The organism is Kitasatospora sp. NPDC088742, from assembly GCF_055584905.1.
In genome coordinates, this window is the sequence record NZ_JBVJLD010000016.1 from 54810 (window position 1) to 109189 (window position 54380).

General features: G+C 73.2%; 55 protein-coding genes (2 of these 55 cut by a window edge). 24 read left to right on the plus strand and 31 right to left on the minus strand.

Annotation, left to right across the window (positions count from 1 at the left end; all coding sequences use genetic code 11):
• The 3 genes in view from ACZ6ZR_RS15210 to ACZ6ZR_RS15220 are tightly spaced (at most 31 nt apart) and all read left to right on the plus strand, a layout consistent with a single transcriptional unit that may run on beyond the window.
• Positions 1–4, plus strand: partial view of an ABC transporter ATP-binding protein gene (locus ACZ6ZR_RS15210; protein ID WP_465642563.1) — the 3' end only. 704 nt of this gene lie to the left of the window's left edge; the window shows 4 of its 708 coding nt (coding positions 705–708); the start codon falls outside the window, past its left edge; its stop codon occupies positions 2–4.
• A gap of 31 nt (positions 5–35) precedes the next feature.
• Positions 36–2690: a fumarate reductase/succinate dehydrogenase flavoprotein subunit gene (locus ACZ6ZR_RS15215; protein WP_465642564.1), complete on the plus strand. Its 2655-nt coding sequence runs from the start codon at positions 36–38 to the stop codon at positions 2688–2690.
• A gap of 12 nt (positions 2691–2702) precedes the next feature.
• Positions 2703–2846: a type II toxin-antitoxin system prevent-host-death family antitoxin gene (locus ACZ6ZR_RS15220; protein ID WP_465642565.1), complete on the plus strand. Its 144-nt coding sequence runs from the start codon at positions 2703–2705 to the stop codon at positions 2844–2846.
• A 177-nt stretch (positions 2847–3023) separates the two neighbouring features.
• Here ACZ6ZR_RS15220 and mqnP read toward each other — a convergent pair whose 3' ends face one another.
• Both mqnP and ACZ6ZR_RS15230 read right to left on the minus strand, forming a co-directional pair.
• Positions 3024–3920, minus strand: coding sequence for a menaquinone biosynthesis prenyltransferase MqnP (mqnP, locus tag ACZ6ZR_RS15225; RefSeq protein WP_465642566.1), 897 nt, complete (start codon positions 3918–3920; stop codon positions 3024–3026).
• Positions 3917–5374, minus strand: coding sequence for a menaquinone biosynthesis decarboxylase (locus ACZ6ZR_RS15230; RefSeq protein WP_465642567.1), 1458 nt, complete (start codon positions 5372–5374; stop codon positions 3917–3919). The genes mqnP and ACZ6ZR_RS15230 overlap by 4 nt, the downstream gene beginning before the upstream one ends.
• Positions 5375–5451: 77 nt before the next feature.
• Between ACZ6ZR_RS15230 and ACZ6ZR_RS15235 the strand changes: the two genes are divergently transcribed.
• From ACZ6ZR_RS15235 to ACZ6ZR_RS15260, 6 genes are all read left to right on the plus strand, one after another.
• A complete protein-coding gene (locus ACZ6ZR_RS15235) occupies positions 5452–5811 on the plus strand; it encodes a PLD nuclease N-terminal domain-containing protein (RefSeq protein WP_465642568.1) in 360 nt (119 codons plus the stop codon).
• Between the two features lie 227 nt (positions 5812–6038).
• Positions 6039–7640: an acyl-CoA carboxylase subunit beta gene (locus ACZ6ZR_RS15240; protein WP_465642569.1), complete on the plus strand. Its 1602-nt coding sequence runs from the start codon at positions 6039–6041 to the stop codon at positions 7638–7640.
• Between the two features lie 57 nt (positions 7641–7697).
• The gene (locus tag ACZ6ZR_RS15245; RefSeq protein ID WP_465642570.1) at positions 7698–7904 is read left to right on the plus strand and encodes an acyl-CoA carboxylase subunit epsilon; all 207 of its coding nucleotides are present in this window, start codon (positions 7698–7700) and stop codon (positions 7902–7904) included.
• Between the two features lie 160 nt (positions 7905–8064).
• On the plus strand, positions 8065–8352 hold the full coding sequence (locus ACZ6ZR_RS15250) for a hypothetical protein (RefSeq protein WP_465642571.1): 288 nt from the start codon (positions 8065–8067) through the stop codon (positions 8350–8352).
• Positions 8345–9406: a polyprenyl synthetase family protein gene (locus tag ACZ6ZR_RS15255; protein ID WP_465642572.1), complete on the plus strand. Its 1062-nt coding sequence runs from the start codon at positions 8345–8347 to the stop codon at positions 9404–9406. The genes ACZ6ZR_RS15250 and ACZ6ZR_RS15255 overlap by 8 nt, the downstream gene beginning before the upstream one ends.
• Before the next feature lie 22 nt (positions 9407–9428).
• Positions 9429–10589, plus strand: a complete 1161-nt coding sequence (locus tag ACZ6ZR_RS15260) for an oxygenase MpaB family protein (protein WP_465642573.1) — start codon at positions 9429–9431, stop codon at positions 10587–10589.
• A 138-nt stretch (positions 10590–10727) separates the two neighbouring features.
• Here the strand turns inward: ACZ6ZR_RS15260 and ACZ6ZR_RS15265 are convergent, their stop codons facing one another.
• From ACZ6ZR_RS15265 to hemL, 7 genes are all read right to left on the minus strand, one after another.
• Positions 10728–11135, minus strand: a complete 408-nt coding sequence (locus tag ACZ6ZR_RS15265) for a hypothetical protein (RefSeq protein ID WP_465642574.1) — start codon at positions 11133–11135, stop codon at positions 10728–10730.
• Positions 11136–11190: 55 nt separating this feature from the next.
• Positions 11191–12321: a c-type cytochrome biogenesis protein CcsB gene (gene ccsB / locus ACZ6ZR_RS15270; protein WP_465642575.1), complete on the minus strand. Its 1131-nt coding sequence runs from the start codon at positions 12319–12321 to the stop codon at positions 11191–11193.
• 3 nt (positions 12322–12324) lie between these two features.
• Positions 12325–14001: a cytochrome c biogenesis protein ResB gene (gene resB, locus ACZ6ZR_RS15275; protein WP_465642576.1), complete on the minus strand. Its 1677-nt coding sequence runs from the start codon at positions 13999–14001 to the stop codon at positions 12325–12327.
• Positions 14001–14777, minus strand: coding sequence for a cytochrome c biogenesis CcdA family protein (locus ACZ6ZR_RS15280; RefSeq protein ID WP_465642577.1), 777 nt, complete (start codon positions 14775–14777; stop codon positions 14001–14003). The genes resB and ACZ6ZR_RS15280 overlap by 1 nt, the downstream gene beginning before the upstream one ends.
• Positions 14774–15370, minus strand: a complete 597-nt coding sequence (locus ACZ6ZR_RS15285; RefSeq protein WP_465642578.1) for a TlpA family protein disulfide reductase — start codon at positions 15368–15370, stop codon at positions 14774–14776. Before ACZ6ZR_RS15285 ends, ACZ6ZR_RS15280 begins: the two co-directional genes overlap by 4 nt.
• Positions 15371–15498: 128 nt before the next feature.
• Positions 15499–16149, minus strand: a complete 651-nt coding sequence (locus tag ACZ6ZR_RS15290) for a histidine phosphatase family protein (RefSeq protein WP_465642642.1) — start codon at positions 16147–16149, stop codon at positions 15499–15501.
• 52 nt (positions 16150–16201) lie between these two features.
• Positions 16202–17533, minus strand: a complete 1332-nt coding sequence (hemL, locus tag ACZ6ZR_RS15295; protein ID WP_465642579.1) for a glutamate-1-semialdehyde 2,1-aminomutase — start codon at positions 17531–17533, stop codon at positions 16202–16204.
• Between the two features lie 416 nt (positions 17534–17949).
• Between hemL and ACZ6ZR_RS15300 the strand changes: the two genes are divergently transcribed.
• Positions 17950–18438, plus strand: a complete 489-nt coding sequence (locus ACZ6ZR_RS15300) for a hypothetical protein (protein WP_057231582.1) — start codon at positions 17950–17952, stop codon at positions 18436–18438.
• 33 nt (positions 18439–18471) lie between these two features.
• Here ACZ6ZR_RS15300 and ACZ6ZR_RS15305 read toward each other — a convergent pair whose 3' ends face one another.
• A complete protein-coding gene (locus tag ACZ6ZR_RS15305; RefSeq protein ID WP_465642580.1) occupies positions 18472–19569 on the minus strand; it encodes a DUF6081 family protein in 1098 nt (365 codons plus the stop codon).
• Positions 19570–19984: 415 nt separating this feature from the next.
• Here ACZ6ZR_RS15305 and ACZ6ZR_RS15310 point away from each other — a divergent pair, with 415 nt between their 5' ends.
• The 3 genes from ACZ6ZR_RS15310 to ACZ6ZR_RS15320 all read left to right on the plus strand — a co-directional run bounded on the left by ACZ6ZR_RS15310 (position 19985) and on the right by ACZ6ZR_RS15320 (position 26657).
• A complete protein-coding gene (locus ACZ6ZR_RS15310) occupies positions 19985–23233 on the plus strand; it encodes an AfsR/SARP family transcriptional regulator (protein WP_465642581.1) in 3249 nt (1082 codons plus the stop codon).
• Positions 23234–23550: 317 nt separating this feature from the next.
• Positions 23551–24252, plus strand: a complete 702-nt coding sequence (locus ACZ6ZR_RS15315; RefSeq protein ID WP_465642582.1) for an ABC transporter ATP-binding protein — start codon at positions 23551–23553, stop codon at positions 24250–24252.
• Positions 24249–26657, plus strand: a complete 2409-nt coding sequence (locus ACZ6ZR_RS15320) for an FtsX-like permease family protein (RefSeq protein WP_465642583.1) — start codon at positions 24249–24251, stop codon at positions 26655–26657. Before ACZ6ZR_RS15315 ends, ACZ6ZR_RS15320 begins: the two co-directional genes overlap by 4 nt.
• Before the next feature lie 135 nt (positions 26658–26792).
• Here the strand turns inward: ACZ6ZR_RS15320 and lysA are convergent, their stop codons facing one another.
• Positions 26793–28058: a diaminopimelate decarboxylase gene (gene lysA, locus ACZ6ZR_RS15325; protein WP_465642584.1), complete on the minus strand. Its 1266-nt coding sequence runs from the start codon at positions 28056–28058 to the stop codon at positions 26793–26795.
• A gap of 138 nt (positions 28059–28196) precedes the next feature.
• Between lysA and ACZ6ZR_RS15330 the strand changes: the two genes are divergently transcribed.
• Entirely contained in the window at positions 28197–29063 is an 867-nt protein-coding gene (locus ACZ6ZR_RS15330) for an NAD-dependent epimerase/dehydratase family protein (protein ID WP_465642585.1), read from the plus strand.
• 58 nt (positions 29064–29121) lie between these two features.
• Here the strand turns inward: ACZ6ZR_RS15330 and ACZ6ZR_RS15335 are convergent, their stop codons facing one another.
• Both ACZ6ZR_RS15335 and ACZ6ZR_RS15340 read right to left on the minus strand, forming a co-directional pair.
• The gene (locus ACZ6ZR_RS15335; RefSeq protein WP_465642586.1) at positions 29122–30753 is read right to left on the minus strand and encodes an RICIN domain-containing protein; all 1632 of its coding nucleotides are present in this window, start codon (positions 30751–30753) and stop codon (positions 29122–29124) included.
• Between the two features lie 263 nt (positions 30754–31016).
• The gene (locus tag ACZ6ZR_RS15340) at positions 31017–31256 is read right to left on the minus strand and encodes a chaplin (RefSeq protein WP_345289284.1); all 240 of its coding nucleotides are present in this window, start codon (positions 31254–31256) and stop codon (positions 31017–31019) included.
• Between the two features lie 271 nt (positions 31257–31527).
• On the opposite strand from ACZ6ZR_RS15340, the gene ACZ6ZR_RS15345 reads away from it, so the two are divergent.
• The 4 genes from ACZ6ZR_RS15345 to ACZ6ZR_RS15360 all read left to right on the plus strand — a co-directional run bounded on the left by ACZ6ZR_RS15345 (position 31528) and on the right by ACZ6ZR_RS15360 (position 33129).
• Positions 31528–31788 carry a chaplin gene (locus ACZ6ZR_RS15345; RefSeq protein ID WP_465642587.1) on the plus strand — a complete coding sequence of 87 codons (261 nt, stop codon included), beginning with the start codon at positions 31528–31530 and terminating at the stop codon, positions 31786–31788.
• Positions 31789–32038: 250 nt separating this feature from the next.
• Complete coding sequence (locus tag ACZ6ZR_RS15350; protein ID WP_465642588.1) at positions 32039–32281, plus strand: chaplin; 243 nt, start codon at positions 32039–32041, stop codon at positions 32279–32281.
• A 90-nt stretch (positions 32282–32371) separates the two neighbouring features.
• Positions 32372–32641 carry a chaplin gene (locus tag ACZ6ZR_RS15355; RefSeq protein WP_465642589.1) on the plus strand — a complete coding sequence of 90 codons (270 nt, stop codon included), beginning with the start codon at positions 32372–32374 and terminating at the stop codon, positions 32639–32641.
• Between the two features lie 125 nt (positions 32642–32766).
• The gene (locus ACZ6ZR_RS15360) at positions 32767–33129 is read left to right on the plus strand and encodes a hypothetical protein (RefSeq protein ID WP_465642590.1); all 363 of its coding nucleotides are present in this window, start codon (positions 32767–32769) and stop codon (positions 33127–33129) included.
• Positions 33130–33222: 93 nt separating this feature from the next.
• Here ACZ6ZR_RS15360 and ACZ6ZR_RS15365 read toward each other — a convergent pair whose 3' ends face one another.
• Entirely contained in the window at positions 33223–33909 is a 687-nt protein-coding gene (locus ACZ6ZR_RS15365; RefSeq protein WP_465642591.1) for a hypothetical protein, read from the minus strand.
• A gap of 286 nt (positions 33910–34195) precedes the next feature.
• Between ACZ6ZR_RS15365 and ACZ6ZR_RS15370 the strand changes: the two genes are divergently transcribed.
• The 3 genes from ACZ6ZR_RS15370 to ACZ6ZR_RS15380 all read left to right on the plus strand — a co-directional run bounded on the left by ACZ6ZR_RS15370 (position 34196) and on the right by ACZ6ZR_RS15380 (position 35444).
• The gene (locus ACZ6ZR_RS15370) at positions 34196–34540 is read left to right on the plus strand and encodes a rodlet layer protein (protein ID WP_345289276.1); all 345 of its coding nucleotides are present in this window, start codon (positions 34196–34198) and stop codon (positions 34538–34540) included.
• An 87-nt stretch (positions 34541–34627) separates the two neighbouring features.
• Positions 34628–34972, plus strand: a complete 345-nt coding sequence (locus ACZ6ZR_RS15375) for a rodlet layer protein (RefSeq protein WP_345289275.1) — start codon at positions 34628–34630, stop codon at positions 34970–34972.
• 214 nt (positions 34973–35186) lie between these two features.
• A complete protein-coding gene (locus ACZ6ZR_RS15380; RefSeq protein WP_465642592.1) occupies positions 35187–35444 on the plus strand; it encodes a hypothetical protein in 258 nt (85 codons plus the stop codon).
• Positions 35445–35508: 64 nt separating this feature from the next.
• On the opposite strand, the gene hemB is transcribed toward ACZ6ZR_RS15380, so the two are convergent.
• The 7 genes from hemB to ACZ6ZR_RS15415 all read right to left on the minus strand — a co-directional run bounded on the left by hemB (position 35509) and on the right by ACZ6ZR_RS15415 (position 42995).
• A complete protein-coding gene (gene hemB / locus ACZ6ZR_RS15385) occupies positions 35509–36489 on the minus strand; it encodes a porphobilinogen synthase (protein WP_465642593.1) in 981 nt (326 codons plus the stop codon).
• 192 nt (positions 36490–36681) lie between these two features.
• On the minus strand, positions 36682–38322 hold the full coding sequence (locus tag ACZ6ZR_RS15390) for a bifunctional uroporphyrinogen-III C-methyltransferase/uroporphyrinogen-III synthase (RefSeq protein WP_465642594.1): 1641 nt from the start codon (positions 38320–38322) through the stop codon (positions 36682–36684).
• Positions 38319–39305, minus strand: coding sequence for a hydroxymethylbilane synthase (gene hemC / locus ACZ6ZR_RS15395; RefSeq protein WP_465642595.1), 987 nt, complete (start codon positions 39303–39305; stop codon positions 38319–38321). The genes ACZ6ZR_RS15390 and hemC overlap by 4 nt, the downstream gene beginning before the upstream one ends.
• A gap of 41 nt (positions 39306–39346) precedes the next feature.
• Positions 39347–40732, minus strand: a complete 1386-nt coding sequence (locus ACZ6ZR_RS15400; RefSeq protein ID WP_465642596.1) for a glutamyl-tRNA reductase — start codon at positions 40730–40732, stop codon at positions 39347–39349.
• Between the two features lie 34 nt (positions 40733–40766).
• Positions 40767–41633 (minus strand): redox-sensing transcriptional repressor Rex, encoded by an 867-nt coding sequence (locus ACZ6ZR_RS15405; RefSeq protein WP_465642597.1) that lies wholly within the window; start codon positions 41631–41633, stop codon positions 40767–40769.
• A gap of 176 nt (positions 41634–41809) precedes the next feature.
• Entirely contained in the window at positions 41810–42559 is a 750-nt protein-coding gene (locus ACZ6ZR_RS15410; RefSeq protein ID WP_465642598.1) for a 3'-5' exonuclease, read from the minus strand.
• A 148-nt stretch (positions 42560–42707) separates the two neighbouring features.
• Positions 42708–42995 carry a glutaredoxin family protein gene (locus ACZ6ZR_RS15415; protein ID WP_465642643.1) on the minus strand — a complete coding sequence of 96 codons (288 nt, stop codon included), beginning with the start codon at positions 42993–42995 and terminating at the stop codon, positions 42708–42710.
• Positions 42996–43091: 96 nt separating this feature from the next.
• On the opposite strand from ACZ6ZR_RS15415, the gene ACZ6ZR_RS15420 reads away from it, so the two are divergent.
• The 3 genes from ACZ6ZR_RS15420 to ACZ6ZR_RS15430 all read left to right on the plus strand — a co-directional run bounded on the left by ACZ6ZR_RS15420 (position 43092) and on the right by ACZ6ZR_RS15430 (position 46827).
• Positions 43092–43997, plus strand: a complete 906-nt coding sequence (locus ACZ6ZR_RS15420) for an HAD family hydrolase (protein ID WP_465642599.1) — start codon at positions 43092–43094, stop codon at positions 43995–43997.
• 459 nt (positions 43998–44456) lie between these two features.
• The gene (locus tag ACZ6ZR_RS15425) at positions 44457–45275 is read left to right on the plus strand and encodes an ECF subfamily RNA polymerase sigma factor, BldN family (protein ID WP_465642600.1); all 819 of its coding nucleotides are present in this window, start codon (positions 44457–44459) and stop codon (positions 45273–45275) included.
• A 268-nt stretch (positions 45276–45543) separates the two neighbouring features.
• On the plus strand, positions 45544–46827 hold the full coding sequence (locus ACZ6ZR_RS15430; protein ID WP_465642601.1) for a DUF5667 domain-containing protein: 1284 nt from the start codon (positions 45544–45546) through the stop codon (positions 46825–46827).
• 55 nt (positions 46828–46882) lie between these two features.
• Here the strand turns inward: ACZ6ZR_RS15430 and ACZ6ZR_RS15435 are convergent, their stop codons facing one another.
• From ACZ6ZR_RS15435 to ACZ6ZR_RS15480, 10 genes are all read right to left on the minus strand, one after another.
• Positions 46883–47893, minus strand: coding sequence for a lysophospholipid acyltransferase family protein (locus tag ACZ6ZR_RS15435; RefSeq protein ID WP_465642602.1), 1011 nt, complete (start codon positions 47891–47893; stop codon positions 46883–46885).
• 7 nt (positions 47894–47900) lie between these two features.
• Entirely contained in the window at positions 47901–48932 is a 1032-nt protein-coding gene (locus tag ACZ6ZR_RS15440) for an NAD-dependent epimerase/dehydratase family protein (RefSeq protein WP_465642603.1), read from the minus strand.
• Positions 48933–49057: 125 nt separating this feature from the next.
• Positions 49058–49174 carry a 30S ribosomal protein bS22 gene (locus tag ACZ6ZR_RS15445; protein WP_449797774.1) on the minus strand — a complete coding sequence of 39 codons (117 nt, stop codon included), beginning with the start codon at positions 49172–49174 and terminating at the stop codon, positions 49058–49060.
• Between the two features lie 124 nt (positions 49175–49298).
• On the minus strand, positions 49299–49508 hold the full coding sequence (locus tag ACZ6ZR_RS15450) for a helix-turn-helix domain-containing protein (protein ID WP_057231645.1): 210 nt from the start codon (positions 49506–49508) through the stop codon (positions 49299–49301).
• Positions 49509–49626: 118 nt separating this feature from the next.
• Positions 49627–50442, minus strand: a complete 816-nt coding sequence (locus tag ACZ6ZR_RS15455) for a phosphatase (RefSeq protein ID WP_465642604.1) — start codon at positions 50440–50442, stop codon at positions 49627–49629.
• Positions 50439–51638: an acetoin utilization protein AcuC gene (locus ACZ6ZR_RS15460; protein WP_465642605.1), complete on the minus strand. Its 1200-nt coding sequence runs from the start codon at positions 51636–51638 to the stop codon at positions 50439–50441. The genes ACZ6ZR_RS15455 and ACZ6ZR_RS15460 overlap by 4 nt, the downstream gene beginning before the upstream one ends.
• Positions 51639–51648: 10 nt before the next feature.
• A complete protein-coding gene (locus ACZ6ZR_RS15465) occupies positions 51649–52869 on the minus strand; it encodes an MFS transporter (RefSeq protein WP_465642606.1) in 1221 nt (406 codons plus the stop codon).
• Between the two features lie 121 nt (positions 52870–52990).
• Positions 52991–53815, minus strand: coding sequence for a peptidoglycan recognition protein family protein (locus ACZ6ZR_RS15470; RefSeq protein WP_465642607.1), 825 nt, complete (start codon positions 53813–53815; stop codon positions 52991–52993).
• A gap of 27 nt (positions 53816–53842) precedes the next feature.
• On the minus strand, positions 53843–54163 hold the full coding sequence (locus tag ACZ6ZR_RS15475; protein WP_465642608.1) for a hypothetical protein: 321 nt from the start codon (positions 54161–54163) through the stop codon (positions 53843–53845).
• Between the two features lie 17 nt (positions 54164–54180).
• Positions 54181–54380 carry the 3' portion of a hypothetical protein gene (locus ACZ6ZR_RS15480; protein ID WP_465642609.1) on the minus strand. The gene runs 40 nt beyond the window's last position, so the window shows 200 of its 240 coding nt (coding positions 41–240); its start codon lies off the right edge, out of view; the stop codon is at positions 54181–54183.

The window sequence follows — 54380 nt, forward strand, 5'->3', positions numbered from 1 at the left end:
CTGAACTCCCGTGCTCCGAAAGGCCCGTGACCCCCATGCAGATCCCCGCCCTGACCGAGGCCCGGCGCCTGGAGTGCGACGTGCTGGTGATCGGCGGCGGCACCGCCGGTTCGATGGCCGCGATCAGCGCCGCCGAGGCCGGCGCCACGGTGCTGCTGCTGGAGAAGGCGCACGTCCGGCACTCCGGCGCGCTGGCCATGGGCATGGACGGCGTCAACAACGCCGTGGTGCCCGGCCGGGCCGAGCCGGACGACTACGTCGCCGAGATCACCCGGGCCAACGACGGCATCGTGGACCAGCGGACGGTCCGGCAGACCGCCACCCGGGGCTTCGCCATGGTGCGGCGGCTGGAGGGGTACGGGGTCAAGTTCGAGAAGGACGAGTACGGCGATTACCAGGTCCGCCAGGTGCACCGCAGCGGCTCGTACGTGCTGCCGATGCCGGAGGGCAAGGACGTCAAGAAGGTGCTCTACCGGGTGCTGAGGCAGCGTCACATGCGGGAGCGGATCACCATCGAGAACCGGGTGATGCCGGTCCGGGTGCTCACCTCCGGCGGGCGGGCCGTCGGCGCGGCCGCCTTCGACACCCGCAGCGGGGAGTTCGTCACCGTCTCGGCGGGCGCGGTGGTGCTGGCCACCGGCCCGTGCGGGCGGCTCGGGCTGCCCAGCAGCGGCTACCTGTACGGGACGTACGAGAACCCGACCAACGCCGGGGACGGCTACGCGATGGCCTACCACGCGGGGGCCGAGCTGAGCGGGATCGAGTGCTTCCAGATCAACCCGCTGATCAAGGACTACAACGGGCCCGCCTGCGCCTACGTGGCCAACCCCTTCGGCGGCTACCAGGTGAACCGGCACGGCGAGCGCTTCGTCGACTCCGACTACTGGTCCGGCCAGATGATGGCCGAGTTCGCCGCCGAGGTGGCCTCCGACCGGGGCCCGGTCTACCTGCGCACCACCCACCTGCCCGAGGAGACCGTGCAGGCCCTGGAAGGCATCCTGCACACCACCGAACGCCCCACCCGGGGCACCTTCCACGCCGGGCGCGGCCACGACTACCGCACCCACGACATCGAGATGCACATCTCCGAGATCGGCCTCTGCGGCGGCCACTCGGCCAGCGGGGTGTGGGTGGACGACAACGCCGCCACCACCGTGCCCGGCCTGTACGCGGCGGGGGACCTGGCCTGCGTGCCGCACAACTACATGATCGGCGCCTTCGTCTTCGGCGACCTGGCCGGCTCGCACGCCGCCGCCCATCTGCCGTCTTCCCGGGCCGAGTTGCCCGCCTCGCAGATCGCCGCCGCGCACGAGCTGATCTACCGTCCGCTGCGCAACCCCGACGGGCCGCCGCAGCCGCAGGTGGAGTACAAGCTCCGGCGCTTCGTCAACGACTACGTGGCACCGCCGAAGACCGGGGCCCGGCTGTCGGTGGCGCTGGAGCACTTCGAGCGGATGCGCGGCGAGGTGGCCGGGATCGGCGCCCGCACCCCGCACGAGCTGATGCGGGCGGTGGAGGTGGACTTCATCCGGGACTGCGCCGAGATGGCCGCCCGCTCCTCGCTGGCCCGCACCGAGAGCCGCTGGGGCCTCTACCACTCCCGGGTCGACCACCCCGGGCGGGACGACGAGCGCTGGTTCAGCCACCTGAACCTGCGGAAGAACGACGCCGGGGCGATGGAGTTCCTGACCCGGCCGGTCGCGCCCTACCTGGTCCCGGTGGACGGCCTCGAACCTCCGGCCCTCCCCGTCACCGTGCTCGGCGAGGTGCACCCGCTGGCGGTCGGCCGCACCGGAGCCACCGTCAGCTCCCCTGCCGCCGCCGCTCCGACCGCCGTCTCCTCTCCCGTCCTCCGCTCCCTCCTCCAGCTCGACGAGCCCACCCTCACCGAGCTCCTCCCCTACCTGCGCGACCCGGCCCCCGAAGTCCGCCGCACCGCCGTGGCCCTCACCACCGAACACCCCTCGGCCGGCACCGGGGCCGCCCTCGCCCACACCCTGGCCGACGCCGACGAGTCCGTGCGGGCCGCCGCCGTGGCCGCGCTGCGCGAGCTGCTCCCCGTCCTCACCCCCGCACTCGGCCCGGCGCTGCTCCCGCACTCAGCCTCCCCCGACCCGGTGGTGCGCGCGGGCGTGCTCGAACTCTCCCGCGCCCTGCACACCGGCGAACTCCCCCTCTACGCCTCCGCGCTCTCCGACTCCGCCGTCCCGGTCCGCCTCCAGGCCGTCCACGGCCTGGTCTCCCTCGACGCCGCCCCGGCCCTGCTCCCCTCCGCCGCCGACGCCGCCCGCGAGGTCCGGGTCGCCACCGCCGAGGGCCTCGGCACCATCGCCTCCCCGGTCGCCGTCCCCACCCTCACCACCCTCGCCACCGACCCCGACCCCCTGGTCCGCGCCGCCGCCTTCCAGGCCGCCGCCGCCCTCGGCTGCCCCGAACCCCTCCTCACCCTCGCCACCACCCCCGACCCCGCCTGGCAGGTCCGCAAGTCCGCCGCCACCGCCCTGGGCTCCGCCGCCGCCCTGGACGCCCTGCTCCCCCTCCTCACCGACCCCGAACCCGACGTCCGCAAATCCGCCGTCCGCGCCGCGGCTCCGCACGCCTCGGCATTGAGTGAAGCCCTCCGCGACCGCCTCGCCGACTCCGACGCCGACGTCCGTGCCTACGCCCGGCTGGCCCTGAAGGGGGCGTAGTGCGTTGGCCGCATGGCGATCTCGAGCGAGGTCCCGGCAGAGGAACTCAGCCGGCGGACCGCCCAGATCCTGGCCCGGGTCGAGGCCGGTGAGACGGTCACCGTGACCGTGAATGAGCAGGACGACCTGATGGCCCGGGGGTTCGGCGTTGACTGAGCCCGCCGCCTGGGCAGTGATGCAGACCTACCCGACATCAGCCTGACCGACGCGATGAGCTCGTGCCGGCCCGCGAGTTCCGCACCGCCCGTCCCGCCTTGCGACTGCTCCCGGTCGACCTCTGAGCAAGCAGAAGGGGAGGCACCCGCAGGCGCCTCCCCCACTGCTCACGGACCGTCAGAGCTTGAGGCCTCGCAGGGCCAGGTCCAGGAGGGCGAAGACGAAGAGGGAGACGCCGACGAAGCCGTTGGTGGTGAAGAAGGCGCGGTTGAGCTTCGAGAGGTCGTGCGGCTTGACGATGGTGTGCTCGTAGACGAAGGCGCCGGCCACCACGGCCAGGCCGACCCAGAAGGCCGGGCCGGCGTCGGTCAGGAGGGCGTACCAGACGAGCAGGCCCAGGGTGACGGCGTGGCAGGTGCGGGCGCCGTAGAGGGCGGCCGGGACGCCGAAGCGGGCCGGGAAGGAGCGGACGCCCTCGGCGCGGTCGGCGGTGACGTCCTGGGTGGCGAAGATCAGGTCGAAGCCGCCGATCCAGATGCCGACGGCGAGGCCGAGGACGACGGCGTCCCAGGACCAGGTGCCGGTGACGGCCAGCCAGGCGCCGATCGGGCCCATGGCCTGGGCGAGGCCGAGGATGGCGTGCGGGAAGTCGGTGAAGCGCTTGCCGTAGGGGTAGACCACCATCGGGACGACGGCGACCGGGGCCAGGGCCAGGCAGAGCGGGTTGAGCAGGGCCGCCGAGCCGAGGAAGACCAGCAGGGCCACCGCGGAGCCGACGTACGCGGTGCGCAGGGAGACGGCGCCGGTGACCAGTTCGCGGTTGGCGGTGCGCGGGTTCCTGGCGTCGATCTCGCGGTCGATGATCCGGTTGGCGGCCATCGCGAAGGTGCGCAGACCGACCATGCAGACGGTGACCAGCAGCAGGGCGCCCCAGTGCATCCGACGGTCGTGAAGGAACATCGCGGTGAAGGCGGCGATGTACGCGAACGGCAGGGCGAAGACGGAGTGCTCGATCAGGACCAGGTTGAGGAAGGCGCGGACCTTGTTCGGGGGGACCGCGGCGACGGAGGTCACAGCCCGTACTCCTTCCAGCGACGGTCGACCAGGGCGGCGGTGGCCGGGTCGGAGCTGACCATCTCGGGCCAGCCGCCGTCCCGGGTGTAGCCCTCCTCGGGGAGCTTGCGGGTGGCGTCGATGCCCGCCTTGCCGCCCCAGAACTGCTGGTAGGAGGCGTGGTCCAGGTGGTCCACCGGGCCCTCGACCACGGACAGGTCGCGGCTGTAGTCGACGTTGCCCAGGGCTCGCCAGGCGACCTCCTGGTAGTCGTGCACGTCGCAGTCGGCGTCCACCACGATGATCAGCTTGGTCAGCGACATCATGTGGGCGCCCCAGATGGCGTGCATCACCTTCTGGGCGTGCTTGGGGTACTTCTTGTCGATCGAGACGATCGCGCAGTTGTGGAAGCCGCCGGCCTCGGGGAGGTTGTAGTCCACGATGTCCGGGATGATGATCTTGAGCAGCGGCAGGAAGAACCGCTCGGTGAACTTGCCCAGCGGCCCGTCCTCGGTCGGCGGCCGGCCGACCACGATGGACTGCAGCAGCGGACGCCGCCGCATCGTCACGCAGTCGATGGTGAGCGCCGGGAACGGCTCCTGCGGGGTGTAGAAACCGGTGTGGTCGCCGAACGGACCCTCGGGCAGCATCTCGCCGGGCTCCAGCCAGCCCTCCAGCACCACCTCGGCGTTGGCCGGCACCTGGAGCGGGACGGTCTTGCAGTCCACCATCTCGATCCGCTTGCCGGAGACGAAGCCGGCGAACAGGTACTCGTCGATGTCCCCGGGCAGCGGCGCGGTGGAGGCGTACGTCACGGCCGGCGGGCAGCCGAAGGCGATCGCGACCGGAAGGCGCTCGCCGCGCTTGGCGGCCTTCGCGTAGTGGTTGCGGCTGTCCTTGTGGATCTGCCAGTGCATGCCGATGGTGCGCTTGTCGTGGCGCTGCAGCCGGTACAGGCCGAGGTTGCGGACGCCGCTCTCCGGGTCCTTGGTGTGGGTCAAGCCGAGGTTGAAGAAGGAGCCGCCGTCCAGCGGCCAGGTGAAGAGCGCGGGCAGCTGGTCGAGGTCGACCTGATCGCCCGTCAGCACCACCTCCTGGACGGGGGCGTCGCCGGACTTCACGTTCTTCGGCGGCACGTGCGCCATCGAGGCCAGCTTGCCGAAGGCGTCCCGGAAGCCGGTGAAGCCCTGCGGGAGCTCGGGCTTGAGCAGCCCGGCGATCTTGTCGGCGATCTCCTCGGGGCCCTTGAGGCCCAGCGCCTTGGAGAGCCGGCGCTCGGTGCCGAAGACGTTCATCGCCAGCGGCATCGAGGCGCCCTTGACGTTCTCGAACAGCAGCGCGGGGCCCTTGGCCTTCTGCACCCGGTCGACGATCTCACCGACCTCCAGGTACGGATCGACCTCGGTCTTGATCCGCTTGAGGTCGCCCTCTCGCTCCAGGGCCCGGAGAAACGAACGGAGATCGTCGTATGCCATGTGGGCCAGTATCCGATACTGGCTAGTCTGGCCACGCCAAGAGGGCCCCGTCCGCCACTTCCGGGGAGAGACGCACCGTGTTGAGGATCCTGCCGCCACTGCTCGTACTCGCCCTGTGGATCTGGGCGTTCATCGACTGCCTGACCACTCCGGAGGAGGAGGTCAGGTACCTGCCCAAGGTGATCTGGGTCATCATCGTGCTGCTCTTCCCCCTGGTCGGCTCGATCGCCTGGCTGGTGGTCGGCAAGCAGCGCGGGGTGCCGCGCCCGGCCCGGACCGCCGCCCCGGTGGCCCCGGACGACAACCCGGAGTTCCTCGCCTCGCTCAAGAAGCAGCAGGCGGACCAGGACGCCGAGCACCTCAAGCAGTGGGAGGCCGACCTGCGCCGCCGCGAGCGCGAGCTGCGGGAACAGCAGGACGACCCCGGCAAGGAGTGACCGCCGCTTTGGCGCATCCCTACCAGTGACAGGCCCGGCCGAACCTTCGGCCGGGCCCTTTTCTGTACAGCCCTGACAGCTTCTGGCGCTCGACCTTGTACGGAATCGACGCCGAGACGGACCCGTGATCCCTCGTAGTGTCGTAGGTGAAGAAGTGTTCGCAGTGATGGGCCCGCCCACAGCGGCCCCGTAGCCGGACAGTTCCCCCAGACTTGGAGTGGTTCGAGATGACGGTTGTGCCCGAGGCTCCTGCCGATGGCCAGGCCATCGAGACCCCGGCGGACGCCCGGGGCCGGGTGGCGGAGCTGCACGCGCTGCGCGGCCAGGTCCTGAGCGGCCCGAGCGAGAAGGCCACCGAGGCCCAGCACGCCAAGGGCAAGCTGACGGCCCGTGAGCGGATCGACCTGCTGCTGGACGAGGGCTCCTTCCACGAGGTCGAGCCGTTCCGCCGCCACCGCGCCACCGGCTTCGGCCTGGAGCACAAGAAGCCGCACACCGACGGCGTCATCGTCGGCTGGGGCACCGTGCACGGCCGCACCGTCTTCACCTACGCCCACGACTTCCGGATCTTCGGCGGCGCGCTCGGCGAGGCCCACGCGCAGAAGATCCACAAGATCATGGACATGGCCATCGCGGCCGGTGCCCCGCTGGTCTCGCTCAACGACGGCGCCGGCGCCCGCATCCAGGAGGGCGTCACCGCGCTGGCCGGCTACGGCGGCATCTTCCAGCGCAACACCCGGGCCTCCGGCGTGATCCCGCAGATCTCGGTGATGCTCGGCCCGTGCGCCGGCGGCGCCGCGTACTCCCCCGCGCTGACCGACTTCGTCTTCATGGTCCGCGAGACCTCGCAGATGTTCATCACCGGCCCGGACGTGGTGCAGGCCGTCACCGGCGAGAAGATCAGCCAGAACGGCCTGGGCGGCGCCGACGTCCACTCCTCCGTCTCCGGCGTCTCGCACTTCGCCTACGACGACGAGCAGAGCTGCATCGAGGAGGTGCGCTTCCTGCTCTCGCTGCTGCCGCAGAACAACCGCGAGATGCCGCCGGTCGCCGCCAACGACGACCCGGTGGAGCGCCGCAACGACTCGCTGCTGGACCTGGTGCCGGCCGACGGCAACCGCCCGTACGACATGCGCAAGGTGATCGAGGAGATCGTCGACCACGGCGAGTTCCTGGAGGTCCACGAGCGCTGGGCGACCAACGTGCTCTGCGTGCTGACCCGGATCGACGGCCACGTCACCGGCATCATCGCCAACCAGCCGCAGTCGCTGGCCGGCGTGCTCGACATCAACGCCAGCGAGAAGGCCGCGCGCTTCGTCCAGATGTGCGACGCCTTCAACATCCCGCTGGTGACCATGCTGGACGTGCCCGGCTTCCTGCCCGGCGTGGACCAGGAGCACGAGGGCATCATCCGGCACGGCGCCAAGCTGCTGTACGCGTACTGCAACGCCACCGTGCCGCGGATCCAGCTGATCCTGCGCAAGGCCTACGGCGGCGCCTACATCGTGATGGACTCCCGCTCGATCGGCGCGGACCTCTCCTACGCCTGGCCGACCAACGAGATCGCCGTGATGGGCGCCGAGGGCGCGGCCAACGTGATCTTCCGCCGCGACATCAACGGGGCCGAGGACCCGGAGGCGATGCGCGCGCACAAGATCAAGGAGTACAAGAGCGAGCTGATGCACCCGTACTACGCGGCCGAGCGCGGCCTCGTGGACGACGTCATCGACCCGGCCGAGACCCGGACCGTGCTCGCCTCCGCGCTGGCCATGCTCCGCACCAAGCACGCCGACCTTCCCAGCCGCAAGCACGGCAACCCGCCGATGTAACACGGCGTTTCGCCGCTCGGAACCCATCAGACGTCCAGCCGGGGGAGAAAAGAACCCATGAGCACCGAACCGCTTGTCCGCATCGTCCGCGGCTCGCTCTCCGACGAGGAACTGGCCGCCCTCACCGCCGTCCTGATGGCCCGTGCGGCCGCCGCCCAGGCCGCCGCCGCGGCCGCCCCGGTGGTCGAGCCGATCGCCACCTGGTCGCGCGTGGAGCGCCGCCCGGCCTACTTCTCGCCGGTCAGCTGGCAGCAGGCGGCCTGACGCACCCTCACGAGGCCCCGGTGCCGTCCTAGCACATCAGTGCTGGTGGGCGCCGGGGCTTCGGCCTGCCCTCACCCGGACCGGTGAACTCCACTCGGAACGAGCCGCTCCACCTGCCAGGCTCGGTCCATTCGTGGACGCACCGGGGTGAAGGAGAGGCATGGTGTCAGCGAGCGGGAACGGAAGGCCGGCGGACCGGGGCGCGGAGGCGGTCCAACTCCTCGCCGGAGTGGTCGACCTGGGGCTGGAACAGGCCGAGGGGCTGGTGCGGCGGCTACGCGGCACGCTGGGCCGCTCCGACCTCAACGAGCTGCTGACGGACGGCCAGGAGGACCTCAGGGCCCGCGGCGAGCTGCTGCTCGGCCGCCTCGCCACCGGCTCGGAGCCGCACATGGAGGCGGTGGCCCGCCGCTCGGCGGCGTACCGGAAGGCTGCCGGAGGTGGCTGAGCCCCACGCCGGTGCCGCCTGGGACGGCGGGCTGAAGGCCCGGGTGGACGGCGTGCTGCGGGCCTTCGTGGCCGAGGAGACCGCCCTGCTCACCGCCATCGACCCCGAACTCAAGCCGGTCGCCGAGCAGTTGACCGCCGCCGTGGCCGACGGCAAGCGGCTCCGGGCCGCCTTCGCCTACTGGGGCTGGCGGGCGGCCGGACAGCCCGACAGCGAGGCCATGGTGCGGGCCGCCACCGCCATGGAGCTGGTGCACGCGGCGGCCGTGGTGCACGACGACCTGATCGACGAGAGCCCCGTCCGCCGGGGCGCCCCCACCGCCCACCTGGCACTCCGTCAGGCCGTCCCCGACGGGCCCGGCCGGGACGCCGCCGGACGGGCCCTGGCGATGCTGGTCGGCGACCTGCTGACGGCCTGGGCCGGCCAGCTCTTCGCCTCCTGCGGCCTGCCCTCCGGCTACCTCGCCCGGGCCCGCCCGCTCTGGGCCACGCTGGCCCGGGAGCTGATCGCCGGCGAGTGCCTGGAGGTGCTGCGCACCCGCGGCGCCACCGCCTCGGAGGCCGCCTCCCTGGAGATCGTCCGCTACAAGACCGCCAAGTACACCGTCGAGCACCCGCTCCACCTCGGCGCCCTGCTCGCCGGGGCACCCCCGGCCCTGCTCGACGCCTTCACCGCGTACGGGCTGCCGCTCGGCGAGGCCTTCCAGCTCCGCGACGACCTGCTCGGCGTCTTCGGCGACCCCGGGCACACCGGCAAGTCCAACCTGGACGACCTCGCCGGGGCCAAGCCCACCGCCCTGCTGGCCCTCGCCCTGGACCGCTCCGGCCCCGCCGACCGGGCCCGGCTGCGGCAGCTGCTCGACCGGCCGGGACCCGACGGGCTGGAGGAGCTGCGCGCCCTGCTGGTCCGCAGCGGGGCCAGGGCCCGGGTCGAGGAGCTGATCGAGGAGCGCACCACCGCCGCCCGCTCCGCCCTGGCCGCCACGGCCCTGCCGCCCGCCCCGGCCGCCGCGCTGGGCGAGCTGGTCGACGCCGCCACCGCGCGGACTTCCTGACCCTCCGTCGAATGAGGACCCGATGACCTACACCCCCGAGCGGATGGACGCCCTGCGGCTGCTCGGCGACCCGCTCGCCGACTCCGTGGTCGCCGCGCTCTTCGAGCGCGGCGAGGTCGGCAAGTTCAACACCCTGATGCGCTGGTTCGCGCAGAGCGGCCAGCCACTGCCGGACGACGTCCCGGCGGAGGCCCGGGAGTACCTGGAGGCCACCTCGGTGCCGCCCTCGTGGGTCGACTGGGAGCAGATGGAGAAGGCCCGGCTCTTCTTCATCGACAACAACGTGCACATCTCCACGGCGCTGTCCTTCGCCTCGATGCCCGCCTGCTACGTCGTCCCGCACATCGCGAAGCTGCTCAGCGCGACGCACTCGCTGGCCTACCCCTCGAAGCGGATGGCCGAGACCGGGCAGTTCACCCTCTACCTGATGCGGCCCGACGCCTTCGAGGCCGGCGGGCGCTTCCTCCCCGCCGCCCAGAAGGTCCGGCTGCTGCACGCCTCGATCCGGCACCACCTGCGGCGGGAGGGGCGGTGGGACGAGGCGGCGCTCGGGGTGCCGATCTGCCAGGAGGACATGATCGGGGGTCAGATGATGTTCTCCGTGCAGGTGCTCGACGCACTGCACCGGATGGGCATCCACATGTCCAACGAGGGCGCCGAGGCCTACTTCTACGCCTGGAAGGTCGTCGGGGCGATCCTCGGGATCGGGCTCGACGCCATGCCGGCCGACCTGGACCAGGCGCGGGAGTTCTCCGACCGCTACATGGCCCGGCACATGGGGCCCTCGGAGGAGGGGGTGCTGCTCACCAAGCAGCTCATCGACCTCTACGAGGAGGTCGTCCCCGGCACCTTCTTCGACCCCGTCGTGGCGGCACTGATCCGCTTCCTGGTCGGCGACACCAGCGCCGACTGGCTCCAGGTCCCCCGCTCCCCCTGGGACCGGGTCGTCACCCTCGCCCCGACGGCGCTCGGCGTCCTGGAACGCCTGGAGGACGCCTCCCCGCTCGCCGCCTGGGCCCTTGACCACCTCGGCGAACTGACCACCCGTCTGGAGCTCAGCTCCCTCACCCGGGGCCGCGTCATGCAGTACGCCATCCCCGAGGACCTGAAGGCCGACTACGGCATCACCTCGGCGAAGCCCCGCACCGACCCGTGGGTCCCTCCTCCGTTGACGACATGGTGATGCCGGGGGCGCGAGGAACTGCGCGCGGTGGAAAGGCAGCACCTGCAACTGGCTGACGGTGCTTCAGTTGCAGGTGAGCCGCCTTCCGATTCGCGCAGTTCCTCGCGCCCCCGGTGTGACCAATTTCCCCGACGCCGGTCAGGCCACAACGGCCAGTGCGCGGCGGCCGGCGTGCATGACACTGAGGTTGGCCTCCAGGTGCTGGGGGTCCTGGGAGAGCCAGAGGCGGACGGTGGCGCCCAGGACCGCGCAGGCGGAGCCGAGGCGGACGCCGGTTAGCTGGGCGACCCGGGCGGCGGCGAGGACGAGCAGGTCGGCCAGTGGGGCCGGCAGCCAGACGGTCTGGGCGCACGGCGCCGGCGGCGCGAGCGCGGCCAGCAGCCTGAAGGCGTCCGCGGGCCGGTGCAGCGTCGGCAGGACGTCGAGCAGGCCGTCCGCCACGACTTCGGAGACGTCGCTCCGGTGGCCCTGGGCCAGCCGCCGGAGCAGCGCTCTCTCCGCAGCGGTGATTCGGACGGTCAGCATGACCTCGTCGCACTCCGGCATGGGTGCGGCCCTCCTCGCGCTCTTCGTACTACAGGTGGATGGATGTGACCGGGCGTCAGACGCCGGCGTAGGAGTGCTTCCCCGTCACGAAGATGTTGACGCCGTAGTAGTTGAAGAGCCAGCAAGCGAAGGCCAACAACGCCAGGTACGCCGCCTTGCGGCCCTTCCACCCGGCGGTGGCGCGGGCGTGCAGGTAGCAGGCGTAGAACACCCAGGTGATGAAGGACCAGGTCTCCTTGGGGTCCCACTCCCAGTACTTGCCCCAGGCCGCCTCGGCCCAGATCGCCCCGGCCACGATGGTGAAGGTCCAGAGCGGGAAGACGATCGCGTTGATCCGGTACGACAGCTTGTCGAAGGTGGAGGCCGCCGGGAGGCGGCGCCAGATCGAGGCGGAGGTGCCGAGCGGGCCGGTGGTCCTGCCCTCGGCCATCCGGCGGTCGAAGGAGTCCTTGCCGAGGTAGAGGGCGGTGGCGATGAAGGCCGCGTAGAAGGCGCCGCCGCAGAAGATGGCCGTGGAGACGTGGATGGCCAGCCAGTACGAGTGGAGCGCGGGGACGAGCTGCTCGGACTCGGTGTAGAGCACGCTGACGGCCAGGCCGAGGGTCAGGATGACGGCGACCATCACCGGGAGGCCGAGCCAGCGGACCGGCTTCTTGGCGACCAGCAGGCCGAGGTAGGCGACCACCATGGCGAGGGCGAAGGCGCAGGAGAACTCGTACATGTTGCCCCACGGCCAGCGCATCACCGAGAGGCCGCGGGTGAGCACGCCGCCGGCGTGCAGCAGGACGCCGAGGCCGGTCAGCGAGATCGCGATCCGGCCGGCCAGGTCGCCCTTCTCGTTGCCGCCGGCGGCACCGGGGCCGTCCTCGTCCTGCTCGCCGCGGCCGCTGGTGACCACGGTGGCCCCGGCGTCGGCGAGGGCGGTGCGGGTCAGCGTGGTGGTGCCGCCGCCGGCCGAGGCGACCGTGACGGTGACCTTCTTGGCCTTGCCCTTGCGCTCGGACTCGGCCACCGCGGCGGCCACCCCGGCCTGCTCGGTGGAGCGGACGGCGACCGCTCCCTTGCTGCCGAAGGTCCACTCGAAGATGTGGGCGAACATGGCGATGACGTACACGGCCATGGCCGAGTAGATCAGCTTGTTCGAGAGGTCGGCCAGGCTGGGGTCGACCGACGCGGCGAGGTTCACCGTCTACTCCTTGGAGTCCTGTGCGGTGCGGGCGGGGGAATCTGAGTCTTCGTCATCGACGGCCGGGGCGTCGTCCTGGAGCTCGACCGCGAGTTCGGCCAGCTCCTCGGCGATCTTGGCGGACTCGCTGCGGGCCAGGCCGGCCAGCTCGACCAGGGTGCGGCCGTCGGAGCCCGCCACCGCGCGGACCCAGATCCGGCGGCGCTGGATGAGCAGCGAGCCGATCAGGCCGAGGATGGCGCAGACCGCGCCGAGCAGGGCGACGGCGTTGCCGGGGCGGTGGGAGACCTCGAAGCTGGCCCACTGCTGGTAGCCCTCGAAGGTGAGGGTCCCGTAGCCGTCGGGCAGGGTCCAGGCCTGACCTGGCTTCAGGCGGGCGCGGGCGAGGTCGCCGTCCTGCTTGAGCTGGGTGAGCTTCTTGGTGTCGAGCTGGTAGACGTTCTGCGGCAGGCCGGAGTCGGTGCCCAGGTCGCCGGCGTAGGCGGTGAGCACCAGCAGCGGGTCGGCGGCGGCCGGGAAGAGCGAGACCGGGCCGGTCTTCTCGAAGCTCTCCGGCGCGGTCGGCAGGAAGTAGCCGTTGAAGCCGAGTTGGGTCTTCTGGCCGTCCTTCTGCCCGTAGTCGCTGACCTTGATCACGCCGGTGGAGGTGAGGTTGCCGTCCTGCGGGAGGAAGGCGGTCGGGCCCGAGTAGACCTTCTCGCCGGCGGCGTTCTTGACGGTGACGACCGGGGCGTAGCCGTGGCCGATCAGGAAGACCTTGGAACTGCCGACCTCCAGCGGGTGGTTGACCTCGATGTCGCCCTTGGTCAGCTTGGACTGGTCGCTGCCGCTCCAGTACCGCACGTGCGCGGTGAACTGCCGGGCGGAGCCGGCCTGCGGTCCGGAGGTGGCGAACTTGGAGGTGAAGTTGTCCAGCTTGAAGCCGAACGCGTCCAGGTCCTCGACCCCGTAGAAGGCCGAGCCGGTGAAGTCGTCCAGCTGGGTCGCGGTGTTGGAGTAGCCCTGACCCTCGATCACCAGCTTGCCGCCGGTGCCGGCGGCCAGGCTGGCCCAGGCGAAGCCGGCCAGCAGGGCGAAGAGCGAGAAGTGGAAGAGCAGGTTGCCCGCCTCGCGCAGGTAGCCCTTCTCGGCGGCCACCGAGCCGTCGGCCAGGTGGGTGCGGAAGCCGCGCTTCTTCAGCAGCGCGTACGCGGCGGCGTTGACGGCCTTGGCGTCGGCGCCGGTGTGCCAGGCGGCGTGCACCGGCATCCGGGTCAGGTTGCGCGGGGCGACCGGCGGGCGGGAGCGCAGCACGCCGACGAACTGCCAGGTACGCGGGACGATGCAGCCGGCCAGCGAGACGAATAGCAGGATGTAGATCGCCGAGAACCAGGCCGAGCTGTAGACGTCGAACAGCTGGAGCTTCTCGTAGACCGGCGTGACGGTCGGGTGGTCGGCCTTCCAGGCGGCGACCTTGAAGGCGTTCTTGCCGGTCTGCGGGATCAGCGAGCCGGGGATGGCGGCGAGCGAGAGCAGGAACAGCAGGATCAACGCGACCCGCATCGAGGTGAGCTGACGCCACGTCCAGCGCAGCCAGCCGAGCACGCCGATGCCGACCGGGCCCTGGTCGCCCTCCTCGGGGGCGGAGGTCAGCCGCTCCGCCTCGTTCTCGGCGCTCTCGACGTCGGTGTGGGTGGTCATCAGATTCCGATCGAGGTGTCGCCGAAGGAGGACTGGAGCTCGGAGACCAGGGTGTCCCAGACACCGGTGACCAGCAGCAGGCCGACCGCGACCAGCATGCCGCCGCCGATCCGCATCACCAGCTGGTAGTGCCGCTTGACCCAGCCGAAGGCACCGAGCGCCCTACGGAAGGCGAGGGCGGCCAGCACGAACGGTACGCCGAGGCCGAGGCAGTAGACGAGCATCAGCAGCGCGCCGCGCCCGGGCGAGGCCTGGTTCCAGGCCAGCCCCTGGATCGCGGCCAGGGTCGGGCCCATGCACGGGGTCCAGCCGACACCGAAGACCAGGCCGAGCAGCGGGGCTCCGGCCAGGCCGACGGTCGGGCGGCGGTGGGTGCGCAGCTCGCGCATCGAGAAGCCGGGCAGCAGGCCCATGAAGGCCAGGCCCATCGCGATGGTGAGCAGGCCCAGCACCACGCTGATGGTCTGCTGGTGGTCCTGCAGCGTCTTGCCGAAGAAGCCGAACAGCGCCCCGCCCGAGACGAAGACGACGGTGAAGCCGAGGACGAAGAGCAGCGAGCCGAGCAGCATCCGGCCGCGCTTGCCGCCCTTGGCGTCGGCCAGGTCGGCGGCCGAGAAGCCGGTGACGTAGCTCAGGTAGCCGGGCACCAGCGGCAGCACGCACGGGGAGAAGAAGGAGACCAGGCCGGCCGCCAGGGCGATCGGCAGGGCGAGCAGGATCGCACCGTTGGCCACGGTCTCGTTCTGACCGAACGACGCCAGGAGTGCGGCGCTCACTTCGCCTCGTCCACGACGGGCTTGATCAGGCTCTCCAGGTCTTCGCTGGAGAGGGCGCGCATCGCCCGGCCGGCCAGCTTGCCCTCGCGGTCCACCACGATGGTGGTGGGGATGGACTGCGGATTGAGGCTGCCCTTGGGGAACTTGAGGATCTGGGTGCCGTCCGGGTCGAAGATGCTCGGGTAGGTCACGCCGAAGTTCTTCTCGAAGGCAACCGCGTTGGCCGGCACCGCGTCCCTGGTGTTGATGCCGAGGAACTGCACTCCCTGGTCCTGGTACTTGGCCCAGACCTCCTGGAGGCCCTTGGCCTCGGCCCGGCACGGACCGCACCAGGAGCCCCAGATGTTGAGCACCACGACCTTGCCCCTGTAGTCGGCGAGCTTGGCGCTGCCGCCGTCGAGCAGGGTGCCGCCGATCTCCGGGGCGACCTCCCGGGAGCCCGCCTTGGCGGTGTCGAGACCGCCCTTGCCGGTGACGAAACCGGTCTGGCCGTCGGAGCTGGCGGAGTCCGCCGTGCAGCCGGTGAGGGCCAGGGCGGCGGCGGCCGCGAGGGCGGCGGCGGGGCGGAGGAAGCGGCGGGTCGTCCCAGACATGTGAAAAGTTTCGCATGGCTCCCGGGCCCGTTTTAGGGGGGTCCTACGTTGACCGTGGGACCCCCCTTGACCTGCGGCGATCGTTCTTATGATCCCCTTAAAACGGACAAACCGGTGTTGACGTCCCGTCAGGCGCCGAAGCTCTTGCCCACGGGTGCGTCGCCCTTCTTGCCCTTGCCGACCAGGTGGGCCGGCAGCAGGTCACGGGCCGGCTCGCGGTAGCCGATCGAGACGATCTTGTCGCCCTCGTACGTGAAGCTGGTCAGCGAGGCCAGCGAGCACTGCCGGCGGCGCGGGTCGTGCCAGAGCCGGCGGCGCTCCGCGAAGGAGCGGGCGGTCCAGATCGGCAGCTGGTGGCTGACGCAGACCGCCTCGTGGCCGCGCGCCGCGTCCCGGGCCTTGGCGAGGGCGCCCATCATGCGCACCGCCTGCTCGATGTACGGCTCGCCCCAGGACGGGCGGAACGGGTTGGTCAGGTACTTCCAGTACGAGGGGTTCTTCAACGAGCCGTCACCGACCCCGAAGGTCTTGCCCTGGAAGATGTTGTCCGCCTCGATCAGCTGCCCGTCCACCGCGACGGTCAGCCCGTGCGACTTGGCGATCGGCTCGGCGGTCTCCTGGGCGCGCTCCAGCGGGGAGGCCACCACGTACGTGATGTCCCGGCCCGCCAGGTCCTCGGCCACCCGGTCGGCCATCTGCCGGCCGAGGTCGGAGAGGTGGTAGTCCGGCAGGCGGCCGTAGAGGATGCCCTCCGGGTTGTGCACCTCGCCGTGCCGCATCAGGTGGACGACGGTGATGTCCTTGCTGCTCACTTGTTCGGGCTCCCCCGGATCAGGCCTGCGCCTCCGCCGCCGCGCGGGCGGCGGCGGGCAGGGCGGCGGCGATCAGTTCCACGGCGCGCTCGTCGTGCGCGGCCGAGACGAACCAGGACTCGAAAGCCGACGGCGGGAGGTAGACCCCCTGCGACAGCATCGACTGGAAGAAGGCGGTGAAGCGGAAGGACTCCTGACGCTTCGCCTCCTCGTAGTTGGTGACGGCCTCGTCGAGGAAGAAGACCGAGAACATGTTGCTCGCGGTCTGCAGGCGGTGCGCCACGCCCTCCTTGGCCAGGGCCGCGCTCACCAGGCCGGAGATCTCCGCGGAGACCGCGTCGACCTTGGCGTACACCTCGTCGGTGCAGTGCCGCAGCTGGGCCAGGCCGGCCGCGGTGGCGATCGGGTTCCCGGAGAGGGTGCCCGCCTGGTAGACCGGGCCGGCCGGGGCCAGGTGGCCCATCACGTCGGCACGGCCGCCGAAGGCCGCGGCCGGGAAGCCGCCGCCCATCACCTTGCCGAAGGTCAACAGGTCCGGCGCCCAGCCCTCGTGGGCCGCCTCGACGCCGTACCAGCCGGCCTTGGAGGTGCGGAAGCCGGTCATCACCTCGTCGGAGACGAAGAGCGCGCCGTTGGCGGCGCAGAGCTCGGACAGGCCCTTGTTGAAGCCCGGCAGCGGGGGCACCACGCCCATGTTGCCCGGGGAGGCCTCGGTGATCACGCAGGCGATCTGGCCGGGGTTCTGCTCGAAGGCCGCCCGGACCGCCGCCAGGTCGTTGTACGGCAGCACGATGGTGTCGCCGGCCTGAGCGCCCGTCACCCCGGGGGTGTCCGGCAGGCCGAAGGTGGCGACGCCGGAACCGGCCGCGGCCAGCAGCGCGTCCACGTGACCGTGGTAGCAGCCCGCGAACTTCACCACCTTGGCCCGGCCCGTGAAGCCGCGCGCCAGCCGGATCGCCGACATGGTCGCCTCGGTACCGCTGGACACCAGCCGGACCTGCTCGACCGGGGCGATCCGGTCGACGATCTCCTCGCCCAGCTCGACCTCGCCCTGGCCGGGGGTGCCGAAGGAGGTGCCGCGGACCACCGCCTGCTGCACGGCCTCGATCACCGCCGGGTGGGCGTGGCCGAGGATCATCGGCCCCCAGGAGCAGACCAGGTCCACGTACTCGCGGCCGTCCGCGTCGGTCAGATAGGGGCCGGTGCCGGACACCATGAACCGCGGGGTGCCGCCGACGGCGCGGAACGCGCGCACCGGGGAGTTGACGCCGCCGGGGGTCACGACCGACGCGCGGTCGAACAGCGACTGGCTCCGCGGGGCCTCGTAGGGGTAGTTCTTCGGGTTGGTCACCCGGACATGGTCTCAAATCGTGTCCTGGACCTCCGCATGTCGGACCCGAACATCTGGAACGATGATCGGAGATGTGCCGGGGTGTGACCGAACCGGACTGTACGGTCTGTAGTGTCGTCGGTACGGTTGTCCGTACCGCCCCGCATCTGACGGTCCGTCCGCCGCTGCACACGCACGTCGGAATGTGACCGGCAGGCCGTGTACGACGGCGTGGAGCGGGTAGTTGGCACGTTCGGAGGGACACCGAGCGTGCGGGGGTCTGTCGATTCCGGCGAATTCCGGTGAGGATGGTCCGAGTGTCCGAGGCGCAGGACGGCCACGAGGAGGCCGCGGGTGGCTCCCGTCGGCGTGCCTGGCGGGCCGGTGCTGCTGGTGGGGGTGCGGGTTCGGGCAGGGGAAAGCGGGGTGAAGGCAGCGTGGGAGTCACCTACAAGTACTTCGGAGCACCCGACCGGGCCACCGCCGCCAGAGTCCCCACCGCCCTCGGCCCCGGCGGCCTGGGCCTGGACGCCGGAGAGCTCGGCTCGCTCGGCCGCCTCGGCGACCTGATGGAGACCAGCGGCTCACCCAACGGACACCTGTCCACCAAGATCAAGCCCGAGACCATGTCCGCGATGGTCCTCACCGGCATCCAGGGCGTCCCGCTCCACCAGGTCCCCCCGCTGGAGCTGGTCGTACTCCACCCCGACTACGCCGTGGTCCAGCTCCCCCACACCGTGGTCGAACCCCTCCGCAAGGCCGACGAGACCGAGCTCGGCGCCGCCGCCTTCATCTGGTCCACCGTCCCGGACCGCCGCGGGCCCCGGGACGCCTTCGTCATCTACACGATGCTGCACGAGTGGCAGGACTTCGCCAACCGCCTGCACGACGCGGGCCACCAGCTGTACTGCCTCGTCTGGCCGTGACCGGACGAGGCGTCAGCTCCTCGGGGTGCGGTCTCAGAACGAGGTGACGGTGACCCGCTCGACGTCCAGGCGGGCGCCCTGGCCCCAGAGGCGACTGGCCGGCAGGCTCTGCTCGTCCACGAAGGTCTGCGGGGTCGGCGCGCCGGTGGCCGGGGCGTAGTAGGTGCCCGGCTGGTCGGTCAGCCTGGCCAGGCCCGGACCGGTGGCGCTGCCGCCGTCCAGGATGGTGAACATCGCGATGCCGCAGGAGAGCTGGCGCGGCGTCACCTTCTCCTCGGTGCCGCCGAGGTCGAGCACCAGGTTGCTCCGGTCGGCCGGGCGGAAGCCGAGGTCGGCGGCCCTGTAGACCTCGCGGCCGTCGGCCCGGTAGGAGACGGTGCCCGCGGCGCGGTCGTAGGAGATCGACAGGTCGTGCTTCTGGCCGGGCCGGCGGTCGGCCACCGGGACCGCGTAGGAGAACGCGGCGTAGGTGTGGCCCGGCTGCGGGAGGCGCTCGTAGAAGGCGTAGAGCTTGCTGTTGGTGACGAAGAAGTCGAAGACCATCAGCGACTCGAAGTCCACCATCGAGACCGCGCCGGAGGCCAGCCGCAGGTCGCTCTGCGGGTCGGTGACCGCCGCGCCGAACGGGTGCCGCTCGGTGCCGTAGGTGCGGGCGGCCATCCGGGAGCCGCAGGTGAGCTTCTGGCCCGGCACCGCGTCGAAGCCGGGGTAGCCGGTGGAGGCGGTGGTGTTGGCGTAGGCGTACCACTTGACGTGGTCGGCGGTGCCGGCGCCGCCGGTGTGCTCCTGGCCGGTGGTGTAGGTGAAGGCGGGCTTGCCGGTGAGCGGGTTGCGGCCGCCCGGTGCGACCGTCAGGCCCTGGGCGGAGGTGGTGGGGACACCGTCGCCCTCGGGCCGGTCGCCGGTCGCGAAGAACTTCCACTTGGCGTCCGGGCCCTGGGACTTGAAGCCGTCCTGGAAGGTGTCCCAGAACTTCAGGTACCCGCCGGCGGTGGCCGGCACCCCGGCCGGGGCGTCCGCCGCCCCGTCCGCCGCCCCGCCCGTCGCCCCGGCCGGGAGCGCGGCGGTGGTCGCCGTCAGGGCCACTGCGGCCAGGAAGCTGAACAGGCCTCTTCTGATGGTCTTCTGCACGGTGTCACGACTCCCCGTCGGTTCCTTCTCGGTCGGCCTCAGCCTGCCGAGGCGGGCAGCACGCCGACAGGGGCGGCCGGTGACTCCGTCAGTTCCCCCGCCCCGACCCGGCTGCCCCGGAAGGGAGCTGACGATCCGTCAGCGGAGGGGCGCCGTCCGACCGGGCGGGCACGGGGCCGGGCGGGGGTGTGACGGAATCGGATCCGTCTGCGCTTCTCCTCCTCGGGGACGATCGCGGGCGGGGGCCGATGCCGGCTCATGACGCGGGTTCCCTCCCGGTCGGGATTTCGGGCCGGGCCGTCCTGCCGGGCTCCGCCCAACAAACGATCAACGCCGGGACTCCGGTGTACCGTGGGGCCGCCCGCTCCGGACAACGGGGATAGGACGTGGGCGGAGCGAACAGTGGGGGGACCACATGGCGGAGCGCACCGCCCCGGGCGGACAGCCCGAGGGGGCACCGGTACCGGCCGTGCCCGGGCACGGACCGGAGGGGTTGGCCGGGCCGGAGTGGCCGGATCCGGACGAGGGCCTCTGCTTCCAGTTGCTGGGACCGGTGCGCGCCCGATTGGACGGCCGTGAGCTGGAACTCGGACCGCCGTGCCAGCGGGCCGTGCTGGCCGTGCTGCTGCTGAGCCCGGGCCGGCCGGTCCGCACCGAGGAGTTGGTGGAGGCGCTCTGGGGGCCGTGCCCGCCGGAGCGCGCGGCGGAGGCACTGCGCCGGTACCTCGGGGGGCTGCGCGCCGTCCTGGAGCCCGAACCGCCGAGCCGCGCGCCGGGTCGCGCCCCTGGCCCGCTCCTGCGGTCGGGGCCCGGCGGCCACACGCTCGCGGTGGCACCGGTGACGGTGGACGCGCACCGGTTCGAACGCCTGCTGGCGGAGGCCGCCGCAGTCGGCCGTGCGGCCCCGGGCCGGGGCCGGGGCCGCACGGTGACGGCGGACGGGCCTCGGCCCGAGCTGACGCTGAGCCGGGCGCTGGCGGAGTGGAGCGGCACGGCGCTGGCCGGGGTGCCCGGCCCGTACGCGGAGCGGCAGCGCACCCGGCTGACCGAACTGCGCCTGCGCGCCCAGGAGGAGGTGCTGGACTGCCTGCTGGCGGCCGGCCGGCCGGCCGAGGCGGTGGCCGAGCTGCAGACCCTGGCGGCGGCCCACCCGCTGCGCGAGCGGCCCCGGGCGCAGCTGATGCTGGCGCTGTACCGGAGCGGGCGGCAGGCCGAGGCGCTAGGGGTGTTCGCCGACGCCCGGCGGCTGCTCCGGGCCGAGCTCGGGGTGGAGCCGGGGGTGCGGCTGGCGGACCTCCAACGACGCATCCTGACGGCCGATCCGACCTTGGACGGCCCGGTGCTGGACCGCCCGCCGCTGGACCGCCCCAGCCTGGACGTCCCCGGCCCGGAGGGCCCGAACGGCTCGGCCGAGCCGGCCCTGCGGAGCCGTGCGGTGCACGCGGACGGCGCTGGGCACGCGGACGGCGCGGAGCACCGGGACGGCCCGCCGCACACCGTCCCGGCCCCACGGGACCCGCTCGGCCGGACCACCGCGCCCCGGCTGCCCCGCTCGCTGCGCCCGGCCGCCGCCCCCGGCCTGCCGACGCCCCGTGAACTGACCGCCGACGTGGCCGACTTCACGGGGCGCCGGGAGGCCGTCGAGGAGCTCGACAGCTGCCTGCGGCCCGATCCGGCCGGCGCGGTGCCGGTCTGCGCCGTGACCGGCCCGGGCGGGGTGGGCAAGACCGCGCTGGCGGTGCACGTGGCGCACCGGGTGCAGGAGCGCTTCCCGGACGGCCAGTTGCACGCCGACCTGCACGGGGCGAGCCCGACCCCGGCCGAGGCCGGGGCGGTACTGGCGGCCTTCCTGCAGACCCTGGGCGTCCCGCCCGCCTCGATCCCGGAGGACGTGGACCAACGGGCCGCGCTGTACCGGTCGTTGCTCGCGGGCCGCCGGGTGCTGGTGGTGCTGGACGACGCCCGCGGCACCGGGCAGATCGGTCCGCTGCTGCCGGCCGGCGGCGGCTGCGCGGTGCTGGTCACCAGCCGCTCGCGCTCCCTGCGGCCGCCCGGGGCCCGGCAGTTCGAGCTGGAGGCGCTGCCGGCCGGGGAGGCGGTGGAGCTGCTGGCGGCGGTGGCCGGCCCCGAGCGGGTGGCGGCCGAGCCGCGGGCCGCCCGCGAACTGGTCGAGCTCTGCGGCCGCCTGCCGCTGGCGGTGCGGATCGCGGCCGGGCGGCTGCGGGCAGCCGAACCGGGGCCTTCCGCAAGCGAGTTGGCCGAGCGGCTGCGGGCGGCGCACCGGTGGCCGGGCGAGCCGAGGGCCGGTGGCGGGCCCGCCGTGGAGGCGGTCCTGGAGCTGGGCCTGTCCGAGCTGGCGGCCGGACCGGCCCACGCCTTCCGGATGGCGGCTGTCGCCGAGGCGGTCGAGCTGCCGCTGGACGCGCTCGCCGCACTGCTCGGGCACACCCCCGAGGAGACCGAGGACCTGGCCGAACTCCTGCTGGACGCCGGGCTGTTGGAGCCCTACGGCTCGGGCAGCTACCGGTACCACGACCTGCTGCGGCAGTACGCCCGGCGGCTCTCCGAACAGCTGGACCCGGTCGAGGGCCGGCAGGCCGCGCTGGCCCGGCTGCTCGACCACCTACTGGCCACCGCCGTGAACGCCGCCCGGCTGATCGAGCCGGACCACGCACTGCACCACGGCCTGCACCCCACCGAGGGCCCGGGGCTACCGCTGGCCGACGCGGCGGCGGCCCGGCGCTGGCTGCGCGAGCGGCACTCGCTGCTGGCCGGGACGGTGGAGCGGGCCCTGCGCGAACTCCCTTCGGGCGCCCGGCCCGCGGTGGACCTGCTGCTGGTCTGGTACGGCCTGGTGGAGGGCCCGGCGCACCGTCAGGAGTTCCAGCGGCTGATCGAGCTGGCGGCCGGGGCGGCCTGGGAGCAGGGGAACCCGGCCGCCGAGGGGCGGGCGCACTACCTGGCCGGGGTGCTGCACTACGGCACCGACGCCTACGGGGTGGCGGAGCGTCAGCTGGCCCGGAGCCTGGAACTGGCCGAGCGGGCCCGCGACACCGTCGGGCGGCACCTGGCGGCGAACGCCCTCGGGGTGCTCCGACTGGCCACCGGGCGGCCCGAGCAGGCCCTCGAACTGCTGTTGACAGCACGTGAGTTGGCGGAGCGCACCGGAGACCGGGGCAGTGCCGCGCGGGTGCTCTCGGCGATCTCCCGGGTCCGGCTGGCCCTGGGCGACCCGGAGCGGGCGGTGGCGGACGCCCGGCGGGCCGCCCGCGACGCCCGGGAGGTGGCCGACGGCTCCGGGCTGGCCCGGGTGCTCTACCAGTACGGCTGCGTACTGCGGCAGGCCGGGGAGCCGGCGGCGGCCGCGGAGCGGCTGACCGAGGCGCTGGAGCTGTTCCGCACGCACGGCACCGGGGACTGGGAGGGGCTGACCCTGGCCCGGCTCGCCGAGTGCCGCCTCGACCAGGGGCGCCCGGAGGCGGTCGGGCTGGCCGCCCGCGCCCTGGAGATCACCGAGGAGGTCGGCCACACCTACGGCCAGGCACTCGCCCAGACCGTACTCGGCCGCGCCACCGGCGACCGCGGCCGCCTGCACGCCGCCCTGGCCCTCTTCGACCGCCTCGGCGCCCCCGAAGCCAAGGCCGTCCGCGAACTCCTGTCCTGACCCGCAGCAGGGCCCGGCAGGGCAGGCGCTCAGGGGCGCGAGGAACTGCGCGAGGCGGAAGGCACCCCACCTGCAACTGAGGGCACGTCAGCCAGTTGCACGTGCTGCGGCCCTGGCCTTGGGGAACGGCAGCACGTGCAACTGACTCGTGTGCCCCGACCTCACGCTCGGCCGCGTTCCGAACTCGCGCAGTTCCTCGCGCCCCTGGTCTGCCCTGCCGGGCCCCTATGCACTCGGTGTATACCTCGTGTGTATAGTCGGCCGCAGCGGGCCGCCGGAGGGGTATGGGCCCGACCGAACCACACGGAGCCGTGCGAATGACCTCGCCTGCCACGCTTCTGTCCGCCCGGGGCCTGACCAAGACCTTCGGCCCCACCCAGGCCCTCAGCGACGCCTCGGTCACCGTCGGGGCCGGTGAGATCCTCGCCGTGATGGGCCCCTCGGGCTCGGGCAAGTCGACCCTGCTGCACTGCCTGGCCGGGATCACCCGCCCCGACGGCGGCTCGGTCAGCCACCGGGGCCGCGAGCTGACCGACCGCAGCGACGCCGAGCTGAGCGAGCTGCGCCGTACCGAGTTCGGCTTCCTGTTCCAGTTCGGCCAGCTGGTGCCGGAGTTGAGCTGCCTGGAGAACGTCGCCCTGCCGCTGCGGCTGAACGGCGTCCGCCGGGCCGCGGCCGAGCGGGAGGCGGCCGAGTGGCTGGAGCGGCTGCAGGTCGCCGAGCTGGCCGCCAAGCGGCCCGGCGAGGTCTCCGGCGGGCAGGGCCAACGGGTCGGCGTGGCACGGGCGTTGATCACCCGTCCGTCGGTGGTCTTCGCCGACGAGCCGACCGGCGCGCTGGACTCGCTCAACGGCGAGCGGGTGATGTCCCTGCTGGCCTCGGCCGCCAAGGAGACCGGCGCCGCCGTGGTGCTGGTCACCCACGAGCCCCGGGTGGCCGCGTACGCCGACCGCGAGATCGTGGTCCGGGACGGCCGCACCACCGACGGCCGCACCACCGATCTGGAGACCGCCGCATGAGCAGCACCACCACTCGCCCGGAGCGGCCCGGCCGCCTGCGGGCCACCGCGCAGCTGGCGCTCGGCGCCCGGCTGGCGCTGGGCAGCGGACGGGAGGGCCGGGGCCGCCTGCTGCTGACCGCCGCCGGGGTCGCCCTCGGTGTGGCGCTGCTGCTCTTCACCGCCTCCTTTCCCGGCATCATCGAGCACCGCAACCAGCGGCTGTACCTCCAGAACGACACCTTCGGGGACGACGGGATCCCCGCGGCCACCGACCGCAGCGTGCTCCTCGCCCGGGCCGACACGGTCTTCGACGGGGCGCCCGTCCGGGGCCGGGTGGTGCGCCGCGAAGGCGCCCACGCCGCCCTCCCCCCGGGCCTGGCCGCGTTCCCGGAGCCGGGCAGGATGGCCGTCTCGCCCGCGCTCGCCCGGCTGCTCGCCGAGCCCGGCAGCGAGCTGCTCCGGGAGCGGCTGCCCTACCCGGTGACCGGCACCATCGGCCCGGACGGGCTGCTCGGCCCCGGCCAGTACGCCTACGCGCTCGGCTCGGACGCGCTGACCGTGGACGGCGGCGCCCTGCGGGTCGAGGAGTTCGGGCACTTCTCCCCGCCCAAGGAGATGGACTCGCGGCTCGTTCTGCTCAACGTGGTCGGCCTGATCGTGATGCTGGCCCCGGTCGGGGTCTTCCTGGCCGCCGCCGCCCGCTTCGGCGGCGAGCGCCGGGACCGCCGGCTGGCCGCGCTCCGGCTGGCCGGGGCGGACCGGCGGATGACCGCCTGGTTCGCGGCCGGCGAGTCGCTGGTCGGCTCGGTGCTCGGGCTCGCCCTCGGGCTGGTGCTCTTCCTGAGCGGCCGTCAGCTGCTGGAGAACGTCACCGTGGCCGGCTTCAGCTTCTACGCCGGGGACGTCTCCCCGCACCCGGCGATCGCCCTCGCGGTCACGCTGGCCGTGCCCGCGCTCGCGGTGCTGGTGACGCTGGGCGCGATGCGCCGGGTGACGGTGGATCCGCTGGGCGTGGTCCGGCGCACCGGCCGGGAGCGCCGGCGGATCTGGTGGCGGCTGGCCCTGGCCGCCTTCGGTCTGCTGGTGACCGCCGGGGCGATGATGCTCCCGGGCCCCACCGGCCCCGGCTTCGACGACCGGGACGGCCTGCTCAACCCCGTGCAGAGCACCTTCGGTTCGCTGCTGGTCTCCTTCGGCGTGCTGCTGATGCTGCTGGCGGTCTGCACCCTGCTGCCCTGGCTGGTCGAGGCGCTCATCCACCGGGCCCGGGGCGGGCCGCTCTCCTGGCAGCTGGCGGTCCGCCGGCTCCAGCTGGGCGCCGGCCCGGCGGCCACCGCGGTCAGCGGTGTGGTGGTCACGGTGGCGGGCGCGATCGCCCTGCAGACGCTGTTCTTCGGGGTCAGCGGTGCCTACTCGGTGCGCCAGCCCGGCAGCAGGGACTTCGTCTACCAGCACACCGTGGACTTCCCCGGCGGCGCCGCCCGCTCCCAGGAGCTGGCCGAACGGCTCGGCCGCTCCACCGGCGTGGCCAGGACGGCCGGCTTCACCGAGTTCCCGCTCTACGGCCCGCCCGGGCGGGAGTGGGACGGCGGCGAGGTCCGGATCGCGGGCTGCGCGGTGCTGGCCGAGTTCGCCACCCTGCCCGGCTGCAAGGACGGCGACGCCTTCCTGACCGGCCCGACCGGTACCGGCCGGGCGGCGGCCGGATCGGCCCTGGAGCCCGGGGCCAAGGTCCGGGCGATGACCTTCCAGGGCGAGGGGCAGGCTCCGGAGTGGACCGTCCCGGCGATCACCGCCACGGTGCCGAGCCGGGTCGGCGTCAACCCGGACGACGTGTTCAAGCCCGGCGGCATCCTGCTGCTCACCCCCGGCGCGGCCCCGGCCGGCATCCTGCGCGGCCAGCCCGCGACGGTGCTGGTCGCGATGGACCCCTCGGCGGCCGAGCCGTTGGCCCGGCTGACCACCGACGCCATGGTGATCTCCCCGCTCTCGGAGACCGGCCACCCGCTGATGCAGGACCAGGACCACACCTACCTGGCCGTCAAGCGGGTGCTCACCGCCGGGGCCGGGCTGACCCTGCTGCTGGTCGCGGTCAGCCTGCTGGTCGGCCAGTTGGAGCGGCTTCGCGAGCAGCGGCGGATCCTCGGCGTGCTGTACGCCTTCGGCACCCGGCGCCGGGTGCTGGCCGCCTCGGTGCTCTGGCAGACCGCCATCCCGATGGCCCTCGGCCTGGCACTGGCCGCCCTCGCCGGACTCGGCATGGGCGCGGTGCTCCAGTACACCGCCGGGCTGGAGTTCCTGATGGACTGGGGCTCCATGCTGGCCCTCACCGCCTGCGCGGCGGGCGCGGTGCTGCTGGTCACGGCGGCCGGCCTGCCCGCCCTGGTCCGGCTGGTCCGGCCCGGCGCACTGCGGCACGAGTAGCAGGTGTCACCCTGGGGCTGAGCCCCGCAGGGGCGCGAGGAACTGCGCGCTCCGGGAGGCGGCCGACCTGCAGCTGACTCACCATCAGCCAGTTGCAGGTGCTGCCGTTCCCCTGCGGGGCTCAGCCCCGGGGCGTCAGGCCTCCAGGGCGAGCAGCTCCTCCACCGTCTGGCGGCGGCGGATCAGCCGGGTCTCCTCGCCGTCCACCAGCACCTCGGGGATCAGCGGGCGGGTGTTGTAGGTGGAGGACATGCTCGCCCCGTAGGCCCCGGTGTCGTGGAAGACCGCCAGGTCGCCGACCTCCACCCGGGGCAGCGGCACCGCGAGCACGTCGCCGCCGGGGGCCTGGGTGAAGACGTCGCCGGACTCGCAGAGCGGGCCGGCCAGCACGGTGTCCACCGCCGGGGCGGTCAGCGGGGCGCCGTCGCGGATCGCGCTGACCCGGTGGGCGCTGCCGTACATCGCGGGCCGCATCAGGTCGTTGAAGCCCGCGTCCACCAGCACGAAGTGGTTGGAGCCGACCGGCTTGTGGGCCCGCACCTCGGCCGCCAGCACCCCGGAGCCCGCGACCAGGAAGCGGCCCGGCTCGATCTCCAGCCGGACGGGGTGGCCGAGTTCGGCGGCCAGCTCCTGCCGGGCCGCGTCCCAGATCCGGAAGTACCGCTCGGTGTCCACCTCGGGCTCGCCCGGCGCGTACGGCACCGAGAGCCCGCCGCCCGCCGAGATCGCCCGGACGTCCCGCCCGGCGAGGCGGACCTGCTTGAGCATGGTCTCGCAGACCGCCTCCAGGTGGCCGTAGTCCACCCCGGAGCCGATGTGCATGTGGAAGCCGGTCAGGTCGAGCCGGTGACGGTCCACCAGCTCCAGCGCCTCGGCGAGATGCTCGTGCCAGATGCCGTGCTTGCTCTGCTCTCCCCCGGTGTTGGTCTTGCGGCTGTGGCCGTGCCCGAAGCCGGGGTTGATCCGTATCCAGACCCGGTGCCCGGGGGAGGCCTGGCCCAGCTGGTCGAGCATCTGCGGGGAGCCGGCGTTGACCGGCACGCGCAGCTCGACCACCCGGCGCAGGGTGGCCCGGTCCAGCAGGTCGGCGGTGAAGACCACCGGCTCGTCCTCGCCCCGCGGTTGGTAGCCGGCCCGCAGCGCGCGCTCCAGCTCGCCCAGCGACACCGAGTCCACCGCCACGCCCTGCTCCCGCATCAGCCGCAGCAGGTGGGTGTTGGAACTGGCCTTCTGGGCGTACCGGATGGTGTCGAAGCTGCGCAGCCGGGCGATCTGGCCCCGGATGGTCTCCGCGTCGTAGATCCAGACCGGGGTGCCGTGCTCCTCGGCGACGGCGGCGATCCGGTCGGCGGCTATCGGGTCGGCGGCGACCGTCTGGGCGGGGCTGGCAGGGCTGGGCATCACGGGCTCCCGGAAGGCGAGGTGGTGCCCGATCCTGCTCGATCCGCCGCCGCGCCCGCAGGGCTGTCCAGCAGTTGAACCGCTCTCTGGACTGTCGATCTTGGAAGAGATCGGGGCCGCCGGGGGTTGGTGGTCTCCATGCGAGAGATCTGTGTGATCGGCGGGAGCCGGTACTTCGGCCGGCGAGTGGTGGAGCTGCTGCGGGACGGCGGCGCCCGGGTGACCTTGGTGAACCGCGGCTCGGCCGAGGCCCCGCCCGGGGTGCGGCACGTCCGGGCCGACCGGGACGACGAGGCCGCGCTGGCCGCGGCGCTCGGCGGCTCGGAGTTCGACGTGGTGCTGGACCAGGTGCTCTACCGGCCCGAGCAGGCCGAGGTGGCGCTGCGGGTCTTCGGCGGCCGGGCCGGGCGGTACCTGATGACCTCCACCTGCGAGGTCTACGACCACGTCCGCGGAGTGCCCGGAAAGCCGCTGGGGGAAGGGGAGTTCGACGCGGCGGCCTGGCCGGGCGCGGAGCCCGCCGGCGACGGCTACGCCGAGGGCAAGCGGCGGGCCGAGGCGGTGCTGGCCCGGCAGACCGAGCTGCCGTACGTGGCGGTGCGCACCGCGCACGTGCTCGGCGGCGGCGCGGCCGACTTCACCGGACGGCTGGCGCACTACGCGGAGCGGATGCGCGCGGGCCGGGAGATCGCCGTGCACCGCCCGGCCGCCCCGGCCACCTTCGCCGAGTACGGCGAGATCGCCGGCTTCCTGGCCTGGGCGGTGGAGCAGGAGTTCACCGGTCCGGTCAACGCCTGCTCCACCGGCGAGGTGGACGTCGTCGAGCTCTGCGCCCTGCTGGAGCGCCAGGGGCTGCCCGCCGCCCGCTTCGCCGAGGGCCCCGAGCCCTCGCCGTTCTCCTTCGGGCACTACTACGGGATGGACAACTCCCGCAGCCGCGAGCTCGGTTACCACTTCTCCGAGCTGACGGACTGGCTGCCCCGGGTGGTCGGCGAGGCGGTGTGAGCCGTGGGGCCCGGCCCCCCACGGGCCGGGCCCCAAGGCCATTCAGGTGGTCGGGTGATCAGGGCAGGTACGCGATGCCCAGCTTGGTGAGCTGCCAGCGCTGCTCTGCCGCGCCGGTGGCGGTGGCCAGTTCGACCACCCGGTTGCCCTGGCCGTCCTTGGCGGTGGAGAGCGCCATCACCTTGGACTGGTCGACGGGGGAGGCGAGTTCGTAGCCCCCGGCGGCCGCGGGGCGGACCAGCCAGCGCTGGTTGTCGCCGCCGTGGCAGCCCCACTGGAGCAGCCGGGTGCCGGCCGCGGTGGAGCCGCCGGTGGCGTCCAGGCACATGCCCTCGTTGCCGCTGAAGGCGAGCGAGAAGCCGCCCGCGGGGCGGGAGTTGAGGACGAAGGACTGGTTCAGCCCGCCGGTCGCCCGGTAGCCGATCGCGGCCCGGCCGTTGGTGGAGTCGCCGTAGGTGCCGCCGCCGGAGAAGTCCAGCACCTGCCCGGTGGCCAGGTTGGTGAGCTGGTACCAGGAGCCCGCCTCGGGCTTGTCGGGGAAGGGCTGACCGGGGGTCAGCGGCTGGATCGAGGTGGTGTTCTGCGGGTTGAGGGTGCAGAACGCCTCGGTGAGCTCCGGCCGTTGGTAGAACTGGTTGAGGCAGACGCCCTCGCCGCGGTAGCCCGCCACCCGCAGGTGATAGGACTGCCGCACCATGTTCATGCAGACGCCCGGGATGCCGATCTCGTGGTCGCAGCCGTTGCGGTCCCGCTCGGAGAGGTCGATCACGTCGCCGTTGGTGTACTCGTACGGCGAGCTGGTCCAGCCCGCGCAGACCTCGTGGCCGTAGGAGACCCGGCGCTGGTCGAGGTAGCGCACGCCCGGCACCCGGGAGGCGGCCTCGCGCAGCGCGTCGCTCAGCGTGGGCACCACCCAGTTGTGGCCCCAGGCCAGGTCCTCGGGGAAGGCCGGGCAGCCGTCGGCCACCTTGCCGACGTAGTCGTTGCGCCGGATGTCCGGGGTGATCGGGGTGAAGTAGGACTGGAACACCAACTGGTAGGCGGAGTCGGCGTATCCGGCGGCCCGCATGGTGGTGCGGACACTGGTGAGCGCGGCCACCACCTTGGGCTTGACCCGCTCGGCCCGGGCGGTGATCGCGTCGCTGCCGATGGTGTCCCGGCAGCCCTTGTCCTTGGGGACCGGGAAGTACTGCTGGAGGCAGCTCATCATGATCCCGCTGAAGTCGAAGTCGTCGTTGGCGCCGATCGTGACGACCACCAGCTTGACGTCGTACTGGGCGGCGGTGCGCGCGAGTTGGACGTCCTGCTTCTCCTCGCCGAAGTCCCCGCTGCCGGGGCCGGTGACCTTGGCCAGCTCGGGGTCGCTGACCAGGTCGCCGGTCTGGGCGCCGGAGCAGGCCAGGTCCACCGGCGTGACGCCGGGGATGTCGGTGACGAAGATCTCCGACTTCCCGTGCCGGTGGCAGTAGTTGGTGGGGGTGTCGGTGCCGGGGGTGTAGGCGTCGTTGGTGTCCGTCCCGGCGCCCTCGCCGGAGATGGCGCTGTCGCCGAGGGCGACGATGGCGGCCGGCTTGGCGTTGACGGGCGCGGCGGGGGCGGCGCTCGCGGCGGCGGTGGGGAGGCCGGCCACGAGGGCGAGCAGCAGGCCGGCGACGGCCGGCAGGGCGGTGCGGCGTGGTGAGCTGAGCACGCGTGACTCCTGGAGGGTGGGGGACCGGAGTTGGTGCGTGGTGCAGGCCCGGAAAAGGTGAGCCTGGCTCACATGCTAGGTACTGACAGGTAACGCAACAAGCCTCGTGCACACGGTGGTTGCACGACGCGGAGCCGCCGCCCACCGCCTCAGGAGGGGAGGCGGGGACGGCGGCTCGGGTACGGCGGAATCGACCGAGAGGCGACCGACGCGCGCGGCGTCAGGCGCTGTCCGGGTACAACTCAGGTGCTACGCGGCTGAATTCAGCCGACGTTCGCGCAGGAGTTGCCGAACGACGGGTTCAGGGCGCCGATCACGTTGACCGAGTTGCCGCAGAGGTTGACCGGAACGTGAACCGGGACCTGGACGGAGTTGCCGGAGATGACACCGGGGGAACCCGCGGTGACGCCCTCGGCGGAGCTGCTCGCCATCGCGGTGCCCGCACCGGCCGCGACGATGCCAACGACAGCGGCGCCGACGGTGGCGACCTTCTTGACGCTCATGTGAGTCTCCTCGTAGATCAGTTCTTCCAGGTGCCGTACCAACAGCGGACGAGCATGGAAGCGCACGGGCGTGCGTCGACTCCAACGAGCCCCGCCCGGACGGGTTGCGCACCCTCGCCGACATTCACCCGCTTGCAGCAGTGGTGGCATTCGGGTGATCTCCCGCACTGCTCGGATCCGCCCGTTTCCCCCCGCGCGCTGCGTCGTTCTTCCTGGCGAAACAGGCTCCATCCCGAAGCATCGAACCACCGCAAGAAATGGGACTCGCACCATGCGCAAGCTCGCCTACGGCACCCTCGGCACCGCCGCCACCGCGGCCCTGCTGCTGAGCGGCGCCGCTGCCGCCGCCGCCCACGGTCACGGCCACACCAGCGGTGCCTCGGCCGAGTCCGTCGTGGCCGGCTCCCCCGGTGTGCTCTCCGGCAACAACGTCCAGGTCCCGGTCCACATCCCGGTCAACCTGTGCGGCAACACCGTCGACGTGATCGGCCTGCTGAACCCGTCGTTCGGCAACTCCTGCCTGAACGCCTGAGCCTGACCGAACGTCAGCTCGACATGACTTCCAGGTGGGGCAATTCGTACCCTCCTGGGCGCGCCGCGATTGCGTCCGGTTCTCGACCGTGCGAGAACTGATGACGGGGGCGGCGTGAACGAAGCGGCCGCGCGGAACCGCCCAAGCCACGGGCGACGCACAGGACTTGGGCCGCTATTGCGACACCACACGGTACACCCCCAGTTCTCGGGCGACATTCCCGCTCGCCCGCTCAAACGGAGGATTTCCCATGCGTAGCTTCAAGAAGGCTGCTGTCCTTTCCGTCGCCGCGGCCGGCCTGGTGCTCGGCTCCGCCGGTGGCGCGTTCGCCAGCTCCGAGGCCGAGGCCGTCGTGGCCGGCTCCCCGGGTGTGCTCTCGGGCAACAACATCCAGGTGCCGATCCACATCCCGGTCAACGTCTGCGGCAACACCGTGAACGTGATCGCCCTGCTGAACCCGTCGTTCGGCAACTCCTGCGCCAACGTCGGCTGACCCAGCCGCACCTGACGCAGCACCACCCGCTGGGCACCCGGCCTCCGTGCCGGGTGCCCGGCACCCTTCCCTGATCGAGGAGATCACCCCATGCAGAACGTCAAGAAGGCCGCCGCCGTCGCGGGCGCCGTCGTCGGCATCGTCGCCGCGGGCGCCGGCACCGCCGTCGCCGGTGCCTCGGCCGAGGGCGTCACCGCCGGTTCGCCCGGCGTCGGCTCCGGCAACTCCGTCCAGGTTCCGGTGCACATCCCGGTCAACGTCTGTGGCAACACCGCCAACCTGGTGGGCCTGCTGAACCCGGCGTTCGGCAACTCCTGCGCCAACGTCGACGCCCCGCCGATGCCCGAGGAGGACTGCTGATCACCCTCCAGGTGACCAGCGGTACCCCGTGCGCGTGCAGCCCCCCGGTCCGCCGATCGGGGGGCTTCGCGCCGTCCGGGGCACGACCTGCCCGCACCACTCCACACCCAGGAGTTGAACCCCTCATGCTCTCCAGGCACCTCCCCGCCGCCGCCCTCGGCCTGCTCGCGGCCGGCTTCCTGCTCTCCTCCCCCGCCGCCGCGGCCGGGCTCACCCCGCCGGTGGGCGGACTGCAGCCGATCGACGCCGCCGCCGGCCTGGAGGCCGCCACCGGCGGTCTCGGCCACGGCATCAGCCCGGCGAAGACGCTCCGGCTCGACCCGTGGGCCGGCTCCTCCGCCGACCTGCTGAACAACGGCCTCTCGCTGGAGCCCGACAACGGCCTGGCCCCGGTCGGCACCGCCCCGCTCACCCAGCCGCTGAGCCAGGGCGGCGGCACCAAGGACCTGCCCCTGCTGGGCGGCGTGATCGACCAGCTGCCGGGCTGAGCGGCCCCGCACGCACGGGAGCCCGGCACCTCGGGGGTGCCGGGCTCCTCGCCGTACCGAGCTGGTCGCCGTACGGGGCCGGCCCGAAGACGGTCAGCCCTGGGCCAGCACCTCGCGGACGGTGCCGCTGGTGGTGCCGGTCAGGTCGGAGAGCGAGTCGGTGACCGAGAGCTTGTCACCGCCGTTGCCCAGGGTGGCCTTGGCGCCCGGGATGGCCTGCACCGGGTTGGTGACCAGCTGCGGGTCCAGCTCGCCGGCGCTCAGCACGTCGTCCACCGGGGTGGCCGCGTTGCCCTGGGTCCACTCGAAGGGGTGACCGAGGGTCAGGTCCGGGCCCTGCGCGTTCAGCGGGGCGGCCGGGGCGTCCAGGCCCACGTTGCCCAGATCGGTGGAGCGGTCGGCGGTGGGCAGCGGCAGCGCCGCCTGGAGGCGGGGCCCGACCCGGCCGACCTCGACGCCCGGCACCACCCGCTCGGGGATCAGCTGGCCGCCCGGCTCGGCGTCCGGCTTCGGCGGCATCAGCAGCGAGGTGGGCACCCCGCCGGAGATGTGGCCGTCGCCGGGGAAGATCGGCAGGTGCTGGCTCACCGTGTCCAGCGGGATGTTGAACGGGACCTCCTCGGTGGCCAACTGGTCTTCCATCGCCGCGACCTGACCGGCCGTCATCGGCTCGGTGTGGGCAGGTGCCGCCACGGCCGCCGCCTGGCCCGTGAGCACACCGGAGCCGACTGCCAGCAGCAGCGCGCCGGCCGCGCGCTTGGAGAGCTTCATGCTGTTCACCGTTCTGTCATATGAAGGGCCCATCGGCCTTTTTCGGCCGGCCCGGGAAATCACTCGGTTCAACGAGCAATCAGGGAACGGGATAGCGAGCCTTAGCCGGTTCGGCCTAATAATCCGACCGGATACAGAGGATCTTGACGGACCGTTGGTGAATCACGGAGATTCCGCGTAACTTTCCCGCCGCTCGTTCTTTGATCCCGTTGTCGCAGCCAGGACGGCGGTCGGAGGCAATCCCCCCGGACGGGCCGGCAACCGATGGTGATTCATCAAGAGAGGTATCTCCACCATGCTCCAGAAGACTTTCGCGGCAGTCGGCCTGGCCGCCGCCGCCATGGCCGCCGGTACCGTTCCGGCCTCCGCGATCGGCAACGCGGACGGCGGGGCGGCCGGCCTCTCCGGCCACGGCGGCACCAACGCCACGGGGACCTGGGGCGACCACAGCCCGAACTTCCACGTGCTCGACAACCCGAACATCTGCCTGCCCGAGGTGCACAACATCGCGGTCGGCGTTCTGGGCGTCGCGGTGCCGGTCGAGGTCGATGCCCTGAGCAACCAGCCGAAGCAGACCTGCGTGGTCGGCCCCGGCACCCAGGGCAGCGGCGACGGCGGCGTCTCGCACCTGGTCGGCTGACCTCTCGCCGGCCCGGCCCCGCTACCAGCGGGCCGACCAGTACCACCCGTTCCACCACACCCATCAAGTCCGAAAAGGAACAGAACAATGATCAAGAAGGCCCTCGCCGCTGTCGGCGTTGCCACCGCCGGCCTGGCCATGACCGCCGCCCCCGCCATGGCGATCGGCGACGCTGACGGTTCCGCCGTCGGCGTCTCCGGCAACGGTGGGACCAACGCGACCGGCACCCACGGCGACCACAGCCCGAACTTCCACACCCTCGACAACCCGAACCTCTGCCTGCCGGAGGTCCACAACATCGCCGTCGCCGTCATCGGTGTCGCGGTGCCGATCGAGGCGGACGTCCTCAACAACGAGCCGAAGCAGACCTGCAACGTCGGCCCCGCCACCCAGGGCTCGGGCGACGGTGGCGTCAGCCACCTGATCGGCTGATCCACCGGTAAGGCCGACCGCCGGGTTCGGGGGACTCTCTCCCCGGACCCGGCGGTTTTTGCTGCCACTTCGCCGATCGGTCCCAAAGCTTGGCCACCCGATCGAGTGCGGTTCCTTCGGGTGGCCGGGGGACGGGCCTGGCGCGTGCTGCGGCGGACCCGTCCGATTCTGTGATCACGTGTAGTCACACTGCTGTCACGCAGAGAGGGAAAACATGAAGAGCATCCTGGGCAAGGCCGCGCTCACCGCGGTCGCCACCCTGGCCCTGGCCGGCATCTCGGCCCCCGCCTACGCGCACGTCGAGGCCCACGGCGGCGGCCAGTTCGCCGCCACCGCACACGAGCCGTTCCTGGCCGCCGAGCAGTGGGGTCACGCCGAGACCAGCCACATCGAGGCCTGCTTCGAGCAGTGGTTCGTGGCCGGCGACGACTGGGCCGCCGGTGGCGGCGAGGGCCACGCCGAGATCAACTGACGCCACGTCAGCACGAGGGCGCGGCACCCGTCCCCGGGTGCCGCGCCCTTGGCGTGCGTACGTCCTACTTGAGGAGGCGGGCCGCCTCGGTGGCCCAGTAGGTGAGGACCTGCCCGGCGCCGGCCCGGCGGATCGAGGTGAGCGTCTCCAGGATCATCCGCTCGCGGTCCACCCAGCCGTTGGCCGCGGCCGCCTCCACCATCGAGTACTCGCCGGAGACCTGGTACGCGGCCACCGGCACCGGCGAGGCGTCGGCCACCTGCCGCAGCACGTCCAGGTAGGCCATCGCGGGCTTCACCATCACCAGGTCGGCGCCCTCGGCGACGTCCTGCTCCAGCTCGCGCAGCGACTCCCGGGCGTTCGCCGGGTCCTGCTGGTAGGTCTTCCGGTCCCCCTTGAGGGAGGAGCCGACCGCCTCGCGGAACGGGCCGTAGAACGCCGAGGCGTACTTGGCGGTGTAGGCCAGGATGCCGGTCGACTGGTAGCCGTTGGCGTCCAGGGCCCGGCGGATCACGCCGATCTGACCGTCCATCATCCCGGACGGGCCGACCAGGTGCACCCCGGCCTCGGCCTGCACCAGGGCCATCTCCTCGTACCGCTTGAGAGTGGCGTCGTTGTCCACCCCGCCGTGCTCGTCCAGCACCCCGCAGTGCCCGTGGTCGGTGAACTCGTCCAGGCACAGGTCCGACATCACCACCAGCTCGTCCCCGACCTCGGCCACCACGTCCCGGATCGCCTGCTGGAGGATGCCGTCCGGGTTGGTGCCCTCGCTGCCGGTCGCGTCCTGCACCAGCGGCACCCCGAACAGCATGATCCCGCCGACACCCGCCGCCACCGCCTCGGCGGCGGCCCGCTTCAGCGTCTCCCGGGTGTGCTGCACCACCCCGGGCATCGAGCTCACCGGCCGCGGCTCGGAGATCCCCTCCCGCACGAACGCGGGCAGGATCAGCTCCGCCGGATGCAGCCTGGTCTCCGCGACCAGCCGCCGCATCGCGGGGCTCTGCCGCAACCTGCGCGGACGGACGTACGGGAACTCAGCAGACACAGGATCACTCCGAACGACGATTGAGTTGCACCACCCAGGGGTGCGAGGAACCGCGCGAACCGGAAGGCGGCTCACCTGCGACTGACCCACCATCAGCCAGTTGCAGGTGCGGCCGTTCCCCCGCGCGCAGTTCCCCGCGCCCCCGAGGCATCACGTTTTCCCGCGCCCCGCGGGGCGGAGCCGGGTGCCCGGTCAGCGCGCGGCCTTGCGGCGGGAGCCGGGGCGGCGTTCGCTGGGGCGGTAGACCGGCTCGCCGGCTGACACGGCGGTGTCGCGGCGGTTCGCCCCGAAGTCTGCCAGCGCCTGCGCCAGCGCGGCGGCCGACGGGGCCGGAGCCATCACGTCGACCCGCAGGCCGTGCTCCTCGGCGGTCTTCGCGGTGGCCGGCCCGATGCAGGCGATCACCGTGACGTTGTGCGGCTTGCCGGCGATGCCGACCAGGTTCCGCACCGTGGAGGAGGAGGTGAAGAGCACCGCGTCGAAGCCGCCGCCCTTGATCGCCTCGCGGGTCTCGGCCGGCGGCGGGGAGGCCCGCACGGTCCGGTAGGCCGTCACGTCGTCGACCTCCCAGCCGAGTTCGACCAGGCCGGCCACCAGGGTCTCGGTGGCGATGTCGGCGCGCGGCAGCAGGACGCGGTCGATCGGGTCGAAGACCGGGTCGTAGGGCGGCCAGTCCTCCAGCAGACCGGCGGCGGACTGCTCACCGCTGGGCACCAGGTCGGGCTTCACGCCGAAGTCGACCAGCGCCTGGGCGGTGGTCTCGCCGACCGCCGCGACCTTGATGCCGGCGAAGGCGCGGGCGTCGAGGCCGTACTCCTCGAACTTCTCCCGGACGGCGCGCACCGCGTTCACCGAGGTGAAGGCGATCCACTCGTAACGACCCGTCACCAGGCCCTTGATGGCGCGCTCCATCTGCTGCGGGGTGCGCGGGGGCTCAACCGCGATGGTCGGCACCTCCTGCGGGACCGCGCCGTAGGAGCGGAGCTGGTCGGACAGGCCGTGCGCCTGCTCCTTGGTGCGCGGGACGAGGACGTTCCAGCCGAACAGCGGCTTGGTCTCGAACCACGAGTGCGAGGAGCGGTGCGCCACCTGCTCGCCGACCACGGCTATCACCGAGGTGTTCGGGTCCACCGGGGCGGAGACCGGGGAGGGCAGCACCCGGGCCGCCTTGAGGTCGGCCGCGATGGTGGCCAGGGTGGCGGTGAAGGTGCGCTGCCGGGTGGTGGTGCCGGACAGGGTGGCCGAGAGCGGGGAGTCCGGCTTGCGGCCGTTGGCTACCAGGGCCTGGGCGGTGGCCGGGAGTTGGCCCAGGGTGGTGCGGACCACCAGGGTGGTCTCCGGGACGCCGAGGTCGATGGTGCCGCCGGCCAGCAGGCCGGCCGCGTCGACGAAGCGGACGTCCGCGCCCTGGCTGCCGCGCAGCGGGACACCCGCGTAGGCGGGGACGCCGACCGACTGGGCGACGCCGGGGATCACCTCGAAGGGGATCTCGGCGTTGGCGCAGCCGAGCATCTCCTCGGCGGCGCAGCCGTCCAGGCCCGGGTCGCCGTCGACGGTGCGGACCACGTGCTTGCCGGACCGGACGGCCTCGGCGACCACGGCGGCCACGTCCGGGCAGTCCTCGCCGACGGTGCTGTGCACCACCACGCCGACCGGGCAGTGGGTGCGCACGGCGGCGGCGGTGAGCGGGTCGGCGATCAGCACGTCGGCGGAGGCCAGGACGTCCACCGCCCGCAGGGTGAGCAGGCCCGGGTCACCCGGCCCCGCTCCCAGGAAGGTGCAACGGCCCGCCGGGGCGGCCGGGTTGTGGGCGAGGTTGGCGGCGGCGCTCATCGGGCTCGCTCCCCCATCAGGTTGGCCGCGCCCGCTTCGAGCAGCCGTTCGGCGAGCGCGTGGCCGAGGGCCACCGCCTGCCGCTCGGCGGTCTCGTCGGGGGTGAGCGGACCGTTGGCGGTCATCTTCAGCAGGGTGGCGCCGTCGACGGTGCCGACCACGCCCTCCAGCCGCAGTTCGGTGCCCTGCCAGGTGGCCAGGGCGGCCACCGGGGCGGAGCAGCCGGCTTCCAGGCGGGCCAGCAGGGCCCGCTCGGCGGCGACGGCGGCTCGGGTCGGGGTGTGGTCGAGCGCGCGCAGCACGGCGGCCAGCGCCGGGTCCGCGCACTCGACGGCCAGGGCTCCCTGGCCGGGGGCCGGGAGCATCAGCTCCGGGTCCAGGTGCTCGGTGATCTCGGCCGAGCGGCCGAGCCGGTTGAGCCCGGCGGTGGCCAGCACCACCGCGTCCAGCTCACCGGCGGTGACCTTGTTGATCCGGGTGTCCACGTTGCCGCGGATGGCCACCGTCTCGACCTGGGCGCCGAGTTCGCGGGCCCAGGCGTTCAGCTGGGCCATCCGGCGCGGGGAGCCGGTGCCGATCCGGACGGGGTGCCCGGAGCCGGCCAGCTTCTCCACCAGCTCGCTGAGGGCCAGGCCGTCGCGGGCCACCAGGGCGTCCCGGCTGTCCTCGCGCTCGGGGACGGCGGCCAGGAAGAGGCCCTCGGGGGCGGCGGTCGGCAGGTCCTTGAGGGAGTGCACGGCCAGGTCGATCCGGCCCTCCAGCAGCGCGTCGCGCAGCGCGGAGACGAAGACCCCGGTGCCGCCGATCTGGGCCAGCGCCTCCCGGGAGGTGTCCCCGTAGGTGGTGATCTCGACCAGCTCGACCGGTCGGCCGGTGACCCGCTCGACCTCGCGGGCGACCATGCCCGACTGGGTCATGGCGAGGGCGCTCCGGCGGGTGCCGAGGCGCAGCGGCTGTCCGCCGCCGGTCAGTTGACCATTCATGAGGCGATCGTCCCGGTGATGCTCGTGGGCTGTCTGGTGGTTCATCGGGGGCTGCTCCCCGCGTGTCCGGCGTCGGCCGGGGCCGGCGGTCCGGCCTGGGCCGGCGGCTTGGGGCGGGCGCCCGCCGGGGAGCCGGCGGGGGTGCCGGCCACCGCCTGGACGGCCGCCGGGTCCAGGTCGAAGAGTTCGCGCAGCGCGTCCGCGTACCCGGCGCCGCCGGGCTCGGCGGCGAGCTGCTTGACCCGGACGGTCGGGGCGTGGAGGAGCTTGTCCACCACGCGCTTGACGGTCTGTGAGACCTCGGCGCGGGTGCGCTCGTCCAGGTCGGGCATCCGGGAGTTGAGGCGGCCGAGCTCGCTCAGCACCACCTCGGAGGCCATCTGACGGAGCGCCACCACGGTGGGGGCGATCCGGGCGGCGCGCTGGGCGGCGGCGAAGGAGTCGACCTCGTCGGAGACGATGCCGGCCACCGCGTCCACGTCCCCGGCACCGGGGGTGGCGGCGTGGGCCCGGGAGAGGCTCTCCAGGTCGACCAGCAGCGCGCCGTCGAGGCCGTGCACGTCGTGGTCCACGTCGCGCGGCATGGCCAGGTCGAGGAAGGCCAGCGGGCCCTCGCCGGTGCGCAGGGCGGTGGCGGCGGCCACGTCCTCGGCGGTGATCACCACGCCGGCCGCGCCGGTGCAGGAGATCACCAGGTCGACGTCGGCGAGCGCCTCGCGGACCTTGGCGAACTCCACCGTGCGGGCGCCGAGGTTGGCGGCCAGCCGCTCGGCGCGCTCGGCGGTGCGGTTGGCGATCAAGAGGTCGGAGACGCCGGCCCGGACCAGGGTGGCGGCGGCCAGCGAGCTCATCGAACCGGCCCCGACCACCAGGGCGCGCTTGCCGGCGATCTCGCCGGCCCCGGCCGCGACCTGCTCCAGGCCGAAGGTGACCAGGGACTGCCCGGCCTTGTCGATGCCGGTCTCGCTGTGGGCGCGCTTGCCGACCCGCAGGGCCTGCTGGAACAGCTCGTTCAGCCCGCGCCCGGCGGTGTGCTCCTCCTGGGCCCGGGCCAGCGCGTCGCGCAGCTGGCCGAGGATCTGGCCCTCGCCGACCACCATCGAGTCCAGGCCGCAGGCGACCGAGAAGATGTGGTGCACCGCGCGGTCCTCGTAGTGGACGTAGAGGTGCGAGGTGAGCTCTTCGAGGTCGACGCCACTGTGGTGGGCGAGCAGCAGGGAGAGCTCGGCGACGCCCGCGTGGAACTTGTCCACGTCGGCGTAGAGCTCGATCCGGTTGCAGGTGTTGACCAGCGCGGCCTCGGCCACCGTGGGGGCGGCGGCGGCGTCGTGCAGCAGACGGGCCGGGGTCTCCCCGGTGAGCGCGGCGCGCTCCAGCACGGTGACGGGCGCGCTGCGGTGGCTCAGCCCGACGACGAGAAGACTCATGCCCGCCCCTCGATGACACGGATCCGACGGATGCTCATGCGGGCATCACCGCCGAGAGGTCGCCCTCGCCGGCCTTGGCGGGCTTGCCCTTGGCCGGCTCGGCCTTGGCGGTGCCGCCGCCGGCGGCCCGGCGCAGCTTGGCGGCCGCGGCCCGGACCGGGCCGGGGGCCCGGTCGAGCACCGAGTCGCCCTGCCCGGGCTCCTCGCCGGCCTTGCGCTGCTCGTGGAAGGCGAGGATCTGGAGCTCTATGGAGAGGTCCACCTTGCGCACGTCCACGCCGTCCGGGACGGTCAGCACGGTCGGGGCGAAGTTCAGGATGCTGGTCACGCCGGCCTCCACCAGCCGGTCGCAGACCTGCTGGGCGGCGCCGGGCGGGGTGGTGATCACGCCGATCGAGACGTGCTGGCTCTCCACGATGGCTTCCAGCTCGTCCATGTGACGGACCGGCAGACCCGCGGCGGTGGAGCCGACCACGGCCGGGTCGGCGTCCAGCAGGGCGGCGACCCGGAACCCGCGGGAGGCGAAGCCGCCGTAGTTGGCGAGCGCGTGGCCGAGGTTCCCGATGCCGACGATGACCACGGGCCAGTCCTGGGTCAGGCCCAGCTCGCGGGAGATCTGGTAGACGAGGTACTCGACGTCGTAGCCGACGCCCCGGGTGCCGTAGGAGCCGAGGTAGGAGAAGTCCTTGCGGAGCTTCGCCGAGTTGACCCCGGCCGCGGTGGCCAGCTCCTCGGATGAGACGGTGGGGACCGAGCGCTCGGAGAGCGCGGTCAGGGCCCGCAGGTAGAGGGGGAGGCGGGCGACGGTCGCCTCCGGGATGCCCCGGGCACGCGAGGGTCGGCGCGCGGCGCCCGGTTCGGGCGTCTGCGAGGTGCTCTGGGTGGATCGGCCGATTGCCACGGTGCTCCTGTGGGTGAAGCTGGGCTTTGGCAGCCAGGCTATGTGTTTGTGAACGTGTGCACAAAGATGGTGTCCGTTTTGTCCGCCCACAGTGACGCGCATCACGCGGCGGCGGCAGCTCCTGGAGCCGACCGCGGACTCCGTCAGGTCGCACCGTACCGGACCTCGGCGGACCGTCACCGCCGTACGCCGGACGCGGAGGGCAGCTCGGCGGAGGGCAGGGAGGCGGAGGCGCGGGCGGTCAGCAGCATCGGTGCCTCCGCCCCCTGGGGCCAGGGGCCGGGCGCCGCCTCGCGGCGGAGCAGCGCGAGCTCGCCGGCGCGACGGTGGGAGGGCGCGGCGCCCAGCCGGGGCCAGGGCAGCCCGGCGGCCTCGTGCAGCGGGGCCTGCCACTCGGCCGCGGCGGCGGCCAGATGCCGGAGCAGGTCGGCGGTGGCCCGGGCGTCGCCGAGCGCGGTGTGCGCGGGGTACCGGCCGAGACCGGCCGTCTCCACGCAGGCGGCCAGCCCGTAGCCGCCGGCCCCGGGCAGGTGGGCCCGGGCCAGGCGGAGGGTGCAGAGCGCGGGGACGGCGGGCAGCGGGACGCCGATGCGGGCGAACTCCCGTTCCAGGAAGGCCCGGTCACAGCTGACGTGGTGTCCGACCAGCACCCGGCCGACGAGCAGTTCGAGCAGCAGCGGGGCCAGTTCGCGGAAGCGCGGGGCGCCGACCACGTCGTCCTGGGCGATGCGGTGCACATGGGTCGGGCCGACCGGCCCGACCGGGTCTATCAGGGTGGAGAACTCGCCCTCCGGGCGGAGTTGACCGTCCAGCAGCACCACGCCGACCTCGACCATCCGGTGCCGCCACGGGCTGCGGCCGGTGGCCTCGACGTCGACCACGGCGAACCCGCCCCGCCGGGGCGGCAGTTGTCGACCGGGGAGCATGGACTCCCTCCTCCGTCATCCAACCCCCGGCGGACAGAAACGTGTTAGATCGTAAGCCGACCAATCCGCGTTTCCTAAGCCGATCCTCATTTTCGAGGCAACGATTCGGAGAAGCACCCCCGCCGTTCGGAGGGGGTGCCGCCCGGGCTCAACCGCCCAGCGCCGCCCGCAGTCTGCGCTCGTCGACCCGCCAGAAGTCGTGCTGCTTCCCGTCGATCAGGGTCACCGGGATCTGCTCCCAGTAGGTGCGGTACAGCTCCTCGTCCTGGGTGATGTCCCGCTCCTCGAAGGCGCTGCCCAGCTCCCCGGTGACCCGGACGATCACCTCCCGGGCGTCGTCGCAGAGGTGGCAGCCGGGCTTCCCGATCAGGGTCACGGTCCGCTCGGCCGGCTTCTTCGAGGTGTCGCGTCGCAGCAGTGGGCTCACCCGCCCCATTGTGCCCGCCACCGCGTCCACCGGTGGGCTCCCGTTCACCCCCGCTGAAGGCGCTGGTCACGAGGAGAGTCCCGACGGCTGGCTATGCTCGGTGGCATGGTCGCCCTGAGAAGGCTCACGCGGGTACGGCAGGCGCCGGACGAGCAGTCGGTGCTGGCCGGTGAGGCCGCCGCCGACGCGGCGCGGACGCAGGCCCCCGAGGGGGACCACCAGCCGACCCCGGACGACCCGCGGGCCGCCGCCTTCTTCGACTGCGACAACACCATCCTGCGCGGCGCGGCCATCTTCTACCTCGGCATCGGCCTGTACCGGCGGAACTTCTTCACCCGGCGGGACATGGCCCGCTTCGCCTGGCAGCAGGCCTGGTTCCGGCTGCACGGCGCCGAGGACCCGGCGCACATGGCGGACGCCAAGGACAAGGCACTCGGCCTGGTCGCCGGGAAGCGGACCGCCGAGCTGGAGGAGATCTGCGAGGAGGTCTTCGAGGACGTCATCTCGCGGAAGATCTGGCCCGGCACCCAGGCGCTGGTCCAGCTGCACCTGGACGCCGGCCAGCGGGTCTGGCTGGTCACCGCCGCCCCGCAGGAGGTGGCCCGGATCATCGCCCGGCAGCTCGGCATGACCGGCGCGCTCGGCACCGTGGCCGAGGCGGTGGACGGCGTCTACACCGGGCGGCTGGTCGGCGGCCTGCTGCACGGGGAGGCCAAGGCGGCGGCGGTCCGCGCGCTGGCCCGCCGCGAGCGGCTCGACCTGGACCGGTGCGCCGCGTTCAGCGACTCCGCCAACGACATCCCGATGCTCGGCCTGGTCGGCCACCCCTACGTGGTGAACCCGGACGCCGCGCTGCGCCGCCACGCCCGGGCGAACGGCTGGCGGGTGCGGGACTTCCGGACCGGCCGCAAGGCGGCCCGGGTCGGCCTGCCGGCCGCCGCCGGGCTGGGCGTGCTGGCCGGGGCGGCGGCCGCCACGGTGGCCATCAGAAGGCGTCAACACGCCGCCTGACCACCCGTCAGCGCACCCGCCGCGCACCCGCCGGCACACCCGTCAGGGTGACGCGCCGGAGGCTCACACGTCCGGGGGAAATCCGGCCCCGTCCGGGGGTGTTACGAACCCGCCCGGCCGTGACCGGAAGCGATCGTTCGGCGACTCGGGAAAGTCTGGGGTTGCCGGGCCCCGAACCCGGGAAACCAGCCGCCCCACTCCGGAATCTGTCACCCGGTGCGCACGCCCGGTCACTTTGCGCCAGGCCGGGCGCGACACCTTCGGTCAGTTCCAGCCGCATATGCACGCCAAGCGGATCTCAAACGACCACTTCGGCCACAGGGTGTAGCTGTCATTGCACAAAGCGTTATTCTCTCCTGGATGCACGCCACCCACACGTCACCCGTGACGGGGGATCAGGGCGCGTGCTCTCCGCGCAGGCGGAGGTGACCCGTCCACAGTTCTGCCACTGGGAGTCCCGTGTACCCACCCGTCCGGAACGACGCGCCTGCCTCCTCCCGCCCGTCGCCCCTCACCCTGCGCGGTACCCAGCTGGCCCGACTGCGCTCCGCGATCCGCGAGTTCGAGCTGTACCTGCCGCAACCCGCCCTGGCGGGCGTGCCGTTGGCGGCGGGCCCCGGCATGGCGCTGCGCTCCACCGCCACCGGCTCCACCCCGACCCGGAGCCGGGGCGTGGTCGGCGGCAGCCGCAGCCGGGCCAGAACCGCGCCCGCCCCCGGCCTGGAGTCCGAGCACAACCCGATCATGGAGTTGGTGGAGCGGGCCCAGAACGGCGAGAGCGAGGCGTTCGGCCGGCTGTACGACCACTACGCCGACACCGTCTACCGGTACATCTACTACCGGGTCGGCGGGAGGGCCACGGCCGAGGACCTCACCAGCGAGACCTTCCTGCGCGCGCTGCGCCGGATCGGCACCTTCACCTGGCAGGGCCGGGACTTCGGCGCCTGGCTGGTGACCATCGCGCGGAACCTGGTGGCGGACCACTTCAAGTCCAGCCGGTTCCGGCTGGAGGTCACCACCGGCGAGATGCTGGACTCCAACGAGTGCGAGCGCAGCCCCGAGGAGTCGGTGCTGGAGTCGCTCTCCAACGCGGCTCTGCTGGACGCCGTGCGGCGGCTCAACCCGCAGCAGCAGGAGTGCGTCACGCTCCGGTTCCTGCAAGGCCTTTCGGTCGCCGAGACGGCCCGCATCATGGGCAAGAACGAGGGCGCCATCAAGACGCTCCAGTACCGCGCGGTCCGCACCCTGGCCCGGCTGCTGCCGCCCGACGCCCGGTGACCGTGGCCGGCGGGCCGCCTGACGGCTCGTCAGTCCGCGTACCCCGTCCGCCCGGTCGGGTGAAGGCGCGGTCACATGCTCTGCTTAACGCCGACGGGGGGTCGTGCGTAACCGACTCCACCCACCGCTCGTTGGCCAGCGTGCAAGCCCCCGCCGGGCCGTTGGTCAAGCAGGATCGGCCACGCTCACCCGATGGAGTGGTTTTGGCCCGCCGCGGCAACCGTCCGGCAGGCCGGGGAGTCGACAACGACGAAGGGAGGTGTGGCCCGTGACGGCAAACATGCTGGAGCACCGGCGGGCGAGGGCCTTCGCCGAGGCGCTGGAGGCCCACCACGCGGAGCCCCACCAGGGGGACTTGAGATCGGACGGTGGCCCGCCCACCGGCTCCGCCGCGATGGCGGAGCTGCTCGGGATGGCGGGCGCGCTCGGCGCGCTGCCCGGTCCGGAGCTGGGCGGTGAGGCCAGGGCGCTCCAACGCGCCCAGCTGATGGCCGCGTTCGAGCGCGAGTGGGTGGCCCCGCCGGCGGCGAAGGTACCCCAGCAGCGGCGCCACCGGGCGATCCGGGCCGGGGCGCGGCGGCGCTGGGGCCGGCGGCTGGCGATCGGCGGTCTGGTCGGCGCCGTGGCGGTGGGGAGCTTCGCCGGAGCAGCCGCGGCCAGCACCAACGCCCTTCCGGGCGACACCCTCTACGGCATGAAGCGCGGCCTGGAGGACCTCCGGCTGAGCTGGGCGGGCTCCGACTCGGAGGTCGGCGCCCTGCTGCTGGACCAGGCGTCCACCCGGCTGGAGGAGGCCCAGGGCCTGCTCTCCCGGTCCGACACCGGCACCTCGCTCAGCCCGCACACCGTCGACCAGGTCCGCCGCGCACTGGACGACATGCACGCCGAGGCGCTGCGCGGCCGCGAGCTGCTCCGCTCCGTCTACCGGAGCAACGGCTCGCTCGACCCGATGCGCCGGCTGGCCGACTTCGCCTCCGTCGAGGACGGCCGCTGGGCCTCCGTCCAGGGTCAGCTGCCCAGCCAACTGACCACCCAGGCCAGCAAGGTGAACCACCTCTTCGACGAGATGACCGAGGACGTGGCCCCGCTCCGGCTGGCCCCGGCCCTCGGCCAGGAGAAGGCCAAGGGCAAGGGCACCCAGGCTCCCGGCGACAACGGCGGCAGCACCACCGGCACCACCGGCGGCCAGTCGGCGGTCCCGGCCGAGCAGCAGTCGAAGAGCGGCACCGGCACCACCACCACCGGCACCCAGCCCAAGACCCAGAACCCGGCCAACCCCGGGACGGGTCAGGGCAGTTCCTCGCCGGACGCCAAGCCCTCGCCCAACCTGCTGGACAAGCTGCTGCCCGCCCCGCTCACCGGGAACGGCACCGGCCCGCTCGGCGGCGTCACCGGCGGCGGCACCACCAGCCCGTCCGCGGGCCCGGCCGATCGGCAGCCCGCCGCCTCCGCCCCGGCGGACGGCGCGGCACCCGCCGAGCAGCAGCCCCAGCAGGAGCTGCGCATCCCGTCACTGATCCCCGGTCTGCTCCCGGAGATCTCGCTCGGCTGATCCACCGTCAGGGGCGGGGTGTGGGGCATCGAGCCCCACACCCCGCCCCTGCTGCTCAGAAGAAGACCGAGCGGCGCTGCACCAGCAGCTTGTACAGGGTGTGCTGGATGGTCTCCCGCACCTGGTCGGTGAGGTCGAAGACCACCATCGGGTCCTCCGCCGCCTCCGGCGGGTGCCCGTCGGTGGCGATCGGCTCGCCGAACTGGATCGTCCACTTGGTCGGCAGCGGGACGGCGCCCAGCGGCCCCAGCCAGGGGAAGGTCGGCGTGATCGGCAGGTACGGCAGGCCGAGCGCCCGGGCCAGCGTCCGGGCGTTGCCGATCATCGGGTAGGTCTCCTCCGCCCCCACGATCGAGCAGGGCACGATCGGCACCCCGGCCCGCAGCGCCGAGGCCACGAACCCGCCCCGGCCGAAGCGCTGGAGCTTGTACCGCTCGGCGAACGGCTTGCCGATCCCCTTGAAGCCCTCCGGCCAGACCCCGACCACCTCGCCGCGCTCCAGCAGCGCCTGGGCGTCCTCCGCGCAGGCCAGGGTGTGCCCGGCCTTGCGGGCCAGCTCGCCGACCACCGGCAGCACGAAGACCAGGTCGGCCGCCAGCATCCGCAGGTGACGCCGGTTCGGGTGGTGGTCGTGGATGACGATCTGGGTCATCAGCGCGTCCAGCGGGACCGTCCCGGAGTGGTTGGCGACGATCAGCACCCCGCCCTCGGCCGGGATGTTCTCGATCCCCCGGACCTCGATCCGGAAGTACTTCTCCGCCAGGGGGCGGAGCATCGAGAGCAGCACCTCCTCGGTGAGCTCCCGGTCGAAGCCGAACTCGTCCACCTCGTAGTCCCCGGTGACCCGGCGGCGCAGGAAGGCCAGCCCGTCGGCCGCCCGCTGCTCCCAGCCCTTGCCCAGCGCCCGGGTGGCGGCCGCGCCGAGCGGCCCGGCCAGCGCGCCGCCGACGGCGTCCGCGATCCGGTCGGCCAGCGCGGGGGCCGGCGCCTCCGGCTGCCAGCTGGGCGCGGACTCGATCGGGATCACCTTGGCCCCGTCGGGCGCGGGCTCGTTCGCACCGGTCATCACGGCCTCAGCTCCTGTGGGGGTTCTGACGGGTCAGCAGCTCCGCCAGCCGGTCGGTGGCGGCGGCCAGCCGGCCGGGCGGCAGCAGCCCGCCGGTCTGCGCGGCGGCGAAGTCGGCGAAGGCGTCCGGGGTGGAGTGGCCGGGCTCCCAGCCGAAGGTCTCCCGGAGCTGACCGGTGCTCACCACCCGGCCGTGGCTGAGCAGCTGGATCTGCTCCGGCGAGATGTCGGCCAGCCCGGTCCAGCGGGCCGCCCCGGCGGCCAGGCCGAGCGCGGGCCCGAGCAGCGGCACGGTCGGCCGGCCGAGCCGGCGGGCGCACTGGGAGAGCAGCAGCACGCCCTCCCCCGCGACGTTGTAGGTGCCCGGGCGGGCCTGCTCGGTGGCGGCCCGGTGCAGGATCTCCACCGCGTCGTCCTCGTGCACGAACTGGAGCCTCGGGTCCCGGCCCAGCACGGTGGGCAGCACCGGCAGCGCGAAGTAGTCGCTCAGCGGGGTGTCCCCGGCCGGGCCGACGATGTTGGCGAAGCGCAGCACGGTCACGGCCACGTCGGCGCGGCGCCGGGCGAAGCCCCGGACGTAGCCCTCGACCTCGGTGGCGTCCTTGCCGAACCCGTCCCGGGGCAGCGCCCTGGGCAGCGTCCGCTCGCCGAAGACCGCCGGGTCGCGCGGGGCGGAACCGTAGACGGCGGTGGTGGACTTGACGACCAGTCGGCGCAGACCGGGGGCCTTCTGGCAGGCACCGAGCAGCTGCATGGTGCCGATGACGTTGTTCTCCTTGGCCGCCGCGCGGCTGCCGGTGCCGGCGCTGACGTCCAGGTGCACCACGGTGTCCACGCCGTACTCGGCCAGCACCCGGGCCACCGCCGGGCGGCGCAGCCCGTCCCGGACGTACTCCACCCCGTCGGCGGCCATCCCGCCCCAGGGCTCCCCGCTGTCCAGCCCGACCACCCGGTCGATCCCGGGCCGGGCGGCCAGCCGGGCCGCGAACCTCGCCCCGAGGTGCCGGGCCACGCCGGTGACCAGCACGGTCTTCCCCACGTCTGCCGCCCCTCTCGAACGCCCTCTCTGCCGCACCGTACCGGAAAACGACGACCGCCCGCCCCGGCCTGAGCCGGGACGGGCGGTCTTCACACCCAGGCGCGCCAGGGCGCGACCGTGGGGTGTTACTTCTTGTTGCGACGCTGCACGCGAGTGCGCTTCAGAAGCTTGCGGTGCTTCTTCTTGGCCATACGCTTGCGACGCTTCTTGATGACAGAGCCCACGGAACTACCCTCGCTCACTGAGACTCCCGTCCGTGAGAGACGGAGTCCATACGACTGACGGAGGGCCTAGCCTACCGTCCACTCCGGATAAGCCGTAATCCTGCCCCACCGAGGCGGGAATCAGGCGGCGATCAGGCCGTGATCAGGCGCTTTCCAGGCGCACGTAGGACTCCCTCAGGTACTCGTGGACGGCCTGTTCGGGGACCCGGAAGGAGCGGCCGACCCGGATCGCCGGCAGCTCTCCGCTGTGCACGAGGCGGTACACCGTCATCTTCGAGACCCGCATGACCGAGGCGACCTCGGCCACCGTCAGGAAGACGACCTCCTGCAAAGGGCGTTCTCCGGAACTCATGGACTTCACCCGACCCTTGTCCCGTGTGCAAGGCACCGGCTTCCCCTCCGGTGACTCCACCGACACACGTGTATCCCCAGAGTAGTTAAGGGTGGTACCAGTGGGAAGAGGGAGGAACTCACTCCGCGTACGGTGCGAGGTCCGCCCGTTGCAGTACGTAGTCGCTCAGCGCTCTGTAGCAGTCGGGCTGCGCTCCGTCGTCCACCGGGACGGCGACGGAGACCGTGCCCTCCGCCTCCGCGGCGAACGGCGCGACGTCGTTGCAGTCGGCGATCCCGCCGGCCGGGATGCCCAGCCGGCCCGCGCCGCAGAGCCAGCCGTGGTCGCCCAGCACCAGGTCGGGCAGGGGTTCCCCGGCCTCGGCGAGCGCGGTCAGGGCCAGCCGGACGGGCAGCGGCGAGTGGGTGTGCAGCAGCTCGGAGGTGCTCTCCGCCGAGCGGACCACCAGCACCGGGCCGAGGGCGTCCAGGCGGCAGTTGCGCGTACCGGAGGGGGTGGGCTCGCGGAAGCGCGTACCCAGCGCGGGCGTGCGCAGGGCGCAGCCGGCCCGCTCCAGGGCGCGGGCCAGCGCGGTGTGGAAGACCGTCAGCTTGGCCCGGTGCCCGGTGCCGGCCAGCACGGTGCCCCGGCGGCGGGCGGTGGCGGCCACCAGCGCGGCCAGCCGGTCCAGCGCCGCCACCGTCCTGGCCGGGTCGATGAAGTCCGGGCCCTCGGTGTACGCCGCCTCCGGCCGCACGCCGACCTTCTCCACCATCAGGCCGAGCACGGCCTCCTCGTCCCAGCGCCGCTCCGGGTCCAGCCCCATCAGCGCCTTGGGGTCGGCCTGGGCGAACAGCCGGTAGTGCCGGAGGTTGTTCTGACGGCTCGTCGGGATCTCGGGCCCGGCCAGCCGGTGCTTCAGCAGGTGGGCGACGAGTTCCTGGCGGCCCGTCATGGCAGCAGTCCGTGGTGCGGGAAGACCGCGCGGCGGGCGGCCAGGATCGCCTGGTCGAGCCGGTCGCCGGGGTCGTAGCCGTCGTCGAAGTCGCGCCAGTCGAGGCGGGCGCCGTCGGTCATCCGGGCCGGGCCCGGGCGGCCGGTGAGCTTGAGGGCCTGCTCCCGCCAGGCGGGCGGGGTCTCGGTGGCGGGGTCGAGGGGGTGGCCGGTGGCGGTGGCCACCAGGTGGGTCCAGGCGGCGGGGACCACGTCGACCACCGCGTACCCGCCGCCGCCGAGGGCCAGCCAGCGGCCGTCCGCGTACCGGTGGGCCAGGTCGTGCACCGCCCCGGCGACCAGCCGCTGGGCGTCCAGGCTGACCGCGAGGTGGGCCAGCGGGTCCTCCAGGTGGGTGTCGGCGCCGTGCTGACTGACGATCACCTGCGGGCGGAAGGCGCCCAGCAGCTCGGGCACGAAGGCGTGGAAGGCGCGCAGCCAGCCGGCGTCGCCCGTCCCGGCCGGGAGCGGCAGGTTGGCGGCGCTGCCGGGCGCGTTCGGCCCGCCGGTCTCGGTGGACCAGCCGGTCTGCGGGAAGAGCGTGGCGGGGCTCTCGTGCAGCGAGACGGTGAGCACCCGGGGGTCGTCCCAGAAGGTCTGCTGCACGCCGTCGCCGTGGTGGACGTCCACGTCCAGGTAGGCGACCCGCTCGGCGCCGAGCTCCAGCAGCCGGGCCACCGCCAGCGCGGGGTCGTTGTAGACGCAGAAGCCGGCCGCCCGGTCGGGCATCGCGTGGTGCAGGCCGCCGGCGAAGTTGACGGCGTGCCGGGCCGGGCCGCGCCAGACGCTCTCCGCCCCGGCCACCGACTGGCCGGCGATCAGGGCGGAGGCGGTGTGCTGCGCGGCGAAGGCCCAGTTGTCCTCGGTGCCGAGGCCGTGCAGGGGGTCGCTGCGGTCCGGTTCGGCGGCGATCCGGCGGACGGCGTCCAGGTACTCGGCGGTGTGCACCAGCCGCAGCGTGGACTCCCCGGCGGGCGGCGCCGAACGGACCGTCACCCCCGGTGCGGTGTCCAGCCCGAGGGCCTCCACCAGCCGCATGGTGAGGGCCAGCCTGGTCGGGTCCATCGGGTGGCCGGGGCCGAAGTCGTAGGCGGTGACGCCCTCGTCCCAGTACAGGTGGAGGCCGCAGCTGTCCTCGGGCCCGGGCCGTGCGTTCATGGGCCTTACGTTATCGGGCGGGCGCGGCCTCCGGGGCCACCGGCTTGCTGGCGGCGACGGCGAAGAACCGGCTCATCGGGGCCACCGCCAGCACCAGGACCAGCGGCGCGAGCAGCGCCAGCCGGAACGAGCCGGCGTCGGCGAGCGCGCCGACCAGGGGCGAACCGACGAGGAATCCCACGTAGTTGAACAGGTTGAGCCGGGCCACGGCGGCGTCCGCGTGCTCCGGGACGTACTGGTCTCCCGTGGTCCGGCCGCCGGCCGCGAAGACCTGCGGGATGATCGCGCAGATGCCGAAGCCGAGCACGGTGAAGGCGGCGACCCCGGCCCACTGCCCGGGTGCGGCGGCGGCCAGCGCGAAGCCCAGCGCCGCGAGCGCGGCCCCGGACCGGACCACCGCGACCGCGCCCCAGCGCTCCACCGCGCGGTCGCCCAGCACCCGGCCGAGCAGCATCGCCACCATGTAGCCGAGGTAGCTGAGCTTGGCCAGGTCGGCCGGGCTGCCGAGCACGTCGGTGAGGTACTTGACGCTGTAGTTGGAGACCGAGGCGTCCGCGATGTAGGCGAAGGCCATCACGGCGCAGAGCGGCAGCAGCGGGCGCCAGGGGATCCGGGAGGCCGCGGCGGCGGCCGCCTCCCGTACGGCGTCGCCGAGTTCGGCCCGGCCGGGGAAGCGGTTGCCGGTCAGCAGCGCGAGCGGGACGAGCACGGCGGCCGCGCCGCCGAACAGGACCGCGAGCGAGGTCTCGTAGTGCGCGCCGAGGGCGGCGATCACCGCGCCGAGGATGCCGCCGAGGCTGAAGGCGGCGTGGAACCCGATCATGATGCTCCGGCCGTAGCGGCGCTGCAGCCCGACCCCGAGCATGTTCATACTGGCGTCCAGCGCCCCGACCAGCAGGCCGAACAGGCCCAGCGCGATGGCGAGTTGCCACAGCTCACGGCCGAACCCGACCGCCGCCAGACTCAGGCAGACGGCCGGCTGCACCACCCGCAGCACCGCCTTGGCACTGCTCCGCCCGACCACCGCCTCCGAGGCCACCGACCCCACCCCGGCCAGCACCGGCACCGCCGCCAGGAACACCGGCAGCAGCGCGTCGCTCAGCCCGTACCGGTCCTGGATCTCCGGTATGCAGGTGACCAGCAGCGCGAAGGTCGTCCCCTGCAACAGGAAACTCCCCGCCACCGCCCCCCGGGCCCGCCGCAGCCGCCCGTCCACCCGCTGCTCCGCCATCGCCGACCTCGCTGCCCCCGGCTACCGGCCGGTACGTGGATGTTGAGCGGTGAGCGTAGGCGGTGGAACGTGTTTGCGGGAGGGGTCGGGACGTAACGTTCCGACCCCTCCCGGCGGCGCGTCAGCTCACCGGTGCGTTCCAGGCCGCCGACCAGGTGGCGGGCCCGACCACGCCGTCGGCCTGCAACCCCTTCTCGGCCTGGAACGCGCGGGCCACGGCGGCGGAGGCCGGGCCGTACCAGCCGTCGACGTCGATCTGCCAGCCGCGGTCGCGCATCCGCTGCTGCCAGGTGCGGACGGCCTCGCTGTGCAGCATCGGCGAGCGCAGGCTCAGGTACTCCCCCGGCCAGGCCGGGCCCTGGGGCTGCTGCTGGTTCTGCTGATCCTGCTGCGCGGGCTGCTGCGGCGGCGGCTGTACGGGCCGGCCGGCGGGGCGGGGTGCGCCCTGGCGGACCCAGGCGTAGAGCGGTTCGCCGGGGCAGCTGGTGGCGTAGCCGTCGCGGTGGCCGCGGATCTCGGGGCCGGCGCCGCCGTCGCGCTGGAGCCACTCGATCGCGTCGCGCAGCCCGTTCAGCATGGCCTCGGTCGGCTCGGTCAGCCCGGAGTCGCCGAGCATCGCGCAGACCGCGTAGTGGCCCCGGTTGAGGGTGCCGTTCCCGTTGGCCGCCGTCTGGTGGTGGGCGCCCCGGCCCTCGAAGACCGAGCCGTGCGGGCAGACCACGGCGGTGTAGGCGATGTCGACGTAGCCCTCGGCGTGGTTGGCGAGGTGGCTGGCCTGGATGGCGCGGACCCGGGCGGCGCAGCGGGAGTGCTGGTCGGGGCCGGCGAGGTCGGCGGGGACGGCGGTCCCCTCGTAATGGATCTTGACGCCCTGGGTGCCGTCGACGGTGCGGAGGTCCGTCCTGGGCTGGGCTGCGCCCCACTGGGCGCGTGGCACGAACTGCATGTCAGTCCCCCTTGCCTGATGGTGAGTTCAGTTGTCCGCATCGGGTGCGATGCGCAGGGTGCGGCGGTCGACGCGGTCGATGGCGTCGCGCATCGACGAGCCGCTGTTGGGCCGGAGCTCGTGCTCGACGGCGGTGAGCCGCTGCTCGATGCCGCCGAGCCGGGCCATCACTCCCTCTCGGCCGGGGACGCCGGGGCGGGGTTCGGTGCCCTGCCAGTCTTCACTGAACTCCTCGACCCTGTGCGCGATTTGGCGCACGACTCGGCCGAGCCGCCAGAGCATGCCGGTGGCGGCGGCGATCGCCGCCAGCGCGCCGCACCAGACGGCGAGGGTGTCCAGTGAGTCCATCCCCGTGGAGCCGGGGTTCACTCGCCCTGCTCGGCGGGCTCCCCGTCGGGGGTGCGGCGCAGCCAGGCGGGGAGCAGCGCCTCGACGCCGGGCAGGGCCATCAGCCGGGTGAGGGCGGTGGAGACCCCGACCGCGACGGCGAGGCCGGGGAGGGTGGCGGGGAGGGTGCCGCTGTCGACGAGGAGCGGGAGGGCGGCGAGCAGGCCGAGCACGGTCT

What these genes read in the sequence shown, in the direction of transcription:
- ACZ6ZR_RS15215 (WP_465642564.1), top strand. Translation starts at nt 36, where the DNA reads ATGCAGATCCCCGCCCTGACCGAGGCCCGGCGCCTGGAGTGCGACGTG.
- ACZ6ZR_RS15220 (WP_465642565.1), top strand. Translation starts at nt 2,703, where the DNA reads ATGGCGATCTCGAGCGAGGTCCCGGCAGAGGAACTCAGCCGGCGGACC.
- ACZ6ZR_RS15230 (WP_465642567.1), bottom strand. Translation starts at nt 5,374, where the DNA reads ATGGCATACGACGATCTCCGTTCGTTTCTCCGGGCCCTGGAGCGAGAG.
- ACZ6ZR_RS15240 (WP_465642569.1), top strand. Translation starts at nt 6,039, where the DNA reads ATGACGGTTGTGCCCGAGGCTCCTGCCGATGGCCAGGCCATCGAGACC.
- ACZ6ZR_RS15245 (WP_465642570.1), top strand. Translation starts at nt 7,698, where the DNA reads ATGAGCACCGAACCGCTTGTCCGCATCGTCCGCGGCTCGCTCTCCGAC.
- ACZ6ZR_RS15250 (WP_465642571.1), top strand. Translation starts at nt 8,065, where the DNA reads ATGGTGTCAGCGAGCGGGAACGGAAGGCCGGCGGACCGGGGCGCGGAG.
- ACZ6ZR_RS15260 (WP_465642573.1), top strand. Translation starts at nt 9,429, where the DNA reads ATGACCTACACCCCCGAGCGGATGGACGCCCTGCGGCTGCTCGGCGAC.
- ACZ6ZR_RS15265 (WP_465642574.1), bottom strand. Translation starts at nt 11,135, where the DNA reads ATGCCGGAGTGCGACGAGGTCATGCTGACCGTCCGAATCACCGCTGCG.
- resB (WP_465642576.1), bottom strand. Translation starts at nt 14,001, where the DNA reads ATGACCACCCACACCGACGTCGAGAGCGCCGAGAACGAGGCGGAGCGG.
- ACZ6ZR_RS15285 (WP_465642578.1), bottom strand. Translation starts at nt 15,370, where the DNA reads ATGTCTGGGACGACCCGCCGCTTCCTCCGCCCCGCCGCCGCCCTCGCG.
- ACZ6ZR_RS15290 (WP_465642642.1), bottom strand. Translation starts at nt 16,149, where the DNA reads ATGCGGCACGGCGAGGTGCACAACCCGGAGGGCATCCTCTACGGCCGC.
- ACZ6ZR_RS15310 (WP_465642581.1), top strand. Translation starts at nt 19,985, where the DNA reads ATGGCGGAGCGCACCGCCCCGGGCGGACAGCCCGAGGGGGCACCGGTA.
- ACZ6ZR_RS15315 (WP_465642582.1), top strand. Translation starts at nt 23,551, where the DNA reads ATGACCTCGCCTGCCACGCTTCTGTCCGCCCGGGGCCTGACCAAGACC.
- ACZ6ZR_RS15320 (WP_465642583.1), top strand. Translation starts at nt 24,249, where the DNA reads ATGAGCAGCACCACCACTCGCCCGGAGCGGCCCGGCCGCCTGCGGGCC.
- lysA (WP_465642584.1), bottom strand. Translation starts at nt 28,058, where the DNA reads ATGCCCAGCCCTGCCAGCCCCGCCCAGACGGTCGCCGCCGACCCGATA.
- ACZ6ZR_RS15330 (WP_465642585.1), top strand. Translation starts at nt 28,197, where the DNA reads ATGCGAGAGATCTGTGTGATCGGCGGGAGCCGGTACTTCGGCCGGCGA.
- ACZ6ZR_RS15340 (WP_345289284.1), bottom strand. Translation starts at nt 31,256, where the DNA reads ATGAGCGTCAAGAAGGTCGCCACCGTCGGCGCCGCTGTCGTTGGCATC.
- ACZ6ZR_RS15345 (WP_465642587.1), top strand. Translation starts at nt 31,528, where the DNA reads ATGCGCAAGCTCGCCTACGGCACCCTCGGCACCGCCGCCACCGCGGCC.
- ACZ6ZR_RS15350 (WP_465642588.1), top strand. Translation starts at nt 32,039, where the DNA reads ATGCGTAGCTTCAAGAAGGCTGCTGTCCTTTCCGTCGCCGCGGCCGGC.
- ACZ6ZR_RS15355 (WP_465642589.1), top strand. Translation starts at nt 32,372, where the DNA reads ATGCAGAACGTCAAGAAGGCCGCCGCCGTCGCGGGCGCCGTCGTCGGC.
- ACZ6ZR_RS15360 (WP_465642590.1), top strand. Translation starts at nt 32,767, where the DNA reads ATGCTCTCCAGGCACCTCCCCGCCGCCGCCCTCGGCCTGCTCGCGGCC.
- ACZ6ZR_RS15370 (WP_345289276.1), top strand. Translation starts at nt 34,196, where the DNA reads ATGCTCCAGAAGACTTTCGCGGCAGTCGGCCTGGCCGCCGCCGCCATG.
- ACZ6ZR_RS15375 (WP_345289275.1), top strand. Translation starts at nt 34,628, where the DNA reads ATGATCAAGAAGGCCCTCGCCGCTGTCGGCGTTGCCACCGCCGGCCTG.
- ACZ6ZR_RS15380 (WP_465642592.1), top strand. Translation starts at nt 35,187, where the DNA reads ATGAAGAGCATCCTGGGCAAGGCCGCGCTCACCGCGGTCGCCACCCTG.
- ACZ6ZR_RS15390 (WP_465642594.1), bottom strand. Translation starts at nt 38,322, where the DNA reads ATGAGCGCCGCCGCCAACCTCGCCCACAACCCGGCCGCCCCGGCGGGC.
- hemC (WP_465642595.1), bottom strand. Translation starts at nt 39,305, where the DNA reads ATGAATGGTCAACTGACCGGCGGCGGACAGCCGCTGCGCCTCGGCACC.
- ACZ6ZR_RS15400 (WP_465642596.1), bottom strand. Translation starts at nt 40,732, where the DNA reads ATGAGTCTTCTCGTCGTCGGGCTGAGCCACCGCAGCGCGCCCGTCACC.
- ACZ6ZR_RS15410 (WP_465642598.1), bottom strand. Translation starts at nt 42,559, where the DNA reads ATGCTCCCCGGTCGACAACTGCCGCCCCGGCGGGGCGGGTTCGCCGTG.
- ACZ6ZR_RS15415 (WP_465642643.1), bottom strand. Translation starts at nt 42,995, where the DNA reads ATGGGGCGGGTGAGCCCACTGCTGCGACGCGACACCTCGAAGAAGCCG.
- ACZ6ZR_RS15420 (WP_465642599.1), top strand. Translation starts at nt 43,092, where the DNA reads ATGGTCGCCCTGAGAAGGCTCACGCGGGTACGGCAGGCGCCGGACGAG.
- ACZ6ZR_RS15435 (WP_465642602.1), bottom strand. Translation starts at nt 47,893, where the DNA reads ATGACCGGTGCGAACGAGCCCGCGCCCGACGGGGCCAAGGTGATCCCG.
- ACZ6ZR_RS15450 (WP_057231645.1), bottom strand. Translation starts at nt 49,508, where the DNA reads ATGAGTTCCGGAGAACGCCCTTTGCAGGAGGTCGTCTTCCTGACGGTG.
- ACZ6ZR_RS15455 (WP_465642604.1), bottom strand. Translation starts at nt 50,442, where the DNA reads ATGACGGGCCGCCAGGAACTCGTCGCCCACCTGCTGAAGCACCGGCTG.
- ACZ6ZR_RS15460 (WP_465642605.1), bottom strand. Translation starts at nt 51,638, where the DNA reads ATGAACGCACGGCCCGGGCCCGAGGACAGCTGCGGCCTCCACCTGTAC.
- ACZ6ZR_RS15465 (WP_465642606.1), bottom strand. Translation starts at nt 52,869, where the DNA reads ATGGCGGAGCAGCGGGTGGACGGGCGGCTGCGGCGGGCCCGGGGGGCG.
- ACZ6ZR_RS15470 (WP_465642607.1), bottom strand. Translation starts at nt 53,815, where the DNA reads ATGCAGTTCGTGCCACGCGCCCAGTGGGGCGCAGCCCAGCCCAGGACG.
- ACZ6ZR_RS15475 (WP_465642608.1), bottom strand. Translation starts at nt 54,163, where the DNA reads ATGGACTCACTGGACACCCTCGCCGTCTGGTGCGGCGCGCTGGCGGCG.